This window comes from Pseudomonas sp. R5-89-07, from assembly GCF_003851685.1.
Lineage (GTDB): Bacteria > Pseudomonadota > Gammaproteobacteria > Pseudomonadales > Pseudomonadaceae > Aquipseudomonas.
This window is the reverse complement of record NZ_CP027727.1, coordinates 4,513,966-4,571,636: the sequence shown is the minus strand read 5'-3', so window position 1 is coordinate 4,571,636 and position 57,671 is coordinate 4,513,966. Positions and strand designations below refer to the sequence as shown.

Genomic DNA, 57,671 nt, shown 5'->3' with positions numbered 1-57,671 from the left:
ATACCGAAGTTCAGGTGCATCGACTCGTCGCGCAGGATGTACTGGAACTGCTCGGCGACGCCGGTCATTTTGTTGCGGCGGCCCATGGACAGGATCTGGGTGAAGCCGCAATAGAAGAAGATGCCTTCCAGCACGCAGTAGTAGGCGACCAGGTTGCGCAGCAGCTCCTTGTCGGTGTCGACGGTGCCGGTCTCGAACTTCGGATCGGAGATCGAACGGGTGTATTTCAGACCCCAGGCGGCTTTCTTCGCGACCGATGGAATCTCGTGGTACATGTTGAAGATCTCGCCTTCATCCATGGCCAGCGATTCGATGCAGTACTGGTAGGCGTGGGTGTGGATCGCCTCTTCGAAGGCCTGGCGCAGGATGTACTGGCGGCATTCCGGGTTGGTGATCAGGCGGTAGACGGCCAGCACCAGGTTGTTGGCGACCAGGGAGTCGGCGGTGGAGAAGAAGCCCAGGTTGCGCATGACGATGCGGCGCTCGTCGTCGGTCAGGCCTTCGGGGTTTTTCCACAGGGCGATGTCGGCGGTCATGTTGACCTCTTGCGGCATCCAGTGGTTGGCGCAGCCGTCGAGGTATTTCTGCCAGGCCCAGTCGTACTTGAAAGGCACGAGCTGGTTGAGGTCGGCGCGGCAGTTGATCATGCGCTTTTCGTCAACGGCGACACGGGCGGAGGCGCCTTCGAGCTCGGCGAGGCCTTCGGCGACGTCGAGTTTGTCCAGGGCGGCCTTGGCGCGCACGATGGCGGCGGAGTCGTTGGCGGTGACGGCGCGGGCTTCAACGGCGGCGGCAGCGCCGGCACCGTCGAGGCGGTCCATGTTGGCTTCGCTGGCGTGGCCGGCGTTGGCGCCTTTGGTGGCTACTTCGCCTTCTTCTTCTTTGTCGAATTCGTCCCAGCTCAGCATGACGTGTCGTCTCCTGCGTGAGGGCTCAAAGGTGCCCGTGTGAAACCGGATGGTTGGGTATTCACACGGCCCTGAGGCCGCGGTGGATCTTAAGGAATCGTTTGTTGCAGCAGCTAGCGCAGGCATTAAACGCAATTGGGTTACGGGTTCTGCATGAGGCTTGAGGTGCGGAGCGGTAGGGGCTTGCTCCAGCGGAGGCCTCAGGTCTGGCTCTTCGTCCCTGTGTAAAGGGATATTGCAGGCCCGATTTACCCGCGCATTATAAGGAAAAAATCAGCTTTGTGTTGTGGCGGATTGTCCCGGCGAGCCGACAAAAAGCCTGCGATTTGAGCCAGAGTGCGGGTTTACAGGGGGTTGGCGGGGTAGGAATTTTTTGACGGGCGGCGGGATGTTTTTTGCAGGGGGAGGGCGGTGCGGTTTTACGCCGGATTTAAAACCGGCTCTTTGCCGCAAGAACGATTTCTTGCGGCGAGTAAGATCCACCAACGCGGTAATCAGCCGTTAGAGCAACCATTACCCATGACATGATAATTAAGAATATGACGCTGACCTTGGGAATCTTCATATTCCATCTTCGCCGGTACAACTTCGCACACTTCCGGGATGTTGCTCATGGAGACGACTTTGGCGACGTCCAAGTGGGTGCTGTAGGTATAGTCTTCAACGATCGGGGCGTTCTGGCCGGCCAGTTCGGTCGGGGCTTCGTCGGCCAGGGCGGCGGTGGCGCACAGACTGCTGAGGGCCAAAACTAATAACGCTTTCATTTCTCTATTTACCTTCTTCAGGGCGAAAGGGATCACGGGGCCCTTGTGAGGCCGCGTGTGTAACTTAAGAGTTGGGAAGTTCGGATTAACGTTGCCTTCGTGGGGGCTGTTGCGTTGTTAATCTCGGTGTCGTGTTGACGGAGTTGATTCTAGGCCTGTGGCTTATATTCATATACCCGCAGTTTTGATAAACACTTTTGGCGGTTTTTGTAACAATCCGCCGATGAAAGAATTTTCAGAAACCCGCGAAGCGCCACGGGGCACGGGCCAGAGCGGCGAATCGGCATAGCTGGGTAATTTGTAGGGTCTTGTTACTACCATCGTCGAATGGTTCTATAGGCCCACCCCGGCTACAACAGGGGCCATACAACAACAACTATGTCACCGAGGTAAGAAAGATGAGTGCGGCTTCCCTGTACCCCGTTCGCCCCGAAGTAGCAGCCAACACGCTGACCGACGAGGCGACCTACAAGGCGATGTACCAGCAGTCGGTGGTCAACCCCGATGGTTTCTGGCGCGAGCAAGCCAAGCGTCTTGACTGGATCAAGCCTTTCACCACGGTAAAGCAGACCTCGTTCGACGATCACCATGTCGACATCAAGTGGTTCGCCGATGGCACCCTGAACGTGTCCTACAACTGCCTGGACCGTCACCTCGCCGAGCGCGGCGACCAGATCGCGATCATCTGGGAGGGCGATGACCCTGCCGAGAGCCGCAACATCACCTACCGCGAGCTGCATGAAGAAGTCTGCAAGTTCGCCAACGCCCTGCGCGGCCAGGATGTGCATCGCGGCGACGTGGTGACTATCTATATGCCGATGATCCCCGAAGCCGTGGTCGCCATGCTGGCCTGTACCCGCATCGGTGCGATTCACTCCGTGGTGTTCGGCGGTTTCTCGCCGGAAGCGCTGGCCGGTCGCATCATCGACTGTAAGTCGAAGGTAGTGATCACTGCCGACGAAGGCATCCGCGCCGGTAAGAAGATTCCGCTGAAGGCCAACGTCGACGATGCGCTGACCAACCCGGAAACCAGCAGCATCCAGAAGGTCATCGTGTGCAAGCGCACCAATGGCGCGATCAAGTGGAACCAGCATCGCGACATCTGGTACGAAGACCTGATGAAAGTGGCGGGCACCGTGTGTGCGCCCAAAGAGATGGGCGCTGAAGAAGCGCTGTTTATCCTCTACACCTCCGGCTCCACTGGCAAGCCCAAGGGCGTGCAGCACACCACTGGCGGCTACCTGCTGTATGCGGGCCTGACCCACGAGCGTGTGTTCGACTACCGCCCAGGTGAGATTTACTGGTGCACCGCCGACGTCGGCTGGGTCACCGGCCACACCTATATTGTCTACGGCCCGCTGTCGAACGGCGCGACCACCGTGTTGTTCGAGGGCGTGCCGAACTACCCGGACATCACGCGGGTGGCGAAGATCGTCGACAAGCACAAGGTCAATATTCTCTACACCGCACCCACCGCAATCCGCGCCATGATGGCCTCGGGCACCGCAGCCTGCGAAGGCGCCGATGGCAGCAGCCTGCGCCTGCTCGGTTCGGTGGGCGAGCCGATCAACCCGGAAGCCTGGGACTGGTACTACAAGAATGTCGGCCAATCCCGCTGCCCGATTGTCGATACCTGGTGGCAGACCGAAACCGGCGGCAACATGATGAGCCCATTGCCGGGCGCGCATGCGCTCAAGCCGGGTTCGGCGGCACGGCCGTTCTTCGGTGTGGTGCCGGCGCTGGTGGACAACCTCGGCAACCTGATCGAAGGCGTTGCCGAGGGCAACCTGGTGATCCTCGACTCGTGGCCGGGCCAGGCGCGTACGCTGTACGGCGACCATGACCGTTTTGTAGACACCTATTTCAAGACCTTCCGCGGCATGTACTTCACTGGTGACGGCGCGCGGCGTGACGAGGACGGCTACTACTGGATCACCGGGCGTGTGGATGACGTGTTGAACGTGTCCGGCCACCGCATGGGCACGGCCGAGATCGAAAGCGCCATGGTTGCGCACCCTAAAGTTGCGGAAGCGGCGGTGGTCGGCGTGCCGCATGACATCAAGGGGCAGGGCATCTATGTGTATGTCACCCTCAAGAATGGCGAAGAGCCGAATGAAGCGCTGCGCCTGGAGCTGAAAAATTGGGTGCGCAAGGAAATCGGCCCGATTGCCTCGCCGGATGTGATCCAGTGGGCGCCGGGCTTGCCGAAGACGCGCTCGGGTAAAATCATGCGGCGGATTCTGCGCAAGATCGCCACGGCTGAGTATGACGGGTTGGGCGATATTTCCACCTTGGCCGATCCAGGGGTGGTGGCGCATTTGATTGAGACGCACAAGACCATGAACGTCGCGTAAGGCGAGGTTGGTTAAACAAAGCCCCATTCGGTGTAGGCCGAGTGGGGCTTTTTTGTGGGTCCTCAAAACCACTGAAGATCCCATGTGGGAGGGGGCTTGCCCCCGATAGCAGTGTGTCAGTCAGCTTATCTGCAGCTGACCCGCCGCCATCGAGGGCAAGCCCCCTCCCACATTTTGGTTCCCTACCAGACCAATAAATATCGGTTTATCGCGTAGGACGTTTCTGGATGTTACCGTCAGGCCTGAATGTGTAACCCTCGGCCCAAACCTGAGGCAATGTGCTACGGCAATGCCCCGAAAACCCCCATTCCAGACCTCCTGGGAAATAAGATTAAACGCCACACTTGCCGTGCTAGAAGGGTTTGCGAATAATAGGCCCGCAATTTGCAGTATCAACTGGTTTAATATCTTTTGTCTCTGCATAAAATCCAGAGGCTGTCAATGCGCTGTAACCGATTTCTCTGTGCTTCTGTAAATTGTTGTCGCATTGAGGAAATATCGGCTTCCAGCCTGTCGTTAGAATGCCGATCACTCGCTCGTCGTCGCTGGCACTCACTGGCGCAGGACGCTGCACCGCTATTCGGTTTCACCTTCGCCGCATCGTGGGCCATGGCTCATACTGCTGTTTTGCCCTATACCGATGGAGTCCCAAGATGAAGAAACTCGTGCTGTTGGGCGCCCTGGCGCTGTCCGTGCTGTCCATGCAGGCTTTCGCCGAAGGCAAGCCGCTGAAAATTGGTATCGAAGCAGCCTACCCTCCGTTTGCCTCGAAGGCGCCGGATGGCAGCATCGTCGGTTTTGACTACGACATCGGCAACGCGCTGTGCAAACAGATGGACGTGAAGTGCACCTGGGTCGAGCAGGAATTCGACGGCCTGATTCCTGCGCTGAAAGTGCGCAAGATCGACGCCATCCTGTCCTCGATGTCCATCACCGAAGACCGCAAGAAGTCGGTGGACTTCACCACCCGCTACTACCTCACCCCAGCTCGCCTGGTGATGAAGGAAGGCACTGCCGTCAGCGACAGCCTGGATGAGCTCAAAGGCAAGAAGATCGGCGTGCAGCGCGGTTCGATCCATGACCGTTTCGCCAAGGAAGTCCTGGCTCCGAAGGGCGCCACTATCGTTCCTTACGGCACCCAGAACGAAATCTACCTGGACGTGCAAGCCGGTCGCCTTGACGGCACCGTGGCTGACGCCACCCTGCTGCAGGACGGTTTCCTGAAAACCGACGCCGGCAAAGGCTACGCGTTCACCGGCCCTGCGTTCACCGACGCCAAATACTTCGGCGACGGCATAGGCATTGCGGTTCGCAAAGGCGACAAGGAAAACCTGGAGCGTATCAACGCCGCTATCGCCGCGATCCGTGCCAACGGTGAGTACAAGAAGATCCAGGACAAGTACTTCGACTTCGATATTTACGGCGCTGACGCCAAGTAAATAGTCGCAGCTGTCTGTCCGAAATGGCGCAAGCAACAGAACACTCTGAAGTTTGCGCCATTTTTTCATCCCCCTTTTCGAGGACCTGAATCATGTTGAAAGGCTACGGGGCCGTCATCCTCGATGGCGCATGGTTGACGCTTCAGCTCGCCTTGTCGTCCATGGCCTTGGCCATTGTTCTGGGTCTGATCGGGGTCGCGTTACGCCTGTCGCCGGTGCGCTGGCTGGCCTGGCTGGGTGACTTGTACTCCACGGTGATCCGCGGGATCCCCGACCTGGTGCTGATCCTGCTGATCTTCTACGGTGGCCAGGACTTGCTTAACCGCGTCGCGCCGTTGCTCGGCTTTGACGATTATATCGACCTGAACCCCTTGGCCGCCGGTATCGGCACCCTGGGTTTCATCTTTGGCGCGTACCTGTCGGAAACCTTCCGCGGCGCCTTCATGGCCATTCCCAAGGGCCAGGCCGAGGCCGGCCTGGCGTATGGCATGAGCAGCTTTCAGGTGTTTTTCCGGGTGATGGTGCCGCAGATGATCCGGCTGGCGATCCCCGGCTTTACCAACAACTGGCTGGTACTCACCAAGGCCACCGCGCTGATCTCGGTGGTGGGCCTGCAAGACATGATGTTCAAGGCCAAGCAGGCGGCCGACGCCACCCGCGAACCTTTTACCTTCTTCCTCGCAGTGGCGGCGATGTACCTGGTGATCACCAGCGTGTCGTTGCTGGCCCTGCGCTATCTTGAGAAGCGCTACTCGGTAGGCGTAAGGGCGGCTGATCTATGATCTTCGACTACAACGTCATCTGGGAGGCCATGCCGCTGTACCTTGGCGGCTTGCTGACCACCCTGAAACTGCTCGCCATTTCGCTGTTCTTCGGCCTGCTCGCCGCCTTGCCCCTGGGCTTGATGCGCGTGTCCAAGCAGCCGATCGTCAATGGCGTGGCCTGGCTCTACACCTATGTGATCCGCGGCACGCCGATGCTGGTGCAGCTGTTCCTGATCTACTACGGGCTGGCCCAGTTCGAGGCCGTACGTGAAAGCTTCCTCTGGCCGCTGCTGTCCAGCGCCACGTTCTGTGCGTGCCTGGCGTTTGCAATCAACACCAGCGCCTACACGGCCGAGATCATCGCCGGCAGCCTCAAGGCTACGCCCAATGGCGAGATCGAAGCGGCCAAGGCCATGGGCATGTCGCGCTACAAGCTGTACCGTCGCATCCTGTTGCCGTCGGCCCTGCGCCGCGCGCTGCCGCAGTACAGCAACGAAGTGATCATGATGCTGCAGACCACCAGCCTGGCTTCCATCGTTACCCTGATCGACATCACCGGTGCCGCGCGCACGGTGAACGCCCAGTATTACCTGCCGTTCGAAGCCTATATCACCGCCGGCGTGTTCTACCTGTGCCTGACCTTCATCCTGGTGCGCCTGTTCAAATTGGCCGAGCGCCGCTGGCTGAGCTACCTGGCTCCACGGAAGCATTGATATGGAACGTATCGATCACCTGTTGCCCTGGGGCCACCTGGGTTGCGAGCGCCAGCTGAGTGTGTTTCGTTTTGGCAGTGGCGAGCGCAAGGCCTATATCCAGGCCAGCCTGCACGCCGATGAGTTGCCCGGTATGCGCGCTGCCTGGGAGTTGAAGAAACGCCTCACTGAACTGGAACGCCAGGGTGCGCTCAACGGCGTCATCGAACTGGTGCCGGTGGCCAATCCGATGGGCCTGGGCCAACTGCTGCAAGGCAGTCATCAGGGGCGTTTCGAGATTGGTAGCGGCAAGAATTTCAACCGCGATTTCGTTGAATTGAGCGCGCCGGTCGCCGAGCGGTTGCAAGGCAAGCTGGGCGATGATCCGCACGCCAATGTGCGCCTGATCCGCCAGGCCATGAGCGATGCGCTCAACGCTTTGCCCGTGCCGAGCAGCCAATTGCAAGGCATGCAGCGGCTGCTGCTGAGCCATGCATGCACCGCAGACATCGTCCTCGACCTGCATTGCGACGCCGAAGCCGCACTGCACATGTACGCGCTGCCCCAGCACTGGCCGCAGTGGCGTTCGCTGTCGGCGCACCTGAATGTGAAAGTCGGCCTGCTGGCAGAAGATTCCGGCGGCAGTTCGTTTGACGAGGCGTGTTCGTTGCCGTGGCTGCGTTTGTCGCGCGCCTTTCCCGAGGCGCAGATTCCGCTGGCTTGCCTGGCGACGACCCTGGAGCTGGGCGGCCAGGCGGACACCGGCCGCGACGAGGCGATCTTCCACGCCGAGGGCATCCTGGCGTTCCTCGCCGAACAAGGCTTGATCACCGGTGAGTGGCCCGCGCCGCAACACGAACCGTGTGAAGGCATGCCCTTTGAAGGCACTGAGTTGCTGTTCGCGCCCCATGCCGGAGTGATCAGTTACCTGCGTAAGGCCGGTGACTGGGTTGAGACCGGCGAACCGATTTTTGAAGTGATAGACCCCTTGACCGACCGCGTCAGCATTGTTTGCGCGGGCACCTCGGGGGTGTTGTTTGCCGTTGAACGGCTACGTTATGCCCAAGCGGGTTTCTGGCTGGCCAAGGTGGCGGGGCGCGAAGCGCTGCGTCACGGGCGCTTGCTCAACGACTGACCACCTGTTTTTGTGAGAACCGACCGCATGTATAAGCTTGAAGTCCAAGACCTGCATAAACGCTATGGCAGTCATGAAGTGCTAAAAGGCGTGTCCCTGGCCGCCGCGGCCGGTGATGTGATCAGCATCATCGGCTCCAGTGGTTCGGGCAAAAGTACCTTTTTGCGCTGCATCAACCTGCTTGAACAACCCCACGCCGGCAAGATTCTGCTCAATAACGAAGAGCTGAAACTGGTGGCGAACAAGGACGGCGCCATGAAGGCCGCCGACCCCAAGCAGCTGCAACGCATGCGTTCGCGCCTGTCCATGGTGTTCCAGCATTTCAACCTGTGGTCGCACATGACCGCGATTGAAAACGTAATGGAAGCGCCAGTGCATGTACTCGGCGTGTCGAAGAAAGAGGCCCGGGAAAAGGCCGAGCATTACCTGGCCAAGGTTGGCGTGGGTCATCGCAAGGACGCATTCCCCGGCCACATGTCCGGCGGCGAGCAGCAGCGCGTGGCGATTGCGCGTGCCCTGGCGATGGAACCGGAGGTGATGCTGTTCGATGAACCCACCTCGGCGCTGGATCCGGAACTGGTCGGCGAAGTGCTCAAGGTGATGCAGGACCTGGCCCAGGAAGGCCGCACCATGGTGGTGGTCACCCACGAAATGGGCTTTGCCCGTGAAGTGTCGAACCAACTGGTGTTTCTGCACAAAGGCATCGTCGAAGAGCGCGGCAACCCGCGTGAAGTGCTGGTGAACCCGCAATCGGAACGGTTGCAGCAGTTCCTGTCCGGCAGTTTGAAATAGTCCCTTTCTGTTGGAGCTGCTTTTATGTGGGAGGGGGCAAGCCCCCTGCCACATTGGATCTCCAGATTGGGATCTCCATCGTTTTTGAGCTTTGTGTTCGTTTACCGGCTAGCATTGGCCTTTGTCTTCATTACCGTTACTCGCTCCGGATAGCACTCCATGACCGCCCATAAAATTGGTTTCCTGATTTGGCCCAGCACAAAAGCACTCACGCTTGCGCTGGCTGAGGAGGCCTTGCGCGTTGCTCAGCGGGTGCATCCGGACGTGGTTTATGAACTGTCGTTCCTGCTTGCCGAGCCTGCGACCGAAGGTGCGTGGCAACTGCCGGGCGAGCCGTGGGCCGGCAAGCTGGAGGGTTTCCAGAAGCTGTTCCTGATTGCTGATGAACCGCCGACCGTTATCGCGTCCCAGCTCAGTAGCGCGCTCAAGCAGTTGGTGCGGGCAGGGTGTGTGATCGGTGGCCTGTCGGCCGGCGTCTACCCCTTGGCCCAGCTTGGCTTGCTCGATGGCTACCGCGCCGCCGTGCATTGGCGCTGGCAGGATGATTTTGCCGAGCGGTTCCCCAAAGTTATCGCCACCAGCCACCTGTTCGACTGGGATCGCGACCGCCTGACCGCCTGCGGCGGCATGTCGGTACTCGACCTGCTGCTGGCGGTGCTGGCCCGTGACCATGGCGCCGAACTGGCCGGCGCGGTCTCCGAAGAACTGGTGGTGGAGCGCATCCGCGAAGGCGGCGAGCGCCAGCGCATTCCGCTGCAGAATCGCCTGGGCTCCAGCCATCCGAAGCTGACCCAGGCGGTGCTGTTGATGGAAGCCAATATCGAAGAGCCGCTGACCACCGACGAAATCGCCCAGCACGTGTGCGTATCGCGACGGCAGCTGGAGCGCATTTTCAAGCAATACCTCAACCGTGTGCCCAGCCAGTACTACCTGGAACTGCGCCTGAACAAGGCACGCCAGATGCTGATGCAAACCAGCAAGTCGATCATCCAGATCGGCCTGTCCTGCGGCTTCTCCTCGGGGCCGCACTTCTCCAGCGCCTACCGCAACTTCTTCGGCGCCACCCCGCGCGAAGACCGCAACCAACGGCGCAGCAGCAGCCCGTTCGAGCTGTCATCGGTGCCGTCCGAACGCGGCTGAGCCTGGGGCAACGGCTGCGCACTTCAATCCTCGACAGGCAGCGGCGTACCCCCCGGCGCTGCAGCAACTTCCCGCACGCTCAGCGTGTTGCCCGTGGCATGGTAGTACGCTCGGATGGTGTCCAGGCTTTGCGCCGAGAACGGATTGTCGCTCAGGTTGTAATAGGCGCCGACTTCGCTCGGTACTTGCATCAGCGCTTCCGGCATCTCGGTGATCTGGTTGTCGGCCAGGGAGACGCTGTGTAACTGGTGGTTATCGAGTACACCCTCCGGAATGTGCGTAATGGCGGTTCCTGTCAGGTTCAGACTTTCAAGACGTTTCAGGTTGCTCAGGTCCGGGGTGATGCCCAACGTGTTATTTCGCAGGTTCAGTATGGTGAGCTGCGTCATCTCGCCGAGTTTGGCTACGCTATCGGTTGTCAGGCGGATCCTGCATTCCGGCAGGTTCAGCTCGTTGAGCCGGCTCATTCGGGAAATCGCCTGCGGCAGCTCGCCCAAGTCGTACCGTTGAATCGTCAGGCTGTCCAGGTTGGGGAACGCCTCCAGGAAGCGTCCAAGCCTGGGAGCGGTCGCGCTATTGTTGATAAGAATCAGGCTAAGTACCGACTCCAACTTTTGCCCTAGCGTCGGCAGCTCTCCCATCAATGGCAGGTGCCACGCAAGTTCGAAGTCGGCGGCATCCGAGCCTTCGTGAGGCCGCTTGCGCCATGCCGTCAGCAGCTCTTCTTTGAACCGGTCGCGCCGTGTTTCCTGCACAGTCCGTTCTGCTGCCTCCAAAGGCTGCCCGGTAAGCGGATCGTCAGGGATTGCGTTTACCCATTGGATGAGTTCTCGAGTCAACTCGCTGAGTTCTGCTTCCTCACGGGTCAGTGCAATTCGGCTTTCGGCCGTTGTTCCCGGCAGGTTGTAGAAATAGGTGCTGGCGGCCACGTCGTCCAGGTTGGGATGAAGTGACTGTACCCTGGCAAGGTCATGCGGTTCCGGTAGTACGCTGAAGTTTGCTCCTGTTGTTCGATAGTAGGTTCTGATCCGGTCACGCGTCCGGGCGCTCAGCGGGTTATTCGCAAAGACGAAGTCGTTGGCGGCCTCTGCGGGCAGTTCGAACAGCGCGTCGGGCAGCTCGCTGATTTGGTTGTCGGTAAACAGCGCAGCTTCAAGCATGTTTGGGCGCGCCAGGTTGGCGGGAACATCGGTGATGCCGGTATCGGAAAGGTCGAGATGGATGAGACGCGGCAGGTGTTGGATATCGGGGGTGCGTCCCAGCGGATTGCGGTTCAGGTCCAGGCTTAGCAGGTTGCGCAGCGAGACAAGGATGCTGTGGCCTTCGGCGTCCAGCACAACGCCACAATTATTAAGCGTTAAGTGTTCAAGGTCGGGCATTTCGGTGAGCGCCTGGGGCAGCCGATCCAGTGCCACGTTATGTATCTCAAGGTTGACCAAGCCGGTAAAACGCGTGAGGAATTGATCGGTTACCCGCATGTGACGGTTACCACGGAAAACCAGTGTCAACAGGAAGCTGAAGTCTGCGCTCAACGTGGGCATCTCGCCGACATGCGGTAGGTTCAGTAACATCCCGCTGGGCCTGGCGAGCGGATTATCGCTGTCCCTGCTGCGCCAGAAGTGTTCCAGGTTGTCGCGCAACACGCGCCTGGCATTCAGTTGCTCGATTCTCTCATTGGCGCTGAACGGTTGGCCGGTGACCGGATGCTGTTCAGGCAGAGCGGTAACCCATTGTTCCAACTCATCGCGCAGTTGCTGCAGCTCGGCCTCCCAGCGTGTGAGTTGTGCTTGCCCCTCCAGCAGCGTGCCGGGAAGCTGATACAGCAGCGTGTTGGCATATGGCTCGGTGAGCGAGGGAAACAGGTGGATGGCGCGCTGAATATCGGCCTGTGGGATCGGCACGCCAAGGTTCTGCTGGGTACGCGCAAACAAGGCTTTTACTTTCTCGCGGCTGGCTAATGAAAGCGGATTGTTGGCGAAGTTGAACCCACTCAGGTCTCGATCCACCGGATTGAACAGGCTGTCCGGCAGTTCGCTGATCTGGTTGTGATTGAGCTGGGCGATGACAAGGCCTTGGTGTTCGGCGAGGCTGTCGGGTATCGCAGAGATACCCGTGTTCGACAATGTCAGGCGCTTCAGCGCTGGCAAGGCGCCAATATCAGGCGCGATCCCCAATGGGTTGTCGTTCAGGCTCAGCATTTCGAGCCGAGGCAGTGCTGGGAAGTTGGGTTGGCCGGAGGATGTCAGGGTAATTGCGCACAGGTTCAGGTGCAGGCTTTCCAGTGAAGGCAGGCGGGCAACCGCCGATGGAATCCGGCCGAGCAGGGTGTTTTGTATGCCCAGATGCTGCAAGCCGGTAAAGGTGTCGAGAAAGGCCGAGACTGAGCCAAGCGCGGGATTGCCTTGCAGTGCCAGTGTGGAAATATGGCTGAAATCTGCCGGTAGCGTGGGCAGGTCGCCGATGAAGGGCGCGGAGGTTAGCAGGGATGTTGCTCTGTGCCTGGGCGTATCTGGCGCTCGCGCACGCCATAATGCGATCAATTGATCGGCGAAGGTGTTTCTGGCCGTGGACTCCCCCAGTCTTTGTGTAATGCTCAAGCGTGCCCCGGTGGCCGGATGGTGTTCAGGAATATCGGCTCTCCAGGTCGTGAGCGTCTCGCTCAGCAGCTGGAACTCGGCTTTCCAGTGCTTGAGCTGGCTGCGGCTTTGCTCCAGGGAGCCGGGTAAGGCGTAGAAGATGTCACTGGCTTCTTCCCTGGCCAGGCTGGGGAACAAGGCCTGGGTGGCCTCGACGTCCGCTGGGGCCGCGGCCACCCCGAAGTCTTGGCCAGTATCGCGGGAGTACGTCTTGATCCGCTCCAGGGTACCGAGCGTCAATGGATTGTTGGAGAAACTGTAGCCTTGGCTTTTTTGCGCAGGCAACCCGAACAACGCGTCAGGCAGGCTGGTGATCTGGTTGCCGCTGACGATGAACGTCTCAAGGCGTGGATGGTTTGCCAGGCCGGCGGGTGCCTGGGACAGGTTGGCGTTGGAAAGATCCAGATAGTTCAAGCGTGGCAGGGCAGCAATGTCGGGGGCGGTGCCCAGAGGATTGTTGGGCAGCGCGAGTGACTGGAGGTTACGCAGGTATGCCAGGCGACGCTGCAGCGGCGTGGTCATCGTCACGCCGCATCGGTCCAGGGTGAGCGTAGTCAGTTGCGGCAAATGGCTCAGGGTCTGGGGCAGTTGGTCCAGGGTGAAACTGTCCAGGTGCAGGCTGCGCAAATGCGGAAAGCGTTCGAAGAACGACGGGGTCGCACGCACCGCGCGGCTGCCCGCCAATGTCAGGCTGGCGACATGATCAAAGGTGGTCGCAAACGCCGGTAGGTCTCCCATGAATTTTGGATGGGCCACAAAACTGTCCGCCCATGCAAACGGCGGCCTTGTCGCACGAGTGCGCCAGAGGTTCTCCAACTGTGTGGAAAATGCATCCCGCGCCGCCAGTTCCTCCAGTTGTTCGGCCGCTGTATAGGCCTCGCCGTTCACGGGATTGAGCGCCGGAACCTGCCTGGCCCAGTGCGACAGTTGGGAGGTCAGCTGGAGTATTTCGCCTTCCCATTGCGTCATTTGAATTCGTCCCTGGAGCAATGTGCTGGGCAATTCATAGATCAGCCAGCTTGCCTGGAGTTGATCGAGAGCCGGAAACAGTGTGCGCACGCGGGTGATATCGCCTGGCTCTGGCAGCACGCCAAAGTGGTGCTTGCTCGCGGCGTAGTAAGTTTTGATGCGCTCGCGGGCGGCGTGGGTGAGGGGGTTTTGCGCAAAATCCAGGGTGTTCGCGATGCGCGAGTCAAGCGCAAACACGGCATCCGGCAACGCGGTGAACTGGTTGTTGCCGAGGTTGACGGTACGCAGGCGCGCAAGGCGCAGCAGCCCGGTGGGCAGTACCGAAATGCCGGTGTTTTCCAGTTGCAGGTGGGAGAGCGCACGCATGGACTCGACATTGGGTACCAGTCCCAGCGGATTGCCCCGCAGGTCCAGGGTGGTCAGCAGCGTCATTGAAGACAGTGCCGTCTGGCTGGACGGCGTGAGCGTCAGCGCGCAATTGCGCAGTCTCAGTTGCCGCAACCGTGGCATCGTCGCAATGGCTTGCGGCAGTGTCTGAAGGGGAAAGTTGCGCAGGTCAAGGCGCAGCAGTTGGCCAAACGATTGCAGGAAACGTTCGATGCCTCGGCTACTTTGGTTGCCGTTGAGTTCCAGGGCGGACACATGGCTGAAGTCGGCGCTGAGTTCGGGAAGGTCGCCGACTATCGGCTCGGCAAAGCTCAGCGTGGCAAGGTGAGTGCTGCTGGGTTCGCGACGCCAGCACGCGTCTACTCGTTGGGCGAACAGGGCGCGGTTGTGTCGTGCGGCCTGATAGTCGGCAGGTGCCAGTGCAAGGCCGCTGCCGGGGTCGTTGACTGGGGTGGTGGTGATCCAGTGGGTCAGGTCGTCGCGCAGCTGTGCATATTCGCCGCGCAGCCGTGCCAGTCCCGCGAGAGGCCCATCGGGATGGTTTTGCAAGCGTTGGACGAACCTGTCTATTTGCTCGTTGGAGGCGCCTGGGTAAATCTCCCGGATGTGTTGTTCCAGTGTGCGAGGCGCCTGTTGCGCAAGGGGGCGGTAGCCGTCCAAGCCCAGCAGGCGCAAGGTATCAACGGCCGGCGGCTTGATCGGCTCGGGGGCGATGGCCACCCGCAGATCATCTCGCGGCAGCGGGTTGTCCCGGATCGCCTGCTTGAGTCTGGCGCCCTCGCCAATATGAATGCCCACTGCCTGGCGCCCGGAGTCTGGCAAAGCCTGTAGCACGCTGGTGTAGAAATCGGTGGGTGCGGACAGCTCCAGGCCTTCGTCGTCATAGGGCTGGTAGGTGCCGTCCGCTTTTCGAACCAGCACCTTTTTCATTGTCGCGTCGGCAGGCCCGCTGCTGTCGAGCAATGTTGCGTCAAAGGCCAGGTCGTGGATTTCCAGGCGCAGGTCCTTTGGCCAGCCCGAGAGGCGCGCCAGGCTGTGCAAGGCCAGCGTGTCCGTTTCGGTATTGCGCACCGAGTCCAGTTCCAGCCCTTCGTAGGCGCGACTGACGCGCAGTTCCTGGCCCGCGAAGGCAGCCAACTGCTGTTGGGCTTGCGGCCAGCGGCCCTGGCCGAGTTCCAGCCACTGCTCGCCGGTGGCGGTGGTGAGCAACTCGCGGGTGAGGCTGCTGGGCAGTTGCGGCGCATGCTTGGCAATTTGCTGTTGCAAAGGGTCTTCGATCTTTTCCAGCGCCCGGTAGTGCTCCTCGAACAGCTCGATCCGGTGTCTTTCGGCCAGTCGCGCCAGTTTCGCGCGCAGCAGACGGGTGCGCACGTTCAGGGTCTGGGTGACGGCGAACTCTTCACCCAGCAGGGCTTTGATGTCGCTTTCGCTGAGGGCCTGCAACAACGTCTTGAGCACGTCGCCGTCAACCAGGCGATGGCGCTTGATGACTGTGGCGAGGCGCGAGGCATCGTCGCTGGACTGCCAAAGTATCTCGCCACGCTCATTGACCCATTGCAGCCGACGGTTGCGTGGCCACAGGCGATCGCGCTGCAGCAGTTGCAGTTGCAACAGCGGGTCAGCCTTCAGGTATTGCCTGGGCTGAGGGTGGGAGAGCTGATCGATGCAACGCTGCAGGTCTTGGTCGATCTGGAAGCGGGTAATGCTGTCGGCCAGCAAAGGCGGTATCGATTCATGGTTCACATGCATCTTGCGCACGGCGTCCGCCGAGGAGCCGCTGATGCTCAGAACCTTATCGCGCTCGGCCATCGAGAACCCCTCGACGCGGTGGCCGAGCCGCAGCAATACGGTGTGGGTGTCCCACGCCAGGGGTTGTTCAAGCTCCGTGTGCCAGGCGCCATCGCCGTTATGAAATACCGTGGGTTGGTAAGCATCCGGCCGGGTCGGATGCTCGATCTGATAGCGCCCCGGCAATGGCGATGGGCTGACTGAATAATGCGCCTGGTCGATGGGCAGCAAGGTTTTGCCGTTGTGTTCCAGCAGGCCCAACGGGCTTGGGCGGATACCGCTTTTGGGCGGCGGTTGTCTGTAGCGCTCCAGTTCAGGTTTCCAGTACAGGGTTTTACCGTTGCGCAATTTGACGGGCTTGAAGCGGTCGAGGAACGCCAGCACCTTGGCGGGCAGCACTTTGGGCAGTTCGCCCAAGGCAATTGCGCTGCCCGCCCCGAAAGCACCCATTTGGATCAGCGCCTTCACCGCACCCCAGAGGTTTTCGGCAGCTTCGGTGGTCTGCCCTTCTGCCCATTCGATGACACCTTCGAACAATTCGTTGAGCATCTGATAGGTCATGTAAGCCATCAGCACTTCGCCCAGAAAAGGGATGAATGGCGCCACCACGAATACGGCGGTTTCAAAAATAGATGAGACGACTTTGACGAACGAGTCCCAGATCGCCCACCGCTCGTTGCGATCGACTGTGGCGGTAGGGACGGCGATGACGCTGGCATCGTTGAGAATCCGATTGAGCTTGCGGGTATAGAGGTGTGGCCATAGATCACCGGTGATCGGTGTCATGTAGAACTGCAGGTTTGGCTGGTCGATGGGCGTATCGCGCCAGCTGGGCAAAGCGCTGCCTTTTTCGGCCTTATGCCAGGTCACCCTGGACAAGCGTCGATTCAGGTCAGAGAAAAAATAGCCGCGCTGTTCATGGGCCACGAAGCGGCTGAAGAACCTCTGGTAATCGGCTTTGCGCAACTGGCGTGTCAGCTCCTGCATCATCTCGGCGGTCGAGGCATATTCCTTGATGGGGTGCTCAGGGTCATCCGGCACATAGGCCACAACCCTGACGGTGGTGCTGGCCTGCTCGAGGTCCGGGGCGAACACCAGGATGCCCGGCAGTGATGCCGACATCATCGTAAAGTCGTGGCACAACAATGCCTGGCCGCCCATGCGTATGCCTTGCACCCCGTTGAGCCAGCCGTCGATCAGGCGCCAGTAATCCTCGCTGATATCGCGATTCATTCGCGCCAACTGCAGTGCAACGCGCAGCGCAGCTTCCTGGCTGGCTTTGATTTGCGGCTCCAGGACCTGGGCGACCAGGCGGTTGGTGACGCCGAGGTTGTCGTCCAGATAGGTTTTGTAACGTTGGCCGATATCCAGCTCGCGACACAGCGCAGTGAACGCCGGGATGCCTATGCGGGCGGCGATCAGCGGCAGGGTGTCGAACTGACCTGTCTGGGTGGGCTGGGTGATAAAGGTTGAGTCGGCCTCAAAGGCTGTGTCCTCGGTCTCTCTCGCTTCGAAATTATGCAGCGCCGCATCCAGTAGCGAGACTGTCCAGGCTCTGGCCCCGGTTGTGATCGCAAAGCCAGGTACAGTGACCGGTATGTAGAGGCGCAGGAACGTAGACCTGACGTCCAGGTCCAGGCCGAAGCGCGCTTTCAAGGCTTTCTGCAGGATTGGCTCGGCGAACCCATGGGCATCCTGGAGCTTCTCAAGGCGTTGGTCGATGCTGTTTTGCAGCGTCATATAACCGGCAATCAGCGCTTGCAAACGTTCGTGATGCGGCGCCGTTGCGTTCTTGATGCTGGCGGGCAGGGGGCTTGTGTTGAGTTCCAACGCCTGGCGCCGGGCGGGCGAGGCCTGGCCAAGCCAGTCGGGAAGAGGGTTGGTCAGCGGGGTGTAGTGCTCAGGCGCTTGGGTGAGTGGCATCGGATAGGGCTCTTGGGTAAAGGAAGCCCCAGCAAATCAAAATCCCGAGCGCGGGATGGGGTGCATACATTGCGCAGGTCGGGCGATTGCCATTGATATGTTCGCGAGCCTGCTGCAAATCTTCGCTATGGGTTTAAACTGCGCCATTGCGACGCTATTTGTCGCATTGGCGTAAACCCGCGTAAAACGCGGGTTGGCGCTATAAGAAGTTGTCGCTTGGCGGCAAGGCCGCACTGAAAACTGTCCTTACAATCCCTGCATCGCCCGCCAGTTCCAGGCAGGCGTTCCTCTTCAGGAGACTCCGATGTCCGTTGAGCAAGCCCCGGTGCAACGTGCCGATTTCGACCAGGTGATGGTGCCAAACTATGCACCTGCCGCCTTCATTCCCGTACGTGGCGCGGGTTCGCGCGTGTGGGACCAGGCCGGTCGCGAGCTGATCGACTTTGCCGGCGGCATCGCGGTCAACGTACTGGGCCACGCCCACCCGGCGCTGGTCGGCGCACTGACCGAGCAGGCCAACAAGCTGTGGCATGTCTCCAACGTGTTCACCAATGAGCCGGCGTTGCGCCTGGCACACAAGCTGATCGACGCCACCTTTGCCGAGCGTGTGTTCTTCTGCAACTCCGGCGCCGAAGCCAACGAGGCCGCCTTCAAGCTGGCCCGTCGCGTTGCGTTCGACCGTTTCGGCAGCGAGAAGTACGAAATCATCGCCGCGCTGAACAGCTTCCACGGCCGTACCCTGTTCACCGTGAACGTCGGTGGCCAGTCCAAGTACTCCGACGGTTTCGGGCCTAAAATCACCGGCATCACCCACGTGCCTTACAACGACCTGGCCGCGCTCAAAGCCGCCGTGTCGGGCAAGACCTGCGCCGTGGTGCTGGAGCCGATCCAGGGCGAGGGCGGCGTACTGCCGGCCGAGCTGGCTTACCTGCAAGGTGCCCGCGAGCTGTGCGACGCGAATGACGCGCTGCTGGTGTTCGACGAAGTGCAAACCGGCATGGGCCGCAGCGGCCACCTGTTCGCCTACCAACACTACGGCGTGGTGCCGGACATCCTCACCAGCGCCAAGAGCCTGGGTGGTGGTTTCCCGATTGCCGCGATGCTCACCCGTGAAGACCTGGCCAAGCACCTGGTGGTCGGCACCCACGGCACCACCTACGGCGGCAACCCGCTGGCGTGCGCAGTGGCTGAAGCGGTGATCGACGTGATCAACACCCCCGAGGTGCTGGCCGGCGTGAATGCCAAGCACGACCTGTTCAAGGCGCGCCTGGAGCAGATCGGCAAGCAGTACGGCATCTTCACCCAGGTCCGCGGCATGGGCTTGCTGATCGGTTGCGTGTTGAGCGATGCGTTCAAAGGCAAGGCCAAGGACGTGTTCAACGCCGCCGAGAAAGAAAACCTGATGATCCTGCAGGCCGGCCCCGACGTGGTGCGTTTTGCGCCGAGTCTGGTGGTGGAAGAAGCGGACATCAACGAAGGCCTGGACCGCTTCGAACGTGCGGTAAAAACGCTGACGCAAGCCTGATAGCTATACCCTTTGTCGCCGGACCGAGGGCAAATGTGGGAGGGGGCTTGCCCCCGATTGCGGTGTATCAGCCAGCTTGTCTGTAGCTGACCCACCCCCATCGGGGGCAAGCCCCCTCCCACATTGGGAACTGTGTTGTACCTGGCCTTGCGGTATTTTTTTCTTATGATTTTTTCGAGTTAAGGAGTGACACCATGCTGGTGATGCGCCCCGCGCAAATGGCTGATCTGGGCGAGGTACAGCGTCTGGCTGCGGACAGCCCGATTGGTGTCACCTCCTTGCCGGATGATGTGGAACGCCTGAGCGACAAGATCGCCGCCAGCGAAGCGTCCTTCGCGGCCGAGGTGAGTTTCAACGGCGAAGAAAGCTATTTCTTCGTGCTCGAAGACACCGAGACCGGCAAGCTCGCCGGCTGCTCGGCCATCGTCGCCTCGGCCGGTTACTCCGAACCGTTCTACAGCTTTCGTAACGAGACCTTCGTGCACGCTTCCCGCGAGCTGAAGATCCACAACAAGATCCACGTGCTGTCCCAGTGCCACGACCTCACCGGCAACAGCCTGCTCACCAGCTTTTACGTGGTGCCTGAACTGGTCGGTTCGCCGTGGTCGGAACTCAACTCCCGCGGCCGCCTGCTGTTCGTCGCCAGCCACCCCGAGCGCTTTGCCGATTCAGTGGTCACCGAAATCGTTGGCTACAGCGACGAGAACGGTGATTCGCCATTCTGGGACGCCATCGGCCGCAACTTCTTCGACCTCAACTATGCCGCCGCCGAGCGCCTGTGCGGGCTGAAAAGCCGCACCTTCCTCGCCGAGCTGATGCCGCACTACCCGATCTACGTGCCGCTGCTGCCGGATGAAGCCCAGGAAGCCATGGGCCAGGTGCACCCGCGGGCGCAGATCACCTTCGACATCCTGATGCGCGAAGGCTTCGAGACCGACCACTACATCGACATTTTCGACGGTGGCCCAACCCTGCACGCACGGGTTTCCGGCATTCGTTCGATCGCCCAGAGCCGCGTGGTGCCGGTGAAGATCGGCGAGATGGTCAAGGGTGTCGGCCGCCAGTACCTGGTGAGCAACGCGCAGTTGCAGGATTACCGTGCGGTGATGCTGGAGCTGGACTACGCGCCTGGCAAGCCGGTGACCCTGGACCTGGCGGCAGCCGAAGCGCTGGGCGTCGGCGAAGGCGCGAGCGTGCGTCTCGTTGCAGTTTGAGAGCCGGTATAAAACAGAGTTTCGCGGGTGGCTGCAAAGCGGCCCGTTCGAGGAGATAGCATGATCGTTCGTCCCGTACGCAGCAGCGATTTACCGGCCCTGATTGATCTGGCGCGCAGCACCGGCACCGGCCTCACCACCTTGCCGGCCAACGAAGAGCGCCTGACCCACCGCGTGGGCTGGGCCGAAAAAACCTTTCGCGGCGAAGCCGGGCGCGGTGATGCCGACTACCTGTTCGTGCTGGAAAACGACGAAGGCCGGGTGGTGGGCATCTCGGCCATCGCCGGCGCCGTCGGCCTGCGCGAGCCGTGGTACAACTTTCGGGTCGGCCTGACCGTCAGTGCCTCCCAGGAATTGAACATCTACCGCGAGATCCCGACGCTGTTTTTGGCCAACGACCTCACCGGCAACTCCGAGCTGTGTTCGTTGTTCCTGCACGCCGATTACCGCAACGGCCTGAACGGTCGCATGCTGGCCAAGGCGCGCATGCTGTTTATCGCTGAATTCCCGCAGTTGTTCGGCAACAAGATCATCGCCGAGATGCGCGGCGTGTCCAACGAAGCGGGGCGCTCGCCGTTCTGGGAAAGCCTGGGCCGGCACTTCTTCAAGATGGAATTCAGCCAGGCCGACTACCTCACCGGTGTCGGCAACAAGGCGTTTATCGCCGAGCTGATGCCCAAGTTTCCGCTGTACAGCTGCTTCCTCTCCGAAGATGCGCGCAACGTGATCGGCAAGGTGCATCCGGATACCGAGCCGGCACTGAGCATGCTCAAGAGTGAAGGCTTCAGCTACCAGGGCTACGTGGATATTTTTGACGCGGGCCCGGCGGTGGAGTGTGAAACCAGCAAGATCCGTGCGGTGCGCGACAGCCAGTCGCTGGTGCTGGCCATCGGCACGCCGGGGGACGACGCCACGCCGTTCCTGATCCATAACCGCAAACGCGAAGACTGCCGCATCACCGCCGCACCGGCTCGCCTGGCGGCGGGTACGCTGGTGGTCGATCCTCAGACCGCCAAGCGCCTGCAACTGGTGGTGGGTGATCAAGTGCGTGCCGTACCGCTGTCCGCAGCCCGGGAGTCGAAATAATGAATTCGTTGTATATCGCAGGTAGCTGGCTGGCTGGCCAGGGTGAACTGTTTGAATCGCGTAACCCCGTGACCCAGCAAGTGCTGTGGAGCGGCAACGGTGCGACGGCCGAGCAGGTCGAATCCGCCGTGCAGGCTGCGCGCCAGGCGTTTCCAGGCTGGGCGCGGCGTTCGTTGGAAGAGCGCATCAGCGTGCTCGAAACCTTCGCCAGTACCCTGAAAAGCCGCGCCGATGAGATCGCCCGCTGCATCGGTGAGGAAACCGGCAAGCCGCTGTGGGAATCGGCCACCGAAGTCACCAGCATGGCCAACAAGATCGCGATCTCGGTGCAAAGCTACCGCGAGCGCACCGGCGAGAAGAGCGGCCCCCTGGGCGACGCCACCGCTGTGTTGCGTCACAAGCCCCACGGTGTGGTGGCGGTATTCGGCCCTTACAACTTCCCCGGCCACTTGCCGAACGGGCATATTGTCCCGGCGCTGCTGGCGGGTAACACCGTACTGTTCAAACCGAGCGAGCTCACGCCGAAAGTCGCCGAGCTGACCGTGCAATGCTGGATCGACGCAGGCTTGCCGGCGGGCGTACTGAACCTGCTGCAAGGTGCGCGGGAAACCGGTATCGCGTTGGCGGCCAACCCCGGCATCGACGGTCTGTTCTTCACCGGCTCCAGCCGTACCGGCAACCATCTGCATCAGCAGTTTTCCGGGCGCCCGGACAAGATCCTGGCCCTGGAAATGGGCGGCAACAACCCGTTGGTGGTGGACGAAGTGGCCGACGTGGATGCGGCGGTGTACACCATCATCCAGTCGGCCTTTATTTCCGCCGGCCAGCGCTGCACCTGCGCGCGTCGCCTCTTGGTGCCGGAAGGCGCCTGGGGTGATGCATTGCTGGCGCGTCTGGTGGCGGTCAGTGCAACGATTGAAGTCGGTGCGTTCGACCAGCAGCCGGCGCCGTTCATGGGTTCGGTGATTTCCCTGGCAGCGGCCAAAGCCTTGATGGACGCCCAGGAACTGATGTTGGCCAATGGCGCCGTGGCGCTGCTGGAAATGACCCAACCCCAGGACCAGGCCGCCTTGCTGACACCGGGCATCATCGACGTGACGGCGGTGACCGAGCGCGAGGACGAAGAGCTGTTCGGCCCGTTGTTGCAGGTGATTCGCTACGCTGATTTTGCGGCGGCCATTACCGAGGCCAATAACACCCAGTACGGCTTGGCCGCGGGTTTACTCTCCGATTCCGAGGCGCGTTACCAGCAGTTCTGGCTGGAAAGCCGCGCCGGCATCGTCAATTGGAACAAACAGCTGACCGGCGCCGCCAGTACCGCGCCGTTCGGCGGGGTAGGGGCTTCGGGCAACCACCGCGCCAGTGCCTATTATGCGGCGGATTACTGCGCGTACCCGGTGGCGTCGCTGGAAACACCGAACCTGGCAGTTCCAGCTACGTTAACCCCCGGCATTACACTGACCTAAATGTGGGAGGGGGCTTGCCCCCGATAGCGGTGTGTCAGTCACCTGATTCATCAACTGACAGGCTGCTATCGGGGGCAAGCCCCCTCCCACATCGATTTGTGGTGTGTTCAAGTCATTCGATGCCTATAAAAACAGATGTTCGTGGAGCCTCGCCGATGAAATCCTGTGAAGTCAATTTTGACGGTCTAGTGGGGCCGACCCATAACTACGGCGGTTTGTCCTTTGGCAACGTCGCATCCCAGAGCAACAGCCAGCAACATTCCAACCCCAAGGAAGCGGCGTTGCAGGGCCTGCAGAAAATGAAAGCGCTGATGGACATGGGTTTTGTGCAAGGCGTGCTTGCACCCCAGGAACGTCCCGACGTGGCCGCCTTGCGCTCCCTCGGTTTCAGCGGCACCGACGCTCAAGTCATTCAACAGGCGGCCAAGCAGGCCATGCCGTTGCTGGTGGCGAGCTGCTCGGCGTCGAGCATGTGGGTGGCCAACGCCGCCACCGTCAGCCCCAGCGCCGATACGGCCGATGGCCGCGTGCACTTCACCGCTGCCAACCTCAACTGCAAGTACCACCGCAGCATCGAACACCCGACCACCAGCCGCGTGCTGGGAGCGATGTTCGCCGACCAGCAGCATTTTGCTCATCACGCCGCGTTACCGGCGGTGGCGCAGTTCGGTGATGAAGGCGCGGCGAACCACACGCGTTTTTGCCGTGACTATGGGGAGGCGGGCGTCGAGTTCTTTGTGTTCGGTCGCAGTGCGTTCGATGCCCGTTACCCGGCCCCGCAGAAATACCCGGCGCGCCAGACCCTCGAGGCGTCCCAGGCGGTGGCGCGTCTGCACGGCTTGAAGGATGACGGCGTGGTCTATGCCCAGCAGAACCCGGCGGTGATCGATGCCGGCGTGTTCCACAACGACGTAATCGCGGTGGGTAATGGCGAAGTGCTGTTCTATCATGAGGACGCGTTCCTCAATACCGAACAGATGCTCGCCGAGCTGCAAGGCAAGCTGGGCACGTTGGGCGGCAACTTCCAGTCGGTCTGCGTGCCGCGCGCCCTGGTCAGTGTCGAGGACGCGGTGCGTTCCTACTTGTTCAACAGCCAGTTGCTGACACGCCCTGACGGCTCGATGCTGCTGATCGTGCCGGAGGAGTGCCGCGCCAACGAGCGCGTCTGGCAGTACCTGCAACAGCTGACGGCCAGCGGCGGGTTGATCCGCGAGGTAAAAGTCTTCGACCTCAAGCAAAGTATGCAGAACGGCGGCGGCCCGGCGTGCCTGCGTCTGCGTGTGGCATTGAACGAAACTGAACTGGCGGCGGTGAATCCAGGCGTTATCATGACCGCGCCGCTGTACGAGACCCTGACCGATTGGGTCAACAGGCACTACCGCGAGAGCCTGCGCGAAAGCGACCTGGCTGACCCGCAACTGTTGCTTGAGTGCCGGACGGCACTGGATGAACTGACGCAAATCCTTAAACTGGGCTCGGTTTATCCTTTCCAGATCAATTAACGCCCTACGGCTGAGATATTTTATTTATGACCGACACCCTGAAGCTGATCCTTGAAGACACCGACGGTACCCAGCTGGAAACGTCCTGCACCCGCGTTGCCGTGGTCTGGCAGGGCAAGGAGATCTGGATTCAGCATGACGGCCGCGGCCAGCTGTTGATTGGCGTGGATGTGGAAGAGGGCGACGCCGAGTACGCCAACCTGCTGATGCGCCCATTGGCGACCAACCTGATGAGCCTGCAACTGGAAATGGAACCGGCCGACGTTGAAGGTGACGACGACGATCACGTTCATGGCCCAGGCTGCAACCACTAAGGAAGCTGCTTATGCTCGCCCTCGGCAAACTGCTTGAACTGACCCTCGCCGGTCGCGAACCGGCGCAAAAAATTCAACTGACTGTCGACGGCGTGCAGATGCGCTGGCTCAGTGAAGGCGCGCTTGAGGTGCGTCCTCCTGAAGCTCGGGACAATGGCAGCGACCTGCTGCTGTCGTCCGGCATCCATGGCAACGAAACCGCGCCGATCGAATTGCTCGACCGCCTGCTGCATGGCATCGCCCGTGGGGAGATCAAACCCCGCACCCGTATTCTGTTCCTGTTCGGCAACCCCGAGGCCATGCGTCGCGGCGAGCGTTACCTGGAACTGGACGTCAACCGGCTGTTCAACGGCCGTCATGAAAGCAACATCGGCCCCGAAGCCATGCGCGCCGCCGAGCTTGAACAGTTGGCCCGCAGCTTTTTCAGCCAGCCTGGCCGTTCGCGCCTGCATTACGACCTGCACACGGCCATCCGCGGCTCGAAGATCGAGCAGTTCGCGCTGTACCCCTGGAAAGACGGGCGTCAGCATTCACGCCGTGAGCTGGAGCGCCTGCGCGCCGCCGGGATGGAAGCGGTGCTGTTGCAAAACAAGACGTCGGTCACCTTTACCGCATTTACCTACGAGCAGTTGGAGGCTGAAGCCTTCACTCTGGAACTGGGCAAGGCGCGGCCGTTCGGGCAGAACCAGGGCGTGGATGTGTCGCGTCTGGAAACCCGCCTCAAGCAGATCATCGAAGGCACCGAGCCCCAGACTGATAGCCTCGACGGCATGCAGCTGTTCGCCGTTGCGCGGGAAGTGATCAAGCATAGCGACGCCTTCCTGATGCACCTGCCGGCAGACGTGGAAAACTTTTCCGAGCTGGAAAAAGGCTATCTGCTGGCCGAAGACGTTGCCAAGACCCGCTGGGTGATCGAGGAGGAGGGCGCGCGCATCATCTTCCCCAACCCGAAGGTCAAGAATGGTCTGCGCGCTGGGATATTGATCGTGCCGACCACGGATGCTGGCCTGGCATAGATGCCAATGTGGGAGGGGGCTTGCCCCCGATAGCGGTGTATCAGCCAGCTCATCTGTAGCTGACCCACTGCCATCGGGGGCAAGCCCCCTCCCACATGGGTTTTCAGCGCTGCTTAGACCGCTACCGCACGTGGCTCGCTACGACGGATCGCGCGGACCTTGTGCAGGGTGTCGGCGCAAGTACGTGCCGCTTCCTGGCCTTTGTGCACGAAGTGCTCGTAGAAGAAGGTGGTGTGTTCGCTACCGCCGTGGAAGTGGTGTGGGGTCAGGGACACCGAGAACACCGGCACTTCGGTTTCCAGCTGCACCTGCATCAGGCCGCTGACCACCGATTGCGCGACGAATTCGTGACGGTAGATCCCGCCATCCACCACCAGCGCGGCGGCGACGATACCGGCGTAACGGCCGGTCTTGGCCAGCAACTTGGCGTGCAGGGGCATTTCAAAGGCGCCGCCGACTTCGAAGAAATCGATATCCGATTCCTGATAGCCCTGGGCGATCATTTCGGCGAGGAAGCCTTTGCGCGACTGGTCGACAATATCCTTGTGCCAGCAGGCCTGGATAAACGCGACGCGCTCGCCGTGGTGGTTTTTGCTTTTGCTGTCGATTGCGGTGGGTTGCATGTTCTGACTCCTGTTTAAGAAAAAAACAGGGCGTTATGAATCGAATGGGATTTAAGGGGACGCATGCGCGAGCAGGCGGTGACCCTTAGGTGCCAATCCCGTTCTCTCTTCATCCGGACTATGACCGTCGGCCCCGGGATCACACCGGGTCTGCTGACCTTGTCGCCGTCCTGCCTGAGCAGTTCGAGGCGCCAAGCGCTCGCGGGCTATGCACATTGCGTGCAATTACCGCCGGTGGGGAATTACACCCCGCCCTGAGAACGTTGCCACCAGAACCCTGGCGGCGGAGAGTTTTTATCATGGTTTTTCAAAAACTGCACGGTTGCTGTATCGATAGGCTATATCGGTTTGTTTGGTGGATATTCGATTGAAGGAACGTGGGGCTTGATATTACCTGGCGTCGCCCGCAGTAATCGTTCATAAAACCAACCTACATCACCCGTTAGAGGCCTGTTTCATGTCTGTGATCGACCTGCGCAGCGACACCGTGACCCAACCCACCCCCGGTATGCTCGACGCGATGGCCAGCGCCGTCAGTGGTGATGACGTCTACGGCGAAGACCCCAGCGTCAACAAACTGGAGGCCGAGCTCGCTAAGCGTTTGGGCTTTGCGGCCGCGCTGTTCGTGCCCACCGGCACCATGAGCAACCTGCTGGCGTTGATGGCCCACTGCGAGCGCGGCGAGGAATACATCGTCGGGCAACAGGCCCACACCTATAAATACGAGGGCGGCGGGGCGGCCGTGCTCGGCTCTATCCAGCCACAGCCGCTGGAAGTGCAGCCCGACGGTTCCCTGGACCTTGACCAGGTACTGGCGGCGATCAAGCCGGATGACTTCCACTTCGCCCGCACGCGTTTGCTGGCGCTGGAAAACACCATGCAAGGCAAGGTGCTGCCGCTCGAGTATCTGGCCAGGGCGCGGGCGTTTACCCGTGAGCACGGCCTGGCGCTGCATCTTGATGGCGCGCGGCTCTACAACGCTGCGGTCAAGCTTGGGGTGGACGCGCGCGAGATTGCCCAGCATTTCGACTCGGTGTCGGTGTGCCTGTCCAAGGGCCTCGGTGCGCCGGTCGGTTCGGTGCTGTGCGGTTCCACGGCATTGATCGCCAAGGCGCGACGCCTGCGCAAGATGGTCGGCGGCGGCATGCGCCAGGCCGGCTCACTGGCGGCGGCAGGCCTGTATGCCTTGGATCATCAGGTGCAGCGCCTGGCCGATGACCACGCCAACGCTCAGTGGCTGGGAGCCCAGTTGCGCGAGGCGGGTTATACGGTGGAGCCGGTACAGACCAACATGGTGTATGTGCAGGTCGGTGATCGGGCACAGGCTCTGAAGGCGTTTGCCGCTGAGCATGGGATCAAGTTGAGCGCCGCGCCGCGCCTGCGCATGGTCACGCATCTGGATGTGAGCCGGGCGCAGATCGAGCAAGTGGTGCAGGCATTCGTCGCCTTTTCGCAGAAATGACAGCGCAGACCGTCTAATTGACTGTTTCTATCACATAAACACGCTGTACCACCGGCAAAGGGCCGATATAATGCGGCCCTTTGCCGTCGCTTCGTCTAATGATGTTGCGCACTGGCCTTTGGCCGCAGCCTCCGTGGAAGAACCTAATGAAAAGCGCAGAAATCCGTGAAGCCTTCCTTCGCTTCTTCGAAGAGCAAGGCCACACCCGTGTAGCCTCAAGCTCCTTGATCCCAGGCAACGACCCCACCCTGCTGTTCACTAACGCGGGGATGAACCAGTTCAAGGACTGTTTCCTGGGCCAGGAAAAGCGCGCCTACACCCGCGCTACCAGCAGTCAGAAGTGCGTCCGCGCCGGTGGCAAGAACAGCGACCTGGAAAACGTGGGTTATACCGCGCGTCACCACACCTTCTTCGAAATGCTGGGTAACTTCAGCTTTGGCGATTATTTCAAAAAAGATGCGATCACCTTCGCCTGGACCTTCCTGACCGGCGTGCTGAAGCTGCCCAAGGAAAAGCTCTGGGTGACTGTTTACGCGACGGACGACGAAGCCTATGACATCTGGACCCAGCAAATCGGCGTACCCGCCGAGCGCATGATCCGCATTGGCGACAACAAAGGTGCGCCGTACGCTTCCGATAACTTCTGGACCATGGGCGACACCGGCCCGTGCGGCCCCTGCACCGAGATTTTCTACGATCACGGCGCCGACATCTGGGGCGGCCCGCCGGGTTCGCCGGATGAAGACGGCGACCGCTACATCGAAATCTGGAACAACGTGTTCATGCAGTTCAACCGCACCGCTGATGGTGTGTTGCACCCGTTGCCGGCGCCTTCGGTGGACACCGGCATGGGCCTGGAGCGCATCAGTGCGGTCATGCAGCACGTGCATTCGAACTATGAAATCGACCTGTTCACCAACCTGCTGAGTGCGTCGGCGGCGGCCATTGGCTGCGCCAACGAAGGCCAGTCTTCGCTCAAGGTGGTGTCGGACCACATCCGTTCCTGCGGTTTCCTGATTGCTGATGGCGTGCTGCCGTCCAATGAGGGCCGTGGCTATGTGCTGCGCCGCATCATCCGTCGCGCCTGCCGTCACGGCAACAAGCTGGGCGCTACCGGCAGCTTCTTCTACAAGATCGTGGCGGCGCTGGTTGCCGAGATGGGCGACGCCTTCCCGGAACTGAAGCAGCAACAAGCCAACATCGAGCGCGTACTCAAGGCCGAAGAAGAGCAATTCTCCAAGACCCTGGAGCACGGCCTGAAAATTCTCGAGCAGGACCTGGCGGATCTCAAAGGTAGCGTGGTGCCGGGTGATGTGGTGTTCAAGCTCTACGACACCTATGGCTTCCCGATGGACCTGACCGCCGACATCGCCCGTGAGCGTGAGCTGACCATCGATGAAGCCGGCTTCGAACGCGAAATGGAGGCCCAGCGCGTACGTGCGCGTTCCGCCAGTTCGTTTGGCCTGGACTACAACACCCTGGTCAAGGTTGATGTGCCCACCGAGTTCATCGGCTACAAGGCCACTGCCGGCTCGGCCAGGATCGTGGCCATTTATAAGGACGGCAAGTCCGTCGATGTGCTGAACGAGGGCGATGAAGCGGTGGTTGTCCTGGACCAGACCCCGTTCTACGCCGAGTCCGGTGGCCAGATCGGTGACTGTGGTTTCCTCAGTTCGACGTCTGGCCGGTTCGACGTGCGCGACACCACCAAGACCGGTGGCGCTTTCCTGCACCACGGTGTGCTGGTGCTCGGCAATCTGGTCGTCGGTGCGCCAGTCGACACTCAAGTTGATGCCGATGTACGGCATGCAACCGCGCTGAACCATTCGGCCACTCACTTGCTGCACGCTGCGTTGCGTCAGGTACTCGGCGAGCATGTCCAGCAGAAGGGCTCGTTGGTCGACAGTCAGCGCCTGCGTTTCGACTTCAGCCATTTTGAAGCGATCAAGCCTGAGCAGATCAAGGCGCTGGAAGACATCGTCAACGCTGAAATTCGCAAGAACACCCCGGTTGAAACCGAGGAAACGGATATCGAAACCGCCCGTAACAAGGGCGCCATGGCGCTGTTTGGCGAGAAGTATGGCGACGAAGTGCGCGTACTGAGCATGGGCGGCAGCTTCTCGGTGGAACTGTGTGGGGGTATCCACGCCAACCGTACCGGCGACATCGGCCTGTTGAAAATCATCAGCGAAGGCGGTGTGGCCTCCGGCGTACGCCGTATCGAGGCGGTGACCGGTGCCGCGGCGCTGGCCTATCTCAATGCAGCCGAAGAACAACTCAAGGAAGCGGCCGGCCTGGTCAAGGGCAGCCGTGACAACCTGATCGACAAGCTGTCCGCCGTGCTTGAGCGCAACCGTGCGCTGGAGAAACAGCTGGAGCAGTTGCAAGCCAAGGCAGCCAGTGCCGCGGGTGACGATCTGTCGTCCTCGGCGATTGACGTCAAGGACGTAAAAGTCCTGGCGGCGCGCCTGGACGGTCAGGACGGCAAGGCGTTGCTGGCCCTGGTCGATCAGTTGAAGAACAAGCTCGGCCGCGCAGTGATCCTGCTCGGCAGTGTCCATGAGGATAAGGTCGTTCTGGTTGCCGGTGTAACCAAGGACCTGACTGGCCAACTCAAAGCCGGTGATTTGATGAAGCAAGCTGCTGCGGCAGTGGGCGGCAAGGGCGGTGGTCGTCCGGACATGGCGCAAGGCGGTGGTGTAGACGCCGGCGCGCTGGACGCGGCCCTGGCCTTGACCGTGCCGTTTGTCGAGGCAGGTATTTAAGGCGCTGTTAATGAGCCCATGGTCTAGTCGTGGGCTCGCTCGGTTGCTGGATGATTCGTTTATTGGGCGCCCCTTTACGGGCTGAGGCGGCTTAGAAATGGCTTTGATCGTACAGAAATTCGGAGGCACCTCGGTCGGTTCTGTCGAAAGAATCGAGCAGGTCGCCGACAAGGTTAAAAAGTTCCGTGATGCCGGCGACGACCTGGTGGTGGTGCTGTCGGCCATGAGCGGCGAGACCAATCGCCTGATCGACCTGGCCAAGGCCATCAGCGGTGATCAACAACCGCTCCCGCGTGAGCTGGATGTGATTGTGTCCACCGGTGAACAGGTGACTATTGCGCTGCTGGCCATGGCCCTGAACAAGCGTGGTGTGCCAGCGGTGTCCTACACTGGCAGTCAGGTGCGCATCCTGACCGACAGCGCACATACCAAGGCGCGCATCCTGCAGATCGATGATCAGAAGATCCGTGCTGATCTGAAGGCTGGTCGCGTGGTAGTGGTAGCCGGTTTCCAGGGTGTGGACGAGCAGGGCAACATCACCACCCTCGGTCGTGGCGGTTCGGACACCACTGGCGTGGCGCTGGCAGCAGCTCTCAAGGCTGATGAATGCCAGATCTATACCGATGTGGATGGCGTCTACACCACCGACCCGCGCGTCGTGTCCGTGGCCCAGCGCCTGGACAAGATCACTTTTGAAGAGATGCTGGAAATGGCCAGCCTCGGTTCCAAGGTGCTGCAGATCCGCGCGGTGGAGTTCGCCGGCAAGTACAACGTTCCGCTGCGCGTATTGCACAGCTTCAAAGAGGGTCCGGGCACCCTCATTACTATTGATGAAGAGGAATCCATGGAACAGCCGATCATTTCCGGCATCGCTTTCAACCGCGATGAAGCCAAGCTGACGATCCGTGGCGTGCCAGACACCCCGGGTGTGGCCTTCAAGATCCTCGGCCCTATCAGCGGCGCGAACATCGAAGTCGACATGATCGTGCAGAACGTTTCGCACGATAACACCACCGATTTCACCTTCACTGTGCACCGCAACGAGTACGATGCGGCCGAGCGTATTCTGCAGAACACGGCGAGCGAGATCGGGGCCCGTGAAGTGATCGGCGATACCAAGATCGCCAAGGTATCGATCGTGGGGGTGGGCATGCGCTCCCATGCAGGTGTTGCCAGTCGCATGTTCGAGGCCCTGGCCAAGGAAAGCATCAACATCCAGATGATCTCCACCTCGGAAATCAAAGTCTCGGTAGTGATTGAAGAGAAGTACCTGGAACTGGCTGTGCGCGCGCTGCATACCGCTTTTGAGCTGGACGCTCCGGCCCGACCGGGCGAGTGATGCGATGCCAGGAAGGCGCGGTTTACCGCGCCTTTCATTTTTTTGTTGGGCGCATGTTCTTTTGCGTGGGCTCGACAATACTTAGGTGGTAGGGCTACGGCCTTTCGGTTGTAGGTCGAATGCCTTTTTTTTGCAGACTGTTGTCCCTGAAATGAATTGCGTGAGGTGAAAGGTATGTTGATTCTGACTCGTCGTTGCGCAGAAAGCCTGATTATCGGTGATGGCGAAATCACCGTGACCGTGCTCGGCGTCAAAGGCAATCAAGTGCGTATTGGGGTTAACGCTCCGAAAGAGGTAGCGGTCCACCGCGAGGAAATCTACCTGCGGATCAAGAAAGAGAAGGACGAAGAACCAAGCCTTTAATTTTTATCGTTTTTTATGTTTGCAAACGGGGAAGAACGTGGTTAATATACGCCCCGTGTTGCGGAGAGCTGGCCGAGTGGCCGAAGGCGCTCCCCTGCTAAGGGAGTACACCTCAAAAGGGTGTCGGGGGTTCGAATCCCCCGTTCTCCGCCATTATTTGCTTAGTACGTTGCAATCTGGTTTTTTCGGTAAGTTGTTGAAAATACTCGAAAAAATAGCTTTACATAGAGATTGAACGGCCTATAATGCGCGGCAACAAATGCACTCGTAGCTCAGCTGGATAGAGTACTCGGCTACGAACCGAGCGGTCACAGGTTCGAATCCTGTCGAGTGCACCATTTAAGAGTTAGTTGCAGCAATGCAGGTAGCTTTGCTTCAACCAGTTGTGATCTGGTCTAAAAACACACTTTGCACTCGTAGCTCAGCTGGATAGAGTACTCGGCTACGAACCGAGCGGTCACAGGTTCGAATCCTGTCGAGTGCACCATACAAACAAAAAGCCCGCCTAGTGCGGGCTTTTTGCCGTCTGGGGTTTGTGTAGGTTTTATCCTGGCGTGCGCCTTTCGCTGTTTCCCATGTGTTTTCCCGTGCGGCTTCGTCGTCGCAGTTCATAGATGCAGCCAATACTCAGCTTTGGCTTGCAAGCGCTTGTTCTTTCCAGTTTTTTGACGTTAAAAGCGGCCGAGCGGTGTATCATGCGCCGGTCAGCCCCGCCGGGGCTTGTGGAATGCCTCCATGGACTTACCCAGTAGTTACTCAGTACCCCGCTTTACCAATCATGAATTGACTGATTGATCCTTCCGGCGCGCTCCGCTGCTGGGAGTGGAGTTCGCCTATGACCGAAGTAGAAGTAAAGAAAACACAGGAAAGCCTGCAGGATCGTCTGGCTCAAGTTATCGAGCTGCTGCAGCGCCAGCGCGTGGTCGAAGACCTCACGCACCGCCAGGAAGGTCCGCACCACGACCGCGTCGAAAACCTGGTTCACCGGCAAAATCTCGTCGAGTTGCAACGTAAGCTCGATGACCTGCACTCTGCCGACGTTGCTTATATTCTCGAAGCCCTGCCGCTGGATGATCGACTGACACTTTGGCAGTTGGTCAAGGCTGATCGCGACGGCGACATTCTCCTCGAAGTATCCGATTCGGTCCGTGAAACGCTGATCGCCGACATGGACGATCACGAACTCCTGGCGGCGGCCAAGGAAATGGATGCGGACGAACTGGCCGACTTGGCGCCTGAATTGCCGCGTGATGTTGTCCATGAGCTGATGGAGGCGTTGGATACCCAGCAGCGTGAGCGTGTGCGTTCAGCCCTGTCTTACGATGAGGACCAGGTCGGCGCGCTGATGGACTTCGAAATGGTCACCATCCGCGAAGATGTCAGCCTGGAGGTGGTGCTGCGTTACCTGCGCCGTCTCAAAGAGTTGCCAGGCCATACCGACAAGCTGTTTGTGGTCGACTACGAAGGCATCCTCAAGGGCGTATTGCCCATCAAGCGCCTGCTGGTCAATGATCCGGACAAGAAAGTGGCTGACCTGATGGCCAGCGATACCGTGAGCTTTCATCCGGATGAAGACGCCTACGACGCGGCCCAGGCTTTTGAGCGTTATGACTTGATCTCGGCCCCGGTGGTCGACAAGAATGGCAAGCTGATCGGTCGACTGACGATTGATGAAATCGTCGACCTGATTCGCGAAGAGAGTGAAACCGAAGTCCTCAACATGGCAGGTTTGCGTGAAGAGGAAGATATTTTTGCGTCGGTCTGGCGTTCGTTGCATAACCGCTGGGCCTGGCTGGCCGTCAACCTGATCACCGCGTTTATCGCATCCCGCGTAATCGGGCTGTTCGAGGGCTCCATCGAAAAGCTGGTGGCCCTGGCGGCGTTGATGCCGATTGTGGCTGGCATCGGCGGTAATTCCGGGAACCAGACCATCACCATGATCGTGCGCGCCATGGCACTGGACCAGGTCAGTACCGCCAACTCTTCGCGTTTGCTGCGCAAGGAATTGGCCGTAGGCCTCATCAATGGCCTGGTGTGGGGCGGCGTAATAGGGGTGGTGGCTTACTTGCTATATGGCAGCTGGTCGTTGGGTGTGGTGATGACCGCCGCCATGACCCTCAATTTGCTGCTGGCTGCCTTGATGGGGGTTTTGATCCCTATGACGTTGGCGCGTTTGGGGCGCGACCCTGCAATGGGCGCCAGCGTGATGATTACGGCCATGACTGACAGTGGTGGCTTCTTCATCTTCCTGGGTCTGGCTACGATCTTCCTGCTCTGACCTTTCCTGCGAGGGCAAATCTGCCCTCGCTTTGCTTCCTTACTCAAATCCCACGCAAAAAAAAGCCAGCACATGGCTGGCTTCGGCTTTCAGGTGCAAATCAATTGGCTTCTGCGGCCGCCTCTACATCGTGCGCGATCAGCGAGACGAGAGCATTTTGCTGGCGGTGGGAAAGCTGACGAAAACGCTGCAGCAGTTCGCGTTCATGCAGTGACAGCTCTGGGCTGTCCAGGCGCATGCTCAACTCTTCACCCAAGGCACCTTCCTGAATAAGGCTCTGTTCCAGGCGAGCGATGATTTCGGAGTTCATGCTGCGATGATGATTGCGAGCCACCTCGGCAATGCGTTCACGCATTCCGTCTGGCAGACGTACGACGAACTTGTCAGCCGTACGGCTGGAATAAATTGCCTGTTTCAATGGGCGCATATATTTAACCGGTTAGTTCAGGGGAGCGGTTTTTGGAATTGGCCGCAAGATGAGTGTTAAGACAAGACTCACGACCAAAGTTCAACCCGAATTGCAAAGAGGCCGCATCATGCCTCAGATTTGACATTTCCTTGGCGTCAATTCTGTGACAAATATTGAACCGCCTAAAGGCTTTATGCCAGCACTGATTTGCATTTTTGCGGACTGGTTGGAAAAGTTTTTGTGTGGGGATCAGGCATTCCTGATCTTCACGCAAGCCTTATCCGAATTCGAGTTGAAGAGCGCGCGCCCTATGTAGCATGGCCTTTTGCCCTCACCGGTAAGGGTAGTGGCAGTTTGCCGATTTACTAGCGCGAAGCGACATAAGGTAGGGGAGGGGCGCCTAGCGCAGCACGGGATCGAATTTTATCCGCCGGCCGACGGCGAGCGTCAGTATCAGCAGGCTGCCGAACACTCCGCTGGCAATGAACGCCAGGAGGCGGCTGTCTGCCATATCGCTATTTGAGCCTAGAAAGGCCGTTGCGAGCGTCAGGCACAGAAATAGCCATGCAGGTTTTGACATGAGTAATGCTCTCAGAAAACCCAGTGTTCGGACGTTGGGGTGGCTTGGGCGTCTTGGGTCAAGCGTATAGGGGATTGGGACGCGGCAGTCATCACCGCCAGCTGTGGGCGTTGCTGTTGCTGCAGGTGGTGCGGTACGGTCTGGGTGATCTGGGCCGGATCCTGCGAATTGGCGGGCGCGAAATGAAAAGCGGCCAGCGCGGCCAGTGCCACTGTGTTGAGGGCGAGTAGTAGGGCGCTGTTCATGGTCTTCTTCTCCGTATGCCTTGGCCAACTTGGTTATAGGAGATGCATTGCAGGGCGCGTGCCAACTGATTAAAGCACTAAAATCAATAGGTTGCATGGCTTCAGAAGGCGTAGCTCAGTGCAATTTGCAATGATGGCATTTTGCGGCAGTGCAATTTGCACGGTGGCGAAGAGGGCCTTTGTTTATTGGGCTGACCATCCTGTGCTTGCAAGGATTGGCCTACGAACAAAAAGCCAAGGGATGACATGACAAAAACGACCTTGCCCGTTAACATGCACGCCGTCCGTCGTTGAGCCTAGGCTTGCCGATTGCGATTAGTCCCAGTAGCTCAATTGGATAGAGCATCCCCCTCCTAAGGGGAAGGTTGGCCGTTCGAACCGGCCCTGGGACACCATTCATTCGCAGTTCCCCTCCTTTGCATTCGTCGATCTCAAAAGTCGCCACTCCTATTGCCTGTCTTCATCAGCCCGAAAAGGAGTGAGCAGTCGGATCGTAATCGACTCCCGCTGTGCTTTTGTTCCCTTCTATATAGAGAGGCAGGTAGGTCAGAAAGAATTTCCAGGGTTTATGATTTAAGCGCTTGACGCCCCTGTCGAAAACTGTAGAATTCGCCTCCCGCTTACGAGAGATCGCAAGCGCAAGTGGTTGAAGTTGTTGAAGAAATCTTCGAAAACTTCTGAAAATAACCACTTGACAGCAAATGAGGCTGCTGTAGAATGCGCGCCTCGGTTGAGACGAAAGATCTTAACCAACCGCTCTTTAACAACTGAATCAAGCAATTCGTGTGGGTGCTTGTGGAGTCAGACTGATAGTCAACAAGATTATCAGCATCACAAGTTACTCCGCGAGAAATCAAAGATGTAACCAACGATTGCTGAGCCAAGTTTAGGGTTTCTTAAAAACCCAAAGATGTTTGAACTGAAGAGTTTGATCATGGCTCAGATTGAACGCTGGCGGCAGGCCTAACACATGCAAGTCGAGCGGTAGAGAGAAGCTTGCTTCTCTTGAGAGCGGCGGACGGGTGAGTAATGCCTAGGAATCTGCCTGGTAGTGGGGGATAACGTTCGGAAACGGACGCTAATACCGCATACGTCCTACGGGAGAAAGCAGGGGACCTTCGGGCCTTGCGCTATCAGATGAGCCTAGGTCGGATTAGCTAGTTGGTGAGGTAATGGCTCACCAAGGCGACGATCCGTAACTGGTCTGAGAGGATGATCAGTCACACTGGAACTGAGACACGGTCCAGACTCCTACGGGAGGCAGCAGTGGGGAATATTGGACAATGGGCGAAAGCCTGATCCAGCCATGCCGCGTGTGTGAAGAAGGTCTTCGGATTGTAAAGCACTTTAAGTTGGGAGGAAGGGCAGTTACCTAATACGTGATTGTTTTGACGTTACCGACAGAATAAGCACCGGCTAACTCTGTGCCAGCAGCCGCGGTAATACAGAGGGTGCAAGCGTTAATCGGAATTACTGGGCGTAAAGCGCGCGTAGGTGGTTTGTTAAGTTGGATGTGAAATCCCCGGGCTCAACCTGGGAACTGCATTCAAAACTGACTGACTAGAGTGTGGTAGAGGGTGGTGGAATTTCCTGTGTAGCGGTGAAATGCGTAGATATAGGAAGGAACACCAGTGGCGAAGGCGACCACCTGGACCAACACTGACACTGAGGTGCGAAAGCGTGGGGAGCAAACAGGATTAGATACCCTGGTAGTCCACGCCGTAAACGATGTCAACTAGCCGTTGGGAGCCTTGAGCTCTTAGTGGCGCAGCTAACGCATTAAGTTGACCGCCTGGGGAGTACGGCCGCAAGGTTAAAACTCAAATGAATTGACGGGGGCCCGCACAAGCGGTGGAGCATGTGGTTTAATTCGAAGCAACGCGAAGAACCTTACCAGGCCTTGACATCCAATGAACTTTCTAGAGATAGATTGGTGCCTTCGGGAACATTGAGACAGGTGCTGCATGGCTGTCGTCAGCTCGTGTCGTGAGATGTTGGGTTAAGTCCCGTAACGAGCGCAACCCTTGTCCTTAGTTACCAGCACGTCATGGTGGGCACTCTAAGGAGACTGCCGGTGACAAACCGGAGGAAGGTGGGGATGACGTCAAGTCATCATGGCCCTTACGGCCTGGGCTACACACGTGCTACAATGGTCGGTACAGAGGGTTGCCAAGCCGCGAGGTGGAGCTAATCCCACAAAACCGATCGTAGTCCGGATCGCAGTCTGCAACTCGACTGCGTGAAGTCGGAATCGCTAGTAATCGCGAATCAGAATGTCGCGGTGAATACGTTCCCGGGCCTTGTACACACCGCCCGTCACACCATGGGAGTGGGTTGCACCAGAAGTAGCTAGTCTAACCTTCGGGAGGACGGTTACCACGGTGTGATTCATGACTGGGGTGAAGTCGTAACAAGGTAGCCGTAGGGGAACCTGCGGCTGGATCACCTCCTTAATCGACGACATCAGCTGCTCCATAAGTTCCCACACGAATTGCTTGATTCATTGAAGAAGACGAAAGAAGCAGCCCGAAATTGGGTCTGTAGCTCAGTTGGTTAGAGCGCACCCCTGATAAGGGTGAGGTCGGCAGTTCGAATCTGCCCAGACCCACCAATTTTGTGTGGGAAACGCCTGTAGAAATACGGGGCCATAGCTCAGCTGGGAGAGCGCCTGCCTTGCACGCAGGAGGTCAACGGTTCGATCCCGTTTGGCTCCACCACTACTGCTTCTGTCGGTATAAAGCTTAGAAATGAGCATTCCATCGTTGTGATGGTGAATGTTGATTTCTAGTCTTTGACTAGTTCGTTCTTTAAAAATTTGGGTATGTGATAGAAAGATAGACTGAACGTTACTTTCACTGGTAACGGATCAGGCTAAGGTAAAATTTGTGAGTTCTCTTAACTGAGAAATTCGAATTTTCGGCGAATGTTGTCTTCACAGTATAACCAGATTGCTTGGGGTTATATGGTCAAGTGAAGAAGCGCATACGGTGGATGCCTTGGCAGTCAGAGGCGATGAAAGACGTGGTAGCCTGCGAAAAGCTTCGGGGAGTCGGCAAACAGACTTTGATCCGGAGATGTCTGAATGGGGGAACCCAGCCATCATAAGATGGTTACCTTACACTGAATACATAGGTGTATGGAGCGAACCAGGGGAACTGAAACATCTAAGTACCCTGAGGAAAAGAAATCAACCGAGATTCCCTTAGTAGTGGCGAGCGAACGGGGACTAGCCCTTAAGTGGCTTTGAGATTAGCGGAACGCTCTGGAAAGTGCGGCCATAGTGGGTGATAGCCCTGTACGCGAAAATCTCTTAGTCATGAAATCGAGTAGGACGGAGCACGAGAAACTTTGTCTGAATATGGGGGGACCATCCTCCAAGGCTAAATACTACTGACTGACCGATAGTGAACTAGTACCGTGAGGGAAAGGCGAAAAGAACCCCGGAGAGGGGAGTGAAATAGATCCTGAAACCGTATGCGTACAAGCAGTGGGAGCCCACTTTGTTGGGTGACTGCGTACCTTTTGTATAATGGGTCAGCGACTTATTTTCAGTGGCGAGCTTAACCGAATAGGGGAGGCGTAGCGAAAGCGAGTCTTAATAGGGCGTCTAGTCGCTGGGAATAGACCCGAAACCGGGCGATCTATCCATGGGCAGGTTGAAGGTTGGGTAACACTAACTGGAGGACCGAACCGACTACCGTTGAAAAGTTAGCGGATGACCTGTGGATCGGAGTGAAAGGCTAATCAAGCTCGGAGATAGCTGGTTCTCCTCGAAAGCTATTTAGGTAGCGCCTCATGTATCACTGTAGGGGGTAGAGCACTGTTTCGGCTAGGGGGTCATCCCGACTTACCAAACCGATGCAAACTCCGAATACCTACAAGTGCCGAGCATGGGAGACACACGGCGGGTGCTAACGTCCGTCGTGAAAAGGGAAACAACCCAGACCGTCAGCTAAGGTCCCAAAGTTATGGTTAAGTGGGAAACGATGTGGGAAGGCTTAGACAGCTAGGAGGTTGGCTTAGAAGCAGCCACCCTTTAAAGAAAGCGTAATAGCTCACTAGTCGAGTCGGCCTGCGCGGAAGATGTAACGGGGCTCAAACCATACACCGAAGCTACGGGTATCACGTAAGTGATGCGGTAGAGGAGCGTTCTGTAAGCCTGTGAAGGTGAGTTGAGAAGCTTGCTGGAGGTATCAGAAGTGCGAATGCTGACATGAGTAACGACAATGGGTGTGAAAAACACCCACGCCGAAAGACCAAGGTTTCCTGCGCAACGTTAATCGACGCAGGGTTAGTCGGTCCCTAAGGCGAGGCTGAAAAGCGTAGTCGATGGAAAACAGGTTAATATTCCTGTACTTCTGGTTATTGCGATGGAGGGACGGAGAAGGCTAGGCCAGCTTGGCGTTGGTTGTCCAAGTTTAAGGTGGTAGGCTGGAATCTTAGGTAAATCCGGGATTCTAAGGCCGAGAGCTGATGACGAGTCATCTTTTAGATGACGAAGTGGTTGATGCCATGCTTCCAAGAAAAGCTTCTAAGCTTCAGGTAACCAGGAACCGTACCCCAAACCGACACAGGTGGTTGGGTAGAGAATACCAAGGCGCTTGAGAGAACTCGGGTGAAGGAACTAGGCAAAATGGCACCGTAACTTCGGGAGAAGGTGCGCCGGTGAGGGTGAAGGACTTGCTCCGTAAGCTCATGCCGGTCGAAGATACCAGGCCGCTGCGACTGTTTATTAAAAACACAGCACTCTGCAAACACGAAAGTGGACGTATAGGGTGTGACGCCTGCCCGGTGCCGGAAGGTTAATTGATGGGGTTAGCTAACGCGAAGCTCTTGATCGAAGCCCCGGTAAACGGCGGCCGTAACTATAACGGTCCTAAGGTAGCGAAATTCCTTGTCGGGTAAGTTCCGACCTGCACGAATGGCGTAACGATGGCGGCGCTGTCTCCACCCGAGACTCAGTGAAATTGAAATCGCTGTGAAGATGCAGTGTATCCGCGGCTAGACGGAAAGACCCCGTGAACCTTTACTATAGCTTTGCACTGGACTTTGAATTTGCTTGTGTAGGATAGGTGGGAGGCTTTGAAGCGTGGACGCCAGTCTGCGTGGAGCCAACCTTGAAATACCACCCTGGCAACTTTGAGGTTCTAACTCAGGTCCGTTATCCGGATCGAGGACAGTGTATGGTGGGTAGTTTGACTGGGGCGGTCTCCTCCTAAAGAGTAACGGAGGAGTACGAAGGTGCGCTCAGACCGGTCGGAAATCGGTCGTAGAGTATAAAGGCAAAAGCGCGCTTGACTGCGAGACAGACACGTCGAGCAGGTACGAAAGTAGGTCTTAGTGATCCGGTGGTTCTGTATGGAAGGGCCATCGCTCAACGGATAAAAGGTACTCCGGGGATAACAGGCTGATACCGCCCAAGAGTTCATATCGACGGCGGTGTTTGGCACCTCGATGTCGGCTCATCACATCCTGGGGCTGAAGCCGGTCCCAAGGGTATGGCTGTTCGCCATTTAAAGTGGTACGCGAGCTGGGTTTAGAACGTCGTGAGACAGTTCGGTCCCTATCTGCCGTGGACGTTTGAGATTTGAGAGGGGCTGCTCCTAGTACGAGAGGACCGGAGTGGACGAACCTCTGGTGTTCCGGTTGTCACGCCAGTGGCATTGCCGGGTAGCTATGTTCGGAATAGATAACCGCTGAAAGCATCTAAGCGGGAAACTAGCCTCAAGATGAGATCTCACTGGGACCTTGAGTCCCCTGAAGGGCCGTCGAAGACTACGACGTTGATAGGTTGGGTGTGTAAGCGCTGTGAGGCGTTGAGCTAACCAATACTAATTGCCCGTGAGGCTTGACCATATAACACCCAAGCAATTTGCGACTCGAGAGAGACCAGATTGCGGTGTGTGAAGACGCAATGAACCGAAAGTTCGACGCTCACAAAACACCGAATTCTATTACATACCCAATTTGCTGAAGCGAGGCCAGCTGGCCACGACTCAGTACCCGAATTTCTTGACGACCATAGAGCATTGGAACCACCTGATCCCATCCCGAACTCAGTAGTGAAACGATGCATCGCCGATGGTAGTGTGGGGTTTCCCCATGTGAGAGTAGGTCATCGTCAAGATTAAATTCCGAAACCCCAATTGCGAAAGCAGTTGGGGTTTTGTTTTGGGCGGTCGAAAACCACACCGCCTGCAGACGCAAGCTTGCCCGCAAAGTTCTCCGCAACTAACGCGACCGTAAGGGGCATGCCCGACACCCTATGGGCCGCTCTATTCAGCCTTTTATGGCCGATATCGAAAGACCAGTCGAACCTTGCGTATGATCAAGGTTCACAGGTGGTGCGTTGTATATTTATCTCCATTCCATGTACCTCGCAGGCACGCATGCAGCGTCAGAGCTGTTAAGCAAAATAATCCCCGGAAATGGCTTATGCCGCCTGTCCGGACCCGACTACTGCGGACTATCATGCCGATAGCCCCATCCCCTCACCGCAAGGAGCCGCTCGGAACGCCGATGCGCCAAATCTGGAAATCTTTTCGAGCCCTTTATTTCGCCTCCTTGATGATGCTGATCGGCTCTGGCCTGCTCAGTACTTATCTGGCCTTGCGCCTGGCCGCTGACCATGTCGACAGCCTGTGGGTCGGTGCGCTGATGGCGGCCAACTACTTTGGCTTGGTGCTGGGTGGCAAGATCGGCCACCGTTTGATCGCTCGCGTCGGGCACATACGCGCCTACGCCACTTGTGCCGGGATCGTTGGCGCGGCCGTGCTGGGACATGGCTTGATCGATTGGTTACCGGCCTGGATCGTACTGCGGATGATCGTGGGCCTGGGGATGATGTGCCAGTACATGGTCATCGAGAGCTGGCTCAACGAGCAGGCGGATGCCAAGCAGCGCGGCGTAGTGTTCAGCGGCTATATGATCGCCTCCTACCTTGGCCTGGTGCTGGGTCAACTGATACTGGTCATGCACCCGCATCTGGGTCTTGAGCTGTTGATGCTGGTCGCGTTGTGCTTTGCCCTGTGCCTGGTGCCGGTGGCCATGACCCGACGTATCCACCCGGCGCCATTGCACCCGGCCCCGATGGAACCGCGCTTCTTTATCAAGCGTGTGCCCCAGTCTCTCAGCACCGTGCTAGGGGCTGGTCTGATCGTAGGCTCGTTCTACGGCTTGGCGCCGCTCTATGCCTCCCAGCAGGGGCTGACGACCGAGCAAGTCGGTCTGTTCATGGGCTCCTGCATTTTCGCTGGACTGCTCGTGCAGTGGCCGCTGGGCTGGTTGTCGGACCGCTATGATCGCGCCCTGCTGATTCGCTGCTTTGCCTTATGTCTTGCGGTGGCAGCCTTGCCTTTGGCGATCATGACTCAGGTGCCTTTGGAAGTGCTGTTCGTGGCGGGCTTCCTGTGTTCACTCGTGCAGTTTTGTCTGTACCCGTTGGCGGTGGCTTTTTCCAACGACCATGTGGAAGGTGATCGCAGGGTATCGCTGACCGCCATGTTGCTAGTGACTTACGGCATTGGCGCCAGTGTCGGGCCGCTCCTGGCGGGCGTCGTGATGAAGCTGTTTGGCAGCCAGATGCTGTACGCATTCTTCAGTCTTTGTGCATTGGTCCTGGTATGGCGTATTCGGCCGAAGGCCGTGACTAACCTGCATCAGGTCGACGACGCCCCGCTGCATCACGTGGCCATGCCTGACAGCATGTCCAGTTCGCCATTGGTGGCTGCACTTGACCCGCGGGTGGATGAGCAAGTGGTCCAGGAGCAGATGCAGGACTTGGTTCCTGATTCGGAACCCGAGCCAGCGGCTGATGAGCTGGACGCCCAGACTCCGCCGGAGCCAACGGACCCGGACGATCATCCCCATGACTTGAGCAGGGCGCGCCCCTGAACGAAAAAACGGGCAGATCCCATCAGGATCTGCCCGTTTTTTTACATCCGCGTTCAAGGTTTATAGATCGTCATCCTTGTCGAAGCGTCGAGCTTCGCGCTGCAGTTGATACACAAAACGCTCCACTTGGCGCTGCACCAAGCCGCTCATGTTATGGAAGCGCACACCCGCGAAGGTGGTGTTGATCCTGTCTTCGAAATGCAGATAGCGCAGCTCGACAGCAGTGGTCATGCTGCCGAACGGCAGGGCGGCGATAAAGCGGTCATACACCTGGCCCAGTTGCAGGCGTTCGGAAATATCGCCCTCAAAGCGCAATTTGCACCCGGTGGCCGAGATGTCCAGCAGCTTGCCGCTGACCGGTGCCTTGAGCTTCTCGCCACCCAGTTCAATATTCACCAGCTGCGCCAGCTTAAGTGCAGCGCGGAATGCGTTACGACGCTGATGGTAGACCACCTCGCCGGGCATGCTCCCAGTGTAGATACGGTGGCCGTCTTTTTCGCTGATACTCAGCGTGCCATTACTGTCCCAGGCAACCCGTACGCCATCATGGAAACCCTCGATGCGGAAGGGTTCGCCATTTTCAAGATAACGTTCACCATCACGTGGGATCATCTCGTCCAGTGCCAGCGTTTTGCTGTCCCGATCGATGTCCACAAGATAGCTTTGGAAGCGTTGGCTGCGTTCGTGGAAAGTGATGATCAATGGATCATGGCTGTCCTGGAGCATTCGCAGAGTGCTGGCGATTTCCAAAGGCGTGGTAAGGACCTTCGGTGGCTGCGGTGCATCTTCCGCATTAGGGGCGTTGAACACGGTTGTTCCATCTCCAGGCAAAATACGACTACACGCAAGAACCGGCATTTTGCCAGTATGTAGCGCACCTTGGATAGGTCGCGCTGTAAACCGGCGTCAGGCTTGGCTGCGGGTGCTTGGCTTGACCAGGCGTGAAGTGGAACCTTGGGCGTTATAGAGGGCCGGGGGCTCACCGCCATGAAGAATACGCAACTGGTTGGCGGTGGTGGCTTGCTGAAGCTGGATCGACTGACCGTTGAGCAGGTTGGCTTCCTGGCACTGGGCGAGCAGTTGATTGAGCTCTTTGCTTTGCGCCAGCAACTGATCGCCGACCGAGGAGTGACTCGCCAGCTGCGCCAGGCCGTCGTGATCGGCGGGCAGGCCCAGGCTGGTCAGAATCTCGCTGCGTTTCTTGCCGTGCTGCTCGAGCAGCACAATCAGCGACTGTTTGCGCGCCAGTATTTCTTCGAGCAAAGGCATATCCCGGCCATACAGGGCCAGGGACTCTTCTTTAAGCAGCTCGAGCAACTGTTGCGTCGGCGCCAGATCATCAATGATCAGTTCAAGCAAATGTTCGTCGTGGTGCATGGCTGGCCTTGGGGTTTAAGCGTCCAGAAGCCCAGCGCAGGCCTTTGCCTAGCGCTCGGCTTCGAAGTTAAGCAGCTTGCTGGCTACGCGGTTGCTGTCGACTGTATACGTGCCATCGGCGATTGCCTGTTTCAATTCGGCCACGCGGGCTTTATTGACAATCGGTTGATCGCGCAGCGAGTCAGTGACCTTCTGCAACTGTTGAGCCTCATTACTCAGGTGTACCGATTCCCCACTCGGGCTCGCGCTTGCCTGCTCTGCCTTCACGGGCTGAGACTTGGCTTCTGCGCTTTCCTTGGCACCGTTGGTGCGCGTGGTGCCCGGTAAGGGCTGGGTGCTGTTCAAACGATTGAAATCAATGACCATGATAAAAAACCTCTGGGTATTTGGACGCTTGCCATGTTTTCGGCCATACCCGGACAAACTTTAGCCGCGAGTGACAATTAACTCGCAAGGCTCGGCATCCGGCCCACAGTGTAGGAAAAGCGGGCAATTGATTCCAGTCATCTATAGTGCCACCTCGACTTGGCCAGGCGCCGTAACCCGCGCCTTGATCACGCGGTTGGAGTTGAGGTTCTTCACTCTAATCTGTTCACTCATACTGCCATTGGACAGCGCTTCCCCCGGCATTTTTACATTCAGCCCGCCGCTGCTGGCGGAAATCACCACCTGGTCACCCTTGCGAATTACTTCGGCCTGCTCTAGATGAACCAGCGTGATCACTTGATCGGTGACCATTGGTCGGGTAAGCCGCTGCCCGATCGCCTGATCCAGCGAGGTGAGGTAACCCTGGTTGATCAAGCTGATATCCCGTTCACGCAACGCAACATCGTCATAGCCAATAATCCCGGTGCGCTTCAAGGGTCGCGCTACCACGACAACGTCGCGAAACAATTTGACCTGCGCCGGCACGAACACCGTCCACGGGGACGCGCCTTCGCAGCGTACTTTAACGGTTACGCGGCCGATGGGCTGGGCCGGGCTTTCCAGAGTGGCCGTCAATTCCTTGTCACACATAGGCATGCGCAGGCGCGGGTCCAGCGGGTTGACCTGGATCTCATAGCGTCCCGGCGTCTGTGTGGTCGCCAGATAATCTTCTACAGTGAATTCAAGAAAGCCTTGGGTGACGCCGATAAGGAGATCAGGCAGGGTGACGTTGTCGGCGCGAGTCGTGACGCCCACGCCCCAGACAAGCAGCGCCATCGCGGCGCAGAGCAGTCTGCGGTACTTTGGGCGGCAAGGGCGGCGGGAAACTGTCATTTTAATATCCATAGCCAATCAAATAGCAAAACTTAGCAAAGCTCGTGCCGTTTAGTGTTGGTACGCATCGTACCTCTGGGATTTAGGAGTCTGGGCATGGCAGGTGTAATGGATTCAGTAAACCAGCGCACACAGCTGGTAGGGCAGAATCGCCTGGAGTTGTTGCTTTTTCGCCTGGACGGCAAACAGCTGTACGGCATCAACGTGTTTAAAGTCCGCGAAGTGTTGCAGTGCCCCAAGCTGACGATCATGCCCAAATCCAGTCCGGTGGTGTGCGGCGTAGCCAATATCCGTGGCGCGACCATTCCGATTCTTGACTTGGCAATGGCCACTGGCTCCTCCGGTTTGCAGGACCGTCAGAGCCCGTTCGTCATCATCACCGAGTACAACACCAAGACCCAAGGGTTTCTGGTGCGCTCGGTGGAACGTATCGTCAATATGAACTGGGAAGAGATCCATCCGCCGCCCAAGGGCACCGGGCGCGATCACTACCTGACGGCTGTGACGCGAGTGGACAACCAACTGGTGGAAATCATCGACGTGGAGAAAATCCTCGCCGAAGTAGCGCCGACCTCGGAGACCATTTCCGTCGGCGTGGTGGATGCCGAAACGGCGCACAAGGCAGTGTCCCTGCGCGTGTTGACCGTGGACGACTCCTCCGTCGCTCGCAAGCAGGTTACGCGTTGCCTGCAAACCGTTGGTGTCGATGTGGTAGCCCTCAATGACGGGCGTCAAGCCCTGGATTACCTGCGCAAGTTGGTGGATGAAGGCAAGAAGCCGGAAGAAGAATTTTTGATGATGATTTCCGACATCGAGATGCCGGAAATGGATGGCTACACCCTCACGGCTGAGATACGCAGCGATCCACGCATGCAAAAATTACACATCATCCTGCATACTTCGTTGTCGGGGGTATTCAATCAGGCGATGGTCAAGAAGGTCGGTGCAGATGACTTCCTGGCTAAATTCCGCCCTGATGACCTCGCATCCCGGGTAGTCGACCGGATCAAGGCAGCAGATCACGGCTAGGGGGATTTTCCCCTGGCGGTCACACGATTTAAGAGGCGGTATCATTGTCTACGGGTAATTTGGATTTCGAACAGTTCCGGGTCTTCCTGGAAAAAGCCTGTGGCATATTGCTCGGTGAAAACAAGCAATACCTGGTATCCAGCCGTCTCAACAAGCTGATGGAACAGCAGGGCATCAAGTCCCTGGGTGAGTTGGTCCAGCGGATCCAGGGGCAGCCGCGCAGCGGGCTTAAAGAGATGGTGGTCGATGCCATGACCACCAACGAAACCCTGTGGTTTCGCGATACCTACCCTTTTGAGGTGCTCAAGAACAAAGTGCTGCCGGAAGCCATCAAGGCCAGCCCGGGCCAGCGCCTGCGTATCTGGTCGGCGGCGTGCTCGTCGGGACAGGAACCGTATTCGATCTCGATGTCCATCGACGAGTTCGAAAGGACCAACATGGGTCAGTTGAAGGCCGGCGCGCAGATTGTGGCGACGGACTTGTCCGGCACCATGCTCACCAATTGCAAGACCGGTGAGTACGACAGCCTGGCCCTGGGCCGTGGTTTGTCCCAGGAGCGCCTGCAACGCTACTTTGACCCGAAAGGGGCAGGGCGGTGGGCGATCAAGGCGCCGATCAAGAATCGCGTGGAGTTCCGCTCGTTCAACCTGCTCGACAGCTACGCCAGCCTGGGCAAGTTCGACATGGTGTTCTGCCGCAACGTGCTGATTTACTTCTCGGCTGAAGTGAAGAAAGACATCCTGTTGCGCATCCATGGCACGCTCAAGCGTGGCGGCTATCTGTTCCTCGGTGCTTCCGAAGCGCTGAACGGCCTGCCGGATCACTTCCAGATGGTGCAGTGCAGTCCTGGGATCATCTACCAGGCCAAATAAGCCGTAAAAGGTCAAAGTGTGGGAGGGGGCTTGCCCCCGATAGCGGTGGTTCAGTGAATGTATTTATCACTGATACACCGCTATCGGGGGCAAGCCCCCTCCCACATTTTTTGCCACGGCAAAGATGAAGAAAGCGGCAATTCCCCATTGCCGCTTTACTGGCGCCAGGCGGAAACGGCTTGCCGCTTTTCTGGCATTGCCGCAAGCCGGCCCCCCGCAAGCCCTCGATATACGGGGCTCCAAAAGATTGGCACGCACCTTGCTATAACCCTGTTAACGAACAGCAGGTCAGCCTAAAGGTTTCCGCCATGAGCATCAGCTTCGATAAAGCGCTCGGTATCCACGAACAAGCCCTGGGCTTCCGCGCCCAGCGTGCCGAAGTCCTGGCCAACAACATTGCCAACGCCGATACCCCGAACTACAAGGCTCGGGATCTGGACTTTTCCGCCGTGCTCGCCGCCCAGCAGGACAAGACCAAGAACGGCACCTTCGCCTTGAACATGACCAACAGCCGTCATATCGAAGCGCAAGGCCTGAGCAGTGGTGACGAGTCGCTGCTGTATCGCACGCCGATGCAGCCGTCGATCGACCAGAACACCGTTGACGCTCAGCTGGAACAATCGAACTACGCCGAAAACTCGGTGAATTTCCAGGCCAGCTTTACCCTACTCAACAGCAAATTCAAAGGGCTGATGTCAGCCCTGCGTGGAGAATAAGCCATGTCCCTGTCCAGTGTTTTCAATATTGCCGGCAGTGGCATGAGCGCGCAGACCACGCGTTTGAACACCGTCGCCAGTAACATCGCCAACGCCGAAACCGTGTCTTCGAGCATTGACCAGACTTACCGTGCCCGCCATCCAGTGTTCGCCACCATGTTCCAGGGCGGTCAGAGCGGCGGCAGTGATTCGCTGTTCCAGAACCAGGATGCCGCCGGCCAAGGCGTGCAGGTGCTGGGTGTGGTCGAGGACCAGAGCAACCTCGAAGCGCGCTACGAGCCCAACCATCCGGCGGCGAACGAAAAGGGTTATGTCTACTACCCCAACGTCAACGTGGTCGAGGAAATGGCCGACATGATCTCCGCCAGCCGCTCGTTCCAGACCAACGCGGAAATGATGAACACCGCCAAAACCATGATGCAGAAGGTCCTGACCCTGGGTCAGTGATAAGGGGCGCCAAATAATGGCCATCGTTGATACGTCGAACAATACGGCAGTCCAGGACCTGTTCAATTCCAAGGTCAAGGACGCTTCAAACAATGTGGCAAGTGTTTCCAACGCCGCCACCGGCAACCAGGCGTTAGGCAAGGACGCATTCCTGCAACTGCTGGTGACCCAGCTGAAAAACCAGAACCCATTGTCGCCACAGGACAACGGCGCGTTTGTGGCTCAGTTGGCGCAGTTCAGCAGCCTGGAAGGCATCAACACCCTGAACGACTCGGTGAATAACATCTCGAGCAACTTCAGCTCTTCGCAGGCACTGCAGGCTTCGTCGCTGGTGGGGCGTTCAATCATCACCCAGACCGACAAGGCGCTGGTCGATACCAGCAAGAGCATGACCGGTTCGGTGGCGGTGACGGCGGCGGCGGGCAACGTCTCGATCAAGATCACCGACAAAGACGGCAACGTGGTACGCACCCTTGATATGGGCGCCCAGAGCGCAGGTTCTTCGGACTTTATCTGGGATGGCAAGAACGACAAGGGTGAGGTCGCCCCAGCCGGCACCTACACCTTTGCGGCCTCCACCAAGAACGACAAGGGCGACGCGGTTGCCCTCGCTACTTCGCTGCCGGCAACGGTGACCAGCGTAACGCTGAGCAAGACCGGCGGCGAAATGCTGCTCAACCTTGCAGGCGGCATGGGCAGCGTCAAGCTGTCGCAAATTCAGACTATCGGTACATAGAGCCGGCTAACTACGGCAGAGGGAGAGAAACATGTCTTTTAATATCGGCCTTAGCGGCCTCTATGCGGCCAACAAACAACTGGACGTGACCGGCAACAACATCGCCAACGTCGCGACCACTGGCTTCAAGTCGTCTCGTGCGGAGTTCGCGGACATTTATGCGGCGTCCAAACTGGGCACCGGCCAGAACAGCATTGGCAATGGTGTGAATCTGGCGGCGGTGTCGCAACAGTTCACCCAGGGTGACGTCAACGGCAGCGGCGGTATCCTGGACATGGCGATCCAGGGCGGTGGCTTCTTTGTCCAGAAGGGCAGCGACGGTTCGCTGGAGTACACCCGCAGCGGTGCCTTCCGTGCCGACAAAGACGGCTACATCACCAACAACACGGGTACCTCGCGCCTGCAAGGTTACGCGGCGGATGATGACGGCAAGATTATCAAGGGCGGTCTCACCGACCTGCAACTGAACCTGACAAACCTGCCGCCCAAGGCGTCCACCAAGGTTGACTCTACCAGTAACCTGAACTCCTCGGAGCCGGTGATCGACCAGACGGCCAAACCGTTCGATCCTACCAAGACCGACACCTTCACCACTCAATACAGCACCACCTTGTATGACTCCCAGGGCAACGCGCACCCAATGGTGCAGTACCTGGTGAAAACCGATGGCAACAAGTGGAATGCCTATACCCTGATCGACGGTCGCAATCCTGATGGTTCTTCACCGACAGGCACCCCTTCGACCCCGCCTGTCGCCTCGACATTGACCTTCGATGGTGCCGGCAAGCTCACCAGCGTGGTCACCGGTGGCGTATCCGACAAGACGCTCACCGTGACAGGCTGGGTGCCGGGCACCGTGACCGATGGCGTGTGGAAGGCCAACGGCGCGAATGCCAACCCGACGGGGATTGCGGTCAACATGGCCAACATTACCCAATACAATTCGGCTACCTACCGTAACCCTCCGGTGACCGACGGCTATGCCACCGGCCAGATCACCGGCTTGAAGATCGACGGCAGCGGCGTGCTGTTCGCCACGTTCAGCAACCAGCAGAGCAAGGCCATCGGCCAGATTTCGCTGGCCAGCTTCAACAACGAACAGGGCCTGCAGCCCGCCGGCAGCACCACCTGGAAAGAGACCTTCGCTTCGGGCCAGCCGGGTTACGACACCCCACAAGCCGGCACCCTGGGTTCGATCGTGGCCAACTCCCTGGAGAACTCCAACGTCAACCTGACCAACGAGTTGGTGGACCTGATCAAGGCCCAGAGCAACTACCAGGCGAACGCCAAGACCATCTCCACCCAGAGCACCATCATGCAGACCATCATTCAGATGACGTGATGCGTTAGCGCTGCACACTAAGCCCCTCGCAAGAGGGGCTTTTTTGTGGGTGTAGGAAAGTTGCCCCAGGCACATCAGGTTACTCGTTAACTGCCAGGGGAAGGAACGCGGCATAACCGTCTTGCCACTGATCGGACCAGAACCTCAGAGGTTCGCCAATCATGGGGGCGGGGTATGTGGAGTTCAGGGGTTTTCACAGCCGATACTGGGCGTGCTGGATTTATGCCAGGCGTGACGCGGAATGAATCGATACCGGTCACGCCTGATGCCGACAAGGCTGCGGTCAAAACCTTGCTCAACGAGCTGCTTGAGGCAAAGCAGTCAGGCAAGACGCAAACGATTCAGGATACGCGCGACAAGTTGAATGCGCTGCGTGAGAAGTTGGGGGACGAGAAATTCAAGGAAATCCTCAACAAGCTAAGGGAAGAGGCTTCTGCACAATTCCTTGAGTTTCTGAAGCAGCTGTTGAAAGAGTGGTTTCCCGACGATGATGATATAGCTCCACCTGCCCCGCCCTCGCCGAGGGGGGGTGGCGGCGGCGGTAGGGTGACCCCATCAGATTTTGGCCCCCGCGAGTCCATGAGTAACAAGGAGACTACCGAAGGTTCGAAATATTTCCATTACAAACCTGACAACAGCAGTCCTGGGAAAAAGCCGGACAATATATGGAGCGGCTTCAGCCAGGGACCTGATGGCAATTGCGTCACCGTTTCTGCCATCAAAGCCGCAATGATGCGGTATGGCCAGAAACCTACGGATGTCTTCAAGAAGGTTAATGAAACAAGCACAGGCTATGACGTGACGATGCGAGATGGTTTCAAGCTGTCTTTAACCAAGGATGAATTGAGGCAAGCTGCTACGCATGCCCGTTTCAGGGGCGACGACCCAGCCATGATGACCGATGCCAACTTCATGTATGCCGCGAGTGCCAAGCGGGCACAGATGGAAAACAACGATGGCACGGCAGGGCGCAGTTTCATGGCAGCGATGAACAGCCTCAACGATGGAGAGTACTCTCGTGAAGGCCTGGATCGCTTGGGGCTGAGGGGGCTTTACAGGCCGGCGACGGATGCTGACTTGAGACGCAGCAAAGTCGGGACAGTGGAGTACGGCGGTCATTCGATGGCTGTGATCGACGGCCGCATCGAGTTGTGGGGGCAGCGTGGCGGCGTGCCTCGTTCGGGTATGGCAACCGTGTTGATCTAGCCACCGACTGCTTTTCTGTCAGGCAAAAGAAACCCCTGACATACCCAACTGCAGGCTGGGTCTGTCAGGGGTTCAGTTCCGGCTTATCAAGCCCGGAACCACCTCAGCTTATTGGCAAGCTTCGCAATCCGGCTCATCGATCGCACAAGCCTTCGGCACCGGTGCCGGGCCGGCTGGCGCAGCGAGTACCGAGTCATCACCGTGGTTGCCGCTTGAAACAGCGTTGAGCTTACCGGTGTTGATGGTCGACTTCTCGGTGCTGGTCGCGGCCAGGGCACGGAGGTAGTAAGTGGTTTTCAGGCCACGATACCAAGCCATGCGGTAGGTCACGTCGAGTTTCTTGCCCGAAGCGCCGGCGATGTAGAGGTTCAGGGACTGTGCCTGGTCGATCCACTTCTGACGACGGCTGGCGGCGTCAACGATCCACTTGGTGTCCACTTCGAACGCCGTCGCGTAGAGCTCTTTGAGTTCTTGCGGGATGCGCTCGATCTGCTGCACCGAACCGTCGTAGTACTTGAGGTCGTTGATCATCACCGAGTCCCACAGGCCGCGGGCTTTCAGGTCGCGAACCAGGTACGGGTTGATCACGGTGAATTCGCCCGACAGGTTCGATTTCACATACAGGTTCTGGTAAGTCGGTTCGATCGACTGCGATACGCCAGTGATGTTGGCGATGGTCGCGGTCGGTGCGATGGCCATGATGTTGGAGTTACGAATACCTTTCTGCACACGGGCACGTACCGGCGCCCAGTCCAGGCTTTCGTTCAGGTCAACGTCGATGTACTTCTGGCCACGGGCTTCGATCAGGATCTGTTGCGAGTCCAGCGGCAGGATGCCTTTGGACCACAGCGAACCCTGGAACGTCTCGTAGGCGCCGCGCTCGTCAGCCAGGTCGCAGGAAGCCTGGATCGCGTAGTAGCTGACCGCTTCCATGGACTTGTCGGCGAACTCGACGGCGGCATCGGAACCGTAAGGAATGTGCTGCAGGTACAGCGCGTCCTGGAAGCCCATGATGCCCAGGCCGACCGGACGGTGCTTGAAGTTGGAGTTTTGCGCCTGTGGCACCGAGTAGTAGTTGATGTCGATCACGTTATCGAGCATGCGTACGGCGGTGTTGACGGTGCGTTCCAGCTTCGCGGTGTCGAGCTTGCCGTTGACGATATGGTTCGGCAGGTTGATCGAGCCCAGGTTGCAAACGGCGATCTCGTCCTTGTTGGTGTTCAAGGTGATCTCGGTGCACAGGTTCGAGCTGTGGACCACGCCAACGTGCTGCTGCGGGCTGCGCAGGTTGCACGGGTCTTTGAAGGTCAGCCATGGGTGGCCGGTTTCAAACAGCATCGACAGCATTTTGCGCCACAGGTCTTTGGCCTGGATGGTCTTGAACAGCTTGATCTTGCCAGGGTACTGGGACAGCGCTTCGTAGTACTCGTAGCGCTCTTCGAAGGCCTTGCCGGTCAGGTCGTGCAGGTCCGGAACTTCGGAGGGCGAGAACAGGGTCCACTGGCCATCATCGAAGACGCGCTTCATGAACAGGTCAGGGATCCAGTTGGCGGTGTTCATGTCGTGGGTACGACGACGATCATCACCGGTGTTCTTGCGCAGCTCGATGAACTCTTCAATGTCCATGTGCCAGGTTTCCAGGTAGGCACACACAGCGCCTTTGCGCTTGCCACCCTGGTTCACGGCGACGGCGGTGTCGTTCACTACTTTCAGGAACGGGACGACGCCCTGGGACTTGCCATTGGTGCCCTTGATGTACGAACCCAGTGCACGCACTGGAGTCCAGTCGTTGCCCAGGCCGCCGGCGAATTTGGACAACATGGCGTTGTCGTGGATCGCGTGGTAGATGCCCGACAGGTCATCCGGCACGGTGGTCAGATAGCAGCTCGACAGCTGTGGACGCAGGGTACCGGCGTTGAACAGGGTCGGGGTCGACGACATGTAGTCGAAGGACGACAACAGGTTGTAGAACTCGATGGCACGGTCTTCTTTGTGCTTCTCTTCGATCGCCAGGCCCATGGCCACGCGCATGAAGAACACCTGCGGCAGTTCGAAGCGGATCCCGTCCTTGTGAATGAAATAACGGTCGTACAGGGTTTGCAGGCCCAGGTAGGTGAACTGCTGGTCGCGCTCGTGGTTGATCGCCTTGCCGAGTTTTTCCAGGTCGAAGGTGGCCAGGATCGGGTTCAGCAATTCGAATTCGATACCCTTGGCGATGTAGGCAGGCAGGGCCTTGGCGTACAGGTCAGCCATCTCGTGGTGGGTGGCGCTGTCGGCCACGCCCAGGAAGCCCAGGCCTTCGGCGCGCAGGGTGTCCATCAGCAGGCGCGCGGTGACGAACGAGTAGTTCGGCTCGCGTTCAACCAGGGTACGGGCGGTCATCACCAGGGCGGTGTTGACGTCGGTCAGGGCCACGCCGTCGTACAGGTTCTTCAGGGTTTCGCGCTGGATCAGGTCACCATCGACTTCTTCCAGGCCTTCGCAGGCCTCGGTGATGATGGTGTTCAGGCGGCCCAGGTCCAGTGGCGCAAAGCTGCCATCGGCCAGGGTGATGCGGATCGACGGATGGGCTTGCACGGCTTCGGCGGCTGGCGCGTGCACGGCACGTTCCTTGGCGCGGGAGTCGCGATAGATCACGTAGTCGCGGGCAACTTTCTGCTCGCCGGCACGCATCAGGGCCAGTTCGACCTGGTCCTGGATTTCTTCGATGTGGATAGTGCCGCCCGACGGCATGCGACGCTTGAAGGTCGCAGTCACTTGTTCGGTCAGGCGTGCAACGGTGTCGTGGATGCGCGACGAAGCGGCAGCGTTGCCGCCTTCAACTGCAAGAAACGCTTTGGTGATGGCGACGGTGATCTTGTCATCGGTGTAAGGAACGACAGTACCGTTACGCTTGATCACGCGCAGTTGGCCAGGTGCAGTGGCGGACAGATCCATATTCGAATCGGCGGCCTGCGGCACGGAGCCCTGCGGGTTCTCGCGAGTTGTGTCGGTTTGCATGGGGGGTTGTCTCCACGTTCTATATTTGATTGCGAGTGTCAGGCTCTTCCTGCAACACCCGTACCGTTTTCCATATCGGGGATGGGAAACAGCTGCCATCCGCGTGAGCGGTTTGGTCTACTGAAAATCTGTTGGTTCCACGCAGCGCCTAATCATAAAGCGCTTGAATTTCGAGCCACTTGTGTGGTTGGGCGCCTTCAGCAAAAACCCTACATGTAGGGTCTTCTTCGGCGCCGAGGTACAAGATAATGCGTTTTTGAGGGGTTGGCAACGCAGTAACCTGTGGATAACGCTGTGGGTAAAATGTGTAAGAAAGGTGGAATGGGCGTGTAGGCCGCATAGCTGCTGGATTGCGCCGTTTGTCATTAAATGTTTCGGGCTCAAAACAACCTGCCCTTTTTGAAGGGCGCGAACCCTATCACAAAAAAAGGCGATCACCGAGTGGATTTCCCGGCTTGTGCTACAGGGTTGGGGCATGGCTACAATCGGGTTCTGTTATGCCCTCCAGACATGACAAACAGGGTGTGCCTGGCGAAGATCACACTGCACACATTCGACCCGAGTCCAACAGCAGCACTTCTTATAATAATGAGGACCACGCATGCAGCAGGAAGCCTGGCAGGTATTGATCGTCGAGGATGACCAGCGGCTCGCCGAGTTGACCCGCGAATACCTGGAGAGCAACGGCCTGCGGGTGTCGGTGGAGAACGACGGCGCCCAGGCGGCGGCGCGCATCATCGCCGAGCAGCCGGATGTGGTGATCCTCGACCTGATGCTGCCGGGCGAAGATGGCCTGAGCATCTGCCGCAAGGTACGCGAGCGCTATGATGGCGTGATCCTGATGCTGACGGCGCGTACCGATGACATGGACCAGGTGCTTGGCCTGGACATGGGGGCCGACGACTACGTGTGCAAACCCGTGCGTCCACGCTTGTTGCTGGCACGTATCCAGGCCCTGTTGCGGCGCAGCGAGCCGGTGTTGCCGGTCATGGCGCAAAACCAGCGTCGCCTGCAATTCGGCCCGTTGGTGGTCGACAGCGCCTTGCGCGAGGCCTGGTTGCACCAAAATGGTATCGAACTGACCAGTGCCGAGTTCGACCTGCTGTGGCTGCTGGTGGCGAACGCCGGGCGCATTCTGTCCCGCGAAGAAATCTTCATCGCCCTGCGCGGCGTCGGTTACGACGGCCAGGATCGCTCGATTGATGTGCGCATTTCACGTATTCGGCCGAAGATCGGCGATGACCCGATCCACCCGCGCCTGATCAAGACCATCCGCAGCAAAGGCTACCTGTTCGTTCCCGAAGCCGCCGCCGATATGCCGCTGTGAACTCGATCTTCCTGCGCATCTACGGCGGCATGTGCGCCGCGCTGATCCTGGTCGCGCTGCTGGGCGTGCTGGCGCTGCACTTGCTCAACGATGTGCGCAGCGGCCAATACCGTGAGCGCCTCGCCCACGGCACCTTCGCGCTGATGGGCGACAATCTGCAACCCATGAGCGCCATCGAGCGCCAGCGCGCCTTGGCGGTGTGGGAGCGATTGCTGGGCATTCCCCTGCAGTTGCGCACCTTCACCGACGCGCAACTGGACCTGAGGCAGCGCAAGCGCCTGCAGCGTGGCCAGGTCCTGGTGGAGCAGACGGGCCCCCATGCCGCGCGAGTGCTGCGGCTGGTCAGCGAACCGGAGCAGTTGGTGCTTACGGGCGAAGTGCAGCAGATCAGCGAGCAATTGGCCCGCGCCACGATCTATTTGCTGGCCGACGAACTGGTGCGGTTCCCGGTGGCCGAGCAACCGCAACGTTTGGCTGACTTGAAGCACGCCAAGGGCTTTGGTTTCGAGATGCACCTGATGACCCTCGACCAGACCGATATGGACGACGATCAGCGCCGTCGCGTGGCGGAAGGCGATACGGTGATGG

41 protein-coding genes, 6 tRNA genes, 3 rRNA genes and 1 riboswitch (2 of these 51 only partly in view) are annotated in these 57,671 nt (G+C 58.6%); of the genes, 38 read left to right on the top strand and 12 right to left on the bottom strand.

All coding sequences use genetic code 11. From position 1 onward, the window contains the following. Positions 1–908: the 5' portion of a ribonucleotide-diphosphate reductase subunit beta gene (locus C4J94_RS20825; protein ID WP_124387853.1), read on the bottom strand. 343 nt of this gene lie to the left of the window's left edge; the window shows 908 of its 1,251 coding nt (coding positions 1–908); it begins with the start codon at positions 906–908; its stop codon lies off the left edge, out of view. A gap of 494 nt (positions 909–1,402) precedes the next feature. Then, positions 1,403–1,672 carry a DUF2790 domain-containing protein gene (locus C4J94_RS20820; RefSeq protein WP_124364059.1) on the bottom strand — a complete coding sequence of 90 codons (270 nt, stop codon included), beginning with the start codon at positions 1,670–1,672 and terminating at the stop codon, positions 1,403–1,405. 398 nt (positions 1,673–2,070) lie between these two features. Here C4J94_RS20820 and acs point away from each other — a divergent pair, with 398 nt between their 5' ends. The 7 genes from acs (at position 2,071) to argR (ending at position 9,988) form a co-directional block, all read left to right on the top strand. Continuing rightward, positions 2,071–4,026 (top strand): acetate--CoA ligase, encoded by a 1,956-nt coding sequence (gene acs / locus C4J94_RS20815; protein WP_124387852.1) that lies wholly within the window; start codon positions 2,071–2,073, stop codon positions 4,024–4,026. Positions 4,027–4,679: 653 nt separating this feature from the next. Beyond that, positions 4,680–5,465 (top strand): ABC transporter substrate-binding protein, encoded by a 786-nt coding sequence (locus C4J94_RS20810; RefSeq protein WP_124387851.1) that lies wholly within the window; start codon positions 4,680–4,682, stop codon positions 5,463–5,465. A 92-nt stretch (positions 5,466–5,557) separates the two neighbouring features. Continuing rightward, positions 5,558–6,247 carry an ABC transporter permease gene (locus C4J94_RS20805; protein WP_003193627.1) on the top strand — a complete coding sequence of 230 codons (690 nt, stop codon included), beginning with the start codon at positions 5,558–5,560 and terminating at the stop codon, positions 6,245–6,247. Then, complete coding sequence (locus tag C4J94_RS20800) at positions 6,244–6,942, top strand: ABC transporter permease (RefSeq protein ID WP_034119440.1); 699 nt, start codon at positions 6,244–6,246, stop codon at positions 6,940–6,942. The genes C4J94_RS20805 and C4J94_RS20800 overlap by 4 nt, the downstream gene beginning before the upstream one ends. A gap of 1 nt (position 6,943) precedes the next feature. Then, positions 6,944–8,056, top strand: a complete 1,113-nt coding sequence (locus tag C4J94_RS20795) for a succinylglutamate desuccinylase/aspartoacylase family protein (protein WP_124387850.1) — start codon at positions 6,944–6,946, stop codon at positions 8,054–8,056. A gap of 27 nt (positions 8,057–8,083) precedes the next feature. After that, entirely contained in the window at positions 8,084–8,848 is a 765-nt protein-coding gene (locus C4J94_RS20790) for an ABC transporter ATP-binding protein (protein ID WP_010208310.1), read from the top strand. 159 nt (positions 8,849–9,007) lie between these two features. Beyond that, on the top strand, positions 9,008–9,988 hold the full coding sequence (gene argR / locus C4J94_RS20785) for a transcriptional regulator ArgR (protein ID WP_124387849.1): 981 nt from the start codon (positions 9,008–9,010) through the stop codon (positions 9,986–9,988). Between the two features lie 23 nt (positions 9,989–10,011). Here argR and C4J94_RS20780 read toward each other — a convergent pair whose 3' ends face one another. Next, complete coding sequence (locus C4J94_RS20780) at positions 10,012–17,691, bottom strand: dermonecrotic toxin domain-containing protein (protein WP_124387848.1); 7,680 nt, start codon at positions 17,689–17,691, stop codon at positions 10,012–10,014. 304 nt (positions 17,692–17,995) lie between these two features. Between C4J94_RS20780 and C4J94_RS20775 the strand changes: the two genes are divergently transcribed. From C4J94_RS20775 to astE, 7 genes are all read left to right on the top strand, one after another. After that, complete coding sequence (locus C4J94_RS20775) at positions 17,996–19,216, top strand: aspartate aminotransferase family protein (protein WP_124387847.1); 1,221 nt, start codon at positions 17,996–17,998, stop codon at positions 19,214–19,216. A 194-nt stretch (positions 19,217–19,410) separates the two neighbouring features. After that, the gene (aruF, locus tag C4J94_RS20770; protein WP_003175655.1) at positions 19,411–20,430 is read left to right on the top strand and encodes an arginine/ornithine succinyltransferase subunit alpha; all 1,020 of its coding nucleotides are present in this window, start codon (positions 19,411–19,413) and stop codon (positions 20,428–20,430) included. Between the two features lie 60 nt (positions 20,431–20,490). Next, positions 20,491–21,516: an arginine N-succinyltransferase gene (astA, locus tag C4J94_RS20765; protein WP_124387846.1), complete on the top strand. Its 1,026-nt coding sequence runs from the start codon at positions 20,491–20,493 to the stop codon at positions 21,514–21,516. Further along, positions 21,513–22,982: a succinylglutamate-semialdehyde dehydrogenase gene (gene astD / locus C4J94_RS20760; protein ID WP_164485621.1), complete on the top strand. Its 1,470-nt coding sequence runs from the start codon at positions 21,513–21,515 to the stop codon at positions 22,980–22,982. The genes astA and astD overlap by 4 nt, the downstream gene beginning before the upstream one ends. 155 nt (positions 22,983–23,137) lie before the next feature. Further along, on the top strand, positions 23,138–24,484 hold the full coding sequence (gene astB, locus C4J94_RS20755; protein WP_124387844.1) for an N-succinylarginine dihydrolase: 1,347 nt from the start codon (positions 23,138–23,140) through the stop codon (positions 24,482–24,484). Between the two features lie 26 nt (positions 24,485–24,510). Then, entirely contained in the window at positions 24,511–24,798 is a 288-nt protein-coding gene (locus C4J94_RS20750) for a hypothetical protein (RefSeq protein ID WP_003175651.1), read from the top strand. Positions 24,799–24,809: 11 nt separating this feature from the next. Next, positions 24,810–25,814, top strand: a complete 1,005-nt coding sequence (gene astE, locus C4J94_RS20745) for a succinylglutamate desuccinylase (RefSeq protein WP_124387843.1) — start codon at positions 24,810–24,812, stop codon at positions 25,812–25,814. A 113-nt stretch (positions 25,815–25,927) separates the two neighbouring features. Here astE and C4J94_RS20740 read toward each other — a convergent pair whose 3' ends face one another. Next, the gene (locus C4J94_RS20740; protein ID WP_057723717.1) at positions 25,928–26,437 is read right to left on the bottom strand and encodes a 6,7-dimethyl-8-ribityllumazine synthase; all 510 of its coding nucleotides are present in this window, start codon (positions 26,435–26,437) and stop codon (positions 25,928–25,930) included. 96 nt (positions 26,438–26,533) lie between these two features. Beyond that, a riboswitch (FMN riboswitch) is annotated at positions 26,534–26,703 on the bottom strand. A gap of 191 nt (positions 26,704–26,894) precedes the next feature. On the opposite strand from C4J94_RS20740, the gene ltaE reads away from it, so the two are divergent. The 8 genes from ltaE (at position 26,895) to mgtE (ending at position 34,644) form a co-directional block, all read left to right on the top strand. Next, the gene (gene ltaE / locus C4J94_RS20735; RefSeq protein ID WP_124387842.1) at positions 26,895–27,899 is read left to right on the top strand and encodes a low-specificity L-threonine aldolase; all 1,005 of its coding nucleotides are present in this window, start codon (positions 26,895–26,897) and stop codon (positions 27,897–27,899) included. A gap of 146 nt (positions 27,900–28,045) precedes the next feature. After that, complete coding sequence (gene alaS, locus C4J94_RS20730) at positions 28,046–30,664, top strand: alanine--tRNA ligase (RefSeq protein WP_124387841.1); 2,619 nt, start codon at positions 28,046–28,048, stop codon at positions 30,662–30,664. A 97-nt stretch (positions 30,665–30,761) separates the two neighbouring features. Continuing rightward, positions 30,762–32,003: an aspartate kinase gene (locus tag C4J94_RS20725; RefSeq protein WP_124387840.1), complete on the top strand. Its 1,242-nt coding sequence runs from the start codon at positions 30,762–30,764 to the stop codon at positions 32,001–32,003. Positions 32,004–32,177: 174 nt separating this feature from the next. Then, positions 32,178–32,366: a carbon storage regulator CsrA gene (csrA, locus tag C4J94_RS20720; protein WP_003175645.1), complete on the top strand. Its 189-nt coding sequence runs from the start codon at positions 32,178–32,180 to the stop codon at positions 32,364–32,366. Positions 32,367–32,428: 62 nt separating this feature from the next. Beyond that, a tRNA-Ser gene (locus C4J94_RS20715) sits at positions 32,429–32,519 on the top strand. Positions 32,520–32,627: 108 nt separating this feature from the next. Beyond that, positions 32,628–32,704, top strand: a tRNA-Arg gene (locus C4J94_RS20710). Between the two features lie 72 nt (positions 32,705–32,776). After that, positions 32,777–32,853 (top strand) — tRNA-Arg (locus tag C4J94_RS20705). 348 nt (positions 32,854–33,201) lie between these two features. After that, on the top strand, positions 33,202–34,644 hold the full coding sequence (gene mgtE / locus C4J94_RS20700; RefSeq protein WP_124387839.1) for a magnesium transporter: 1,443 nt from the start codon (positions 33,202–33,204) through the stop codon (positions 34,642–34,644). Positions 34,645–34,744: 100 nt separating this feature from the next. On the opposite strand, the gene C4J94_RS20695 is transcribed toward mgtE, so the two are convergent. The 3 genes from C4J94_RS20695 to C4J94_RS20680 all read right to left on the bottom strand — a co-directional run bounded on the left by C4J94_RS20695 (position 34,745) and on the right by C4J94_RS20680 (position 35,878). Further along, complete coding sequence (locus tag C4J94_RS20695) at positions 34,745–35,071, bottom strand: Arc family DNA-binding protein (protein WP_003193592.1); 327 nt, start codon at positions 35,069–35,071, stop codon at positions 34,745–34,747. A gap of 382 nt (positions 35,072–35,453) precedes the next feature. Continuing rightward, complete coding sequence (locus tag C4J94_RS20685) at positions 35,454–35,633, bottom strand: PA3371 family protein (protein ID WP_124387838.1); 180 nt, start codon at positions 35,631–35,633, stop codon at positions 35,454–35,456. An 11-nt stretch (positions 35,634–35,644) separates the two neighbouring features. Continuing rightward, positions 35,645–35,878 (bottom strand): hypothetical protein, encoded by a 234-nt coding sequence (locus C4J94_RS20680; RefSeq protein ID WP_124387837.1) that lies wholly within the window; start codon positions 35,876–35,878, stop codon positions 35,645–35,647. 318 nt (positions 35,879–36,196) lie between these two features. Here C4J94_RS20680 and C4J94_RS20675 point away from each other — a divergent pair. The 7 genes from C4J94_RS20675 (at position 36,197) to C4J94_RS20645 (ending at position 43,771) form a co-directional block, all read left to right on the top strand. Continuing rightward, a tRNA-Arg gene (locus C4J94_RS20675) sits at positions 36,197–36,273 on the top strand. 521 nt (positions 36,274–36,794) lie between these two features. Continuing rightward, positions 36,795–38,331 (top strand): 16S ribosomal RNA (locus tag C4J94_RS20670). 81 nt (positions 38,332–38,412) lie between these two features. Then, positions 38,413–38,489, top strand: a tRNA-Ile gene (locus tag C4J94_RS20665). Between the two features lie 30 nt (positions 38,490–38,519). Then, a tRNA-Ala gene (locus C4J94_RS20660) sits at positions 38,520–38,595 on the top strand. Positions 38,596–38,842: 247 nt separating this feature from the next. After that, positions 38,843–41,734 (top strand): 23S ribosomal RNA (locus tag C4J94_RS20655). 155 nt (positions 41,735–41,889) lie between these two features. Then, positions 41,890–42,005, top strand: a 5S ribosomal RNA gene (rrf, locus tag C4J94_RS20650). The 16S, 23S and 5S rRNA genes sit together here with 2 tRNA genes alongside, the layout of an rRNA operon. A gap of 392 nt (positions 42,006–42,397) precedes the next feature. Next, complete coding sequence (locus C4J94_RS20645; RefSeq protein WP_124387836.1) at positions 42,398–43,771, top strand: MFS transporter; 1,374 nt, start codon at positions 42,398–42,400, stop codon at positions 43,769–43,771. Between the two features lie 60 nt (positions 43,772–43,831). Here the strand turns inward: C4J94_RS20645 and C4J94_RS20640 are convergent, their stop codons facing one another. The 4 genes from C4J94_RS20640 to flgA all read right to left on the bottom strand — a co-directional run bounded on the left by C4J94_RS20640 (position 43,832) and on the right by flgA (position 46,420). Then, positions 43,832–44,581 carry a flagellar brake protein gene (locus C4J94_RS20640; protein ID WP_124387835.1) on the bottom strand — a complete coding sequence of 250 codons (750 nt, stop codon included), beginning with the start codon at positions 44,579–44,581 and terminating at the stop codon, positions 43,832–43,834. A gap of 96 nt (positions 44,582–44,677) precedes the next feature. Beyond that, complete coding sequence (locus C4J94_RS20635; RefSeq protein ID WP_124387834.1) at positions 44,678–45,148, bottom strand: flagella synthesis protein FlgN; 471 nt, start codon at positions 45,146–45,148, stop codon at positions 44,678–44,680. A 48-nt stretch (positions 45,149–45,196) separates the two neighbouring features. Continuing rightward, entirely contained in the window at positions 45,197–45,514 is a 318-nt protein-coding gene (gene flgM, locus C4J94_RS20630; protein WP_124387833.1) for a flagellar biosynthesis anti-sigma factor FlgM, read from the bottom strand. Between the two features lie 141 nt (positions 45,515–45,655). After that, positions 45,656–46,420, bottom strand: coding sequence for a flagellar basal body P-ring formation chaperone FlgA (gene flgA, locus C4J94_RS20625; protein ID WP_124387832.1), 765 nt, complete (start codon positions 46,418–46,420; stop codon positions 45,656–45,658). Positions 46,421–46,504: 84 nt separating this feature from the next. On the opposite strand from flgA, the gene C4J94_RS20620 reads away from it, so the two are divergent. The 7 genes from C4J94_RS20620 to C4J94_RS20590 all read left to right on the top strand — a co-directional run bounded on the left by C4J94_RS20620 (position 46,505) and on the right by C4J94_RS20590 (position 52,756). Then, the gene (locus C4J94_RS20620; RefSeq protein WP_124387831.1) at positions 46,505–47,437 is read left to right on the top strand and encodes a chemotaxis protein CheV; all 933 of its coding nucleotides are present in this window, start codon (positions 46,505–46,507) and stop codon (positions 47,435–47,437) included. Positions 47,438–47,481: 44 nt separating this feature from the next. Further along, the gene (cheR, locus tag C4J94_RS20615) at positions 47,482–48,309 is read left to right on the top strand and encodes a protein-glutamate O-methyltransferase CheR (RefSeq protein ID WP_014719581.1); all 828 of its coding nucleotides are present in this window, start codon (positions 47,482–47,484) and stop codon (positions 48,307–48,309) included. 308 nt (positions 48,310–48,617) lie between these two features. Beyond that, positions 48,618–49,025, top strand: a complete 408-nt coding sequence (gene flgB, locus C4J94_RS20610) for a flagellar basal body rod protein FlgB (protein ID WP_057726450.1) — start codon at positions 48,618–48,620, stop codon at positions 49,023–49,025. Positions 49,026–49,028: 3 nt separating this feature from the next. Then, the gene (gene flgC / locus C4J94_RS20605; RefSeq protein ID WP_024076985.1) at positions 49,029–49,472 is read left to right on the top strand and encodes a flagellar basal body rod protein FlgC; all 444 of its coding nucleotides are present in this window, start codon (positions 49,029–49,031) and stop codon (positions 49,470–49,472) included. Positions 49,473–49,488: 16 nt separating this feature from the next. Beyond that, positions 49,489–50,208, top strand: a complete 720-nt coding sequence (gene flgD / locus C4J94_RS20600; RefSeq protein ID WP_124387830.1) for a flagellar hook assembly protein FlgD — start codon at positions 49,489–49,491, stop codon at positions 50,206–50,208. Between the two features lie 31 nt (positions 50,209–50,239). Then, positions 50,240–51,550 carry a flagellar hook protein FlgE gene (gene flgE, locus C4J94_RS20595; RefSeq protein WP_124387829.1) on the top strand — a complete coding sequence of 437 codons (1,311 nt, stop codon included), beginning with the start codon at positions 50,240–50,242 and terminating at the stop codon, positions 51,548–51,550. Between the two features lie 222 nt (positions 51,551–51,772). Beyond that, complete coding sequence (locus tag C4J94_RS20590; protein WP_124387828.1) at positions 51,773–52,756, top strand: hypothetical protein; 984 nt, start codon at positions 51,773–51,775, stop codon at positions 52,754–52,756. A gap of 108 nt (positions 52,757–52,864) precedes the next feature. Here C4J94_RS20590 and C4J94_RS20585 read toward each other — a convergent pair whose 3' ends face one another. Continuing rightward, positions 52,865–55,756 (bottom strand): ribonucleoside-diphosphate reductase subunit alpha, encoded by a 2,892-nt coding sequence (locus tag C4J94_RS20585; protein ID WP_124387827.1) that lies wholly within the window; start codon positions 55,754–55,756, stop codon positions 52,865–52,867. A 601-nt stretch (positions 55,757–56,357) separates the two neighbouring features. Between C4J94_RS20585 and C4J94_RS20580 the strand changes: the two genes are divergently transcribed. Further along, a complete protein-coding gene (locus tag C4J94_RS20580) occupies positions 56,358–57,083 on the top strand; it encodes a response regulator (RefSeq protein WP_124387826.1) in 726 nt (241 codons plus the stop codon). Next, positions 57,080–57,671, top strand: partial view of an ATP-binding protein gene (locus tag C4J94_RS20575; RefSeq protein WP_124387825.1) — the beginning only. The gene runs 1,019 nt beyond the window's last position; the window shows 592 of its 1,611 coding nt (coding positions 1–592); the start codon lies at positions 57,080–57,082; the stop codon falls past the right edge of the window. The genes C4J94_RS20580 and C4J94_RS20575 overlap by 4 nt, the downstream gene beginning before the upstream one ends.

Excerpts from the sequence above, each read along its gene's own strand:
- C4J94_RS20820 (WP_124364059.1), bottom strand. The coding sequence starts at position 1,672 with ATGAAAGCGTTATTAGTTTTGGCCCTCAGCAGTCTGTGCGCCACCGCC.
- acs (WP_124387852.1), top strand. The coding sequence starts at position 2,071 with ATGAGTGCGGCTTCCCTGTACCCCGTTCGCCCCGAAGTAGCAGCCAAC.
- C4J94_RS20810 (WP_124387851.1), top strand. The coding sequence starts at position 4,680 with ATGAAGAAACTCGTGCTGTTGGGCGCCCTGGCGCTGTCCGTGCTGTCC.
- C4J94_RS20805 (WP_003193627.1), top strand. The coding sequence starts at position 5,558 with ATGTTGAAAGGCTACGGGGCCGTCATCCTCGATGGCGCATGGTTGACG.
- C4J94_RS20800 (WP_034119440.1), top strand. The coding sequence starts at position 6,244 with ATGATCTTCGACTACAACGTCATCTGGGAGGCCATGCCGCTGTACCTT.
- C4J94_RS20795 (WP_124387850.1), top strand. The coding sequence starts at position 6,944 with ATGGAACGTATCGATCACCTGTTGCCCTGGGGCCACCTGGGTTGCGAG.
- C4J94_RS20790 (WP_010208310.1), top strand. The coding sequence starts at position 8,084 with ATGTATAAGCTTGAAGTCCAAGACCTGCATAAACGCTATGGCAGTCAT.
- argR (WP_124387849.1), top strand. The coding sequence starts at position 9,008 with ATGACCGCCCATAAAATTGGTTTCCTGATTTGGCCCAGCACAAAAGCA.
- C4J94_RS20780 (WP_124387848.1), bottom strand. The coding sequence starts at position 17,691 with ATGCCACTCACCCAAGCGCCTGAGCACTACACCCCGCTGACCAACCCT.
- C4J94_RS20775 (WP_124387847.1), top strand. The coding sequence starts at position 17,996 with ATGTCCGTTGAGCAAGCCCCGGTGCAACGTGCCGATTTCGACCAGGTG.
- aruF (WP_003175655.1), top strand. The coding sequence starts at position 19,411 with ATGCTGGTGATGCGCCCCGCGCAAATGGCTGATCTGGGCGAGGTACAG.
- astA (WP_124387846.1), top strand. The coding sequence starts at position 20,491 with ATGATCGTTCGTCCCGTACGCAGCAGCGATTTACCGGCCCTGATTGAT.
- astB (WP_124387844.1), top strand. The coding sequence starts at position 23,138 with ATGAAATCCTGTGAAGTCAATTTTGACGGTCTAGTGGGGCCGACCCAT.
- C4J94_RS20750 (WP_003175651.1), top strand. The coding sequence starts at position 24,511 with ATGACCGACACCCTGAAGCTGATCCTTGAAGACACCGACGGTACCCAG.
- astE (WP_124387843.1), top strand. The coding sequence starts at position 24,810 with ATGCTCGCCCTCGGCAAACTGCTTGAACTGACCCTCGCCGGTCGCGAA.
- C4J94_RS20740 (WP_057723717.1), bottom strand. The coding sequence starts at position 26,437 with ATGCAACCCACCGCAATCGACAGCAAAAGCAAAAACCACCACGGCGAG.
- ltaE (WP_124387842.1), top strand. The coding sequence starts at position 26,895 with ATGTCTGTGATCGACCTGCGCAGCGACACCGTGACCCAACCCACCCCC.
- alaS (WP_124387841.1), top strand. The coding sequence starts at position 28,046 with ATGAAAAGCGCAGAAATCCGTGAAGCCTTCCTTCGCTTCTTCGAAGAG.
- C4J94_RS20725 (WP_124387840.1), top strand. The coding sequence starts at position 30,762 with ATGGCTTTGATCGTACAGAAATTCGGAGGCACCTCGGTCGGTTCTGTC.
- csrA (WP_003175645.1), top strand. The coding sequence starts at position 32,178 with ATGTTGATTCTGACTCGTCGTTGCGCAGAAAGCCTGATTATCGGTGAT.
- mgtE (WP_124387839.1), top strand. The coding sequence starts at position 33,202 with ATGACCGAAGTAGAAGTAAAGAAAACACAGGAAAGCCTGCAGGATCGT.
- C4J94_RS20695 (WP_003193592.1), bottom strand. The coding sequence starts at position 35,071 with ATGCGCCCATTGAAACAGGCAATTTATTCCAGCCGTACGGCTGACAAG.
- C4J94_RS20685 (WP_124387838.1), bottom strand. The coding sequence starts at position 35,633 with ATGTCAAAACCTGCATGGCTATTTCTGTGCCTGACGCTCGCAACGGCC.
- C4J94_RS20680 (WP_124387837.1), bottom strand. The coding sequence starts at position 35,878 with ATGAACAGCGCCCTACTACTCGCCCTCAACACAGTGGCACTGGCCGCG.
- C4J94_RS20645 (WP_124387836.1), top strand. The coding sequence starts at position 42,398 with ATGCGCCAAATCTGGAAATCTTTTCGAGCCCTTTATTTCGCCTCCTTG.
- C4J94_RS20635 (WP_124387834.1), bottom strand. The coding sequence starts at position 45,148 with ATGCACCACGACGAACATTTGCTTGAACTGATCATTGATGATCTGGCG.
- flgM (WP_124387833.1), bottom strand. The coding sequence starts at position 45,514 with ATGGTCATTGATTTCAATCGTTTGAACAGCACCCAGCCCTTACCGGGC.
- flgA (WP_124387832.1), bottom strand. The coding sequence starts at position 46,420 with ATGGATATTAAAATGACAGTTTCCCGCCGCCCTTGCCGCCCAAAGTAC.
- C4J94_RS20620 (WP_124387831.1), top strand. The coding sequence starts at position 46,505 with ATGGCAGGTGTAATGGATTCAGTAAACCAGCGCACACAGCTGGTAGGG.
- flgB (WP_057726450.1), top strand. The coding sequence starts at position 48,618 with ATGAGCATCAGCTTCGATAAAGCGCTCGGTATCCACGAACAAGCCCTG.
- flgC (WP_024076985.1), top strand. The coding sequence starts at position 49,029 with ATGTCCCTGTCCAGTGTTTTCAATATTGCCGGCAGTGGCATGAGCGCG.
- flgD (WP_124387830.1), top strand. The coding sequence starts at position 49,489 with ATGGCCATCGTTGATACGTCGAACAATACGGCAGTCCAGGACCTGTTC.
- flgE (WP_124387829.1), top strand. The coding sequence starts at position 50,240 with ATGTCTTTTAATATCGGCCTTAGCGGCCTCTATGCGGCCAACAAACAA.
- C4J94_RS20590 (WP_124387828.1), top strand. The coding sequence starts at position 51,773 with ATGCCAGGCGTGACGCGGAATGAATCGATACCGGTCACGCCTGATGCC.
- C4J94_RS20585 (WP_124387827.1), bottom strand. The coding sequence starts at position 55,756 with ATGCAAACCGACACAACTCGCGAGAACCCGCAGGGCTCCGTGCCGCAG.
- C4J94_RS20580 (WP_124387826.1), top strand. The coding sequence starts at position 56,358 with ATGCAGCAGGAAGCCTGGCAGGTATTGATCGTCGAGGATGACCAGCGG.